Origin of the sequence: Aldersonia kunmingensis (assembly GCF_001646865.1) — a bacterium.
Lineage (GTDB): Bacteria > Actinomycetota > Actinomycetes > Mycobacteriales > Mycobacteriaceae > Aldersonia > Aldersonia kunmingensis.
The window spans coordinates 56,900-99,765 of sequence record NZ_LRRB01000197.1 but is presented as its reverse complement, the minus strand read 5'-3'; the positions used below and the strand labels follow the sequence as shown (position 1 = coordinate 99,765).

Annotated in this window: 41 protein-coding genes and 1 tRNA gene (1 of these 42 cut by a window edge); 23 read left to right on the top strand and 19 right to left on the bottom strand. The window is 65.7% G+C overall.

What is annotated here, in order from left to right; translation table 11 throughout:
- Positions 1-118: 118 nt before the first annotated feature.
- From A8G08_RS15350 to A8G08_RS15320, 7 genes are all read left to right on the top strand, one after another.
- Positions 119-856: an FAD-binding oxidoreductase gene (locus tag A8G08_RS15350; RefSeq protein WP_068275642.1), complete on the top strand. Its 738-nt coding sequence runs from the start codon at positions 119-121 to the stop codon at positions 854-856.
- Positions 857-986: 130 nt separating this feature from the next.
- Positions 987-1,466, top strand: a complete 480-nt coding sequence (locus A8G08_RS15345) for an Asp23/Gls24 family envelope stress response protein (protein WP_084436317.1) — start codon at positions 987-989, stop codon at positions 1,464-1,466.
- Complete coding sequence (locus A8G08_RS15340; protein ID WP_068275641.1) at positions 1,463-1,774, top strand: hypothetical protein; 312 nt, start codon at positions 1,463-1,465, stop codon at positions 1,772-1,774. Before A8G08_RS15345 ends, A8G08_RS15340 begins: the two co-directional genes overlap by 4 nt.
- The gene (locus tag A8G08_RS15335) at positions 1,771-1,950 is read left to right on the top strand and encodes a DUF2273 domain-containing protein (protein ID WP_068275636.1); all 180 of its coding nucleotides are present in this window, start codon (positions 1,771-1,773) and stop codon (positions 1,948-1,950) included. The genes A8G08_RS15340 and A8G08_RS15335 overlap by 4 nt, the downstream gene beginning before the upstream one ends.
- A complete protein-coding gene (locus A8G08_RS15330; RefSeq protein ID WP_068275633.1) occupies positions 1,943-2,371 on the top strand; it encodes an Asp23/Gls24 family envelope stress response protein in 429 nt (142 codons plus the stop codon). The genes A8G08_RS15335 and A8G08_RS15330 overlap by 8 nt, the downstream gene beginning before the upstream one ends.
- The gene (locus A8G08_RS15325; protein WP_068275624.1) at positions 2,368-2,943 is read left to right on the top strand and encodes a DUF6286 domain-containing protein; all 576 of its coding nucleotides are present in this window, start codon (positions 2,368-2,370) and stop codon (positions 2,941-2,943) included. The genes A8G08_RS15330 and A8G08_RS15325 overlap by 4 nt, the downstream gene beginning before the upstream one ends.
- On the top strand, positions 2,940-3,503 hold the full coding sequence (locus A8G08_RS15320; protein WP_068275621.1) for a hypothetical protein: 564 nt from the start codon (positions 2,940-2,942) through the stop codon (positions 3,501-3,503). Before A8G08_RS15325 ends, A8G08_RS15320 begins: the two co-directional genes overlap by 4 nt.
- Before the next feature lie 124 nt (positions 3,504-3,627).
- On the opposite strand, the gene A8G08_RS15315 is transcribed toward A8G08_RS15320, so the two are convergent.
- The 4 genes from A8G08_RS15315 to dnaK form a co-directional block, all read right to left on the bottom strand.
- Entirely contained in the window at positions 3,628-4,014 is a 387-nt protein-coding gene (locus tag A8G08_RS15315) for a heat shock protein transcriptional repressor HspR (protein ID WP_068275680.1), read from the bottom strand.
- Entirely contained in the window at positions 4,007-5,173 is a 1,167-nt protein-coding gene (dnaJ, locus tag A8G08_RS15310; protein ID WP_068275614.1) for a molecular chaperone DnaJ, read from the bottom strand. Before dnaJ ends, A8G08_RS15315 begins: the two co-directional genes overlap by 8 nt.
- Before the next feature lie 27 nt (positions 5,174-5,200).
- Positions 5,201-5,764, bottom strand: coding sequence for a nucleotide exchange factor GrpE (gene grpE / locus A8G08_RS15305; protein ID WP_425394563.1), 564 nt, complete (start codon positions 5,762-5,764; stop codon positions 5,201-5,203).
- A 110-nt stretch (positions 5,765-5,874) separates the two neighbouring features.
- Positions 5,875-7,719: a molecular chaperone DnaK gene (dnaK, locus tag A8G08_RS15300; protein ID WP_068275677.1), complete on the bottom strand. Its 1,845-nt coding sequence runs from the start codon at positions 7,717-7,719 to the stop codon at positions 5,875-5,877.
- Between the two features lie 472 nt (positions 7,720-8,191).
- Between dnaK and A8G08_RS15295 the strand changes: the two genes are divergently transcribed.
- From A8G08_RS15295 to A8G08_RS15285, 3 genes are all read left to right on the top strand, one after another.
- Entirely contained in the window at positions 8,192-9,505 is a 1,314-nt protein-coding gene (locus tag A8G08_RS15295; protein WP_068275611.1) for a hypothetical protein, read from the top strand.
- 77 nt (positions 9,506-9,582) lie between these two features.
- A complete protein-coding gene (locus tag A8G08_RS15290; RefSeq protein ID WP_068275608.1) occupies positions 9,583-10,926 on the top strand; it encodes a S1 family peptidase in 1,344 nt (447 codons plus the stop codon).
- Between the two features lie 150 nt (positions 10,927-11,076).
- Positions 11,077-12,384 (top strand): S1 family peptidase, encoded by a 1,308-nt coding sequence (locus A8G08_RS15285; RefSeq protein WP_068275604.1) that lies wholly within the window; start codon positions 11,077-11,079, stop codon positions 12,382-12,384.
- Between the two features lie 187 nt (positions 12,385-12,571).
- On the opposite strand, the gene A8G08_RS15280 is transcribed toward A8G08_RS15285, so the two are convergent.
- The 4 genes from A8G08_RS15280 to A8G08_RS15265 form a co-directional block, all read right to left on the bottom strand.
- The gene (locus A8G08_RS15280; protein ID WP_068275601.1) at positions 12,572-13,342 is read right to left on the bottom strand and encodes a DUF8020 domain-containing protein; all 771 of its coding nucleotides are present in this window, start codon (positions 13,340-13,342) and stop codon (positions 12,572-12,574) included.
- A 309-nt stretch (positions 13,343-13,651) separates the two neighbouring features.
- Positions 13,652-14,332 carry a DUF8020 domain-containing protein gene (locus tag A8G08_RS15275; protein ID WP_068275597.1) on the bottom strand — a complete coding sequence of 227 codons (681 nt, stop codon included), beginning with the start codon at positions 14,330-14,332 and terminating at the stop codon, positions 13,652-13,654.
- Positions 14,333-14,680: 348 nt separating this feature from the next.
- Complete coding sequence (locus A8G08_RS15270; RefSeq protein WP_068275594.1) at positions 14,681-15,385, bottom strand: DUF8020 domain-containing protein; 705 nt, start codon at positions 15,383-15,385, stop codon at positions 14,681-14,683.
- Between the two features lie 93 nt (positions 15,386-15,478).
- Positions 15,479-16,174: a DUF8020 domain-containing protein gene (locus A8G08_RS15265; protein WP_068275591.1), complete on the bottom strand. Its 696-nt coding sequence runs from the start codon at positions 16,172-16,174 to the stop codon at positions 15,479-15,481.
- A 414-nt stretch (positions 16,175-16,588) separates the two neighbouring features.
- On the opposite strand from A8G08_RS15265, the gene A8G08_RS15260 reads away from it, so the two are divergent.
- Entirely contained in the window at positions 16,589-19,891 is a 3,303-nt protein-coding gene (locus A8G08_RS15260; RefSeq protein WP_068275588.1) for a (Fe-S)-binding protein, read from the top strand.
- 80 nt (positions 19,892-19,971) lie between these two features.
- Here the strand turns inward: A8G08_RS15260 and A8G08_RS15255 are convergent, their stop codons facing one another.
- Positions 19,972-20,607, bottom strand: coding sequence for a hypothetical protein (locus A8G08_RS15255; protein WP_245672844.1), 636 nt, complete (start codon positions 20,605-20,607; stop codon positions 19,972-19,974).
- A 148-nt stretch (positions 20,608-20,755) separates the two neighbouring features.
- On the opposite strand from A8G08_RS15255, the gene A8G08_RS15250 reads away from it, so the two are divergent.
- The 6 genes from A8G08_RS15250 (at position 20,756) to A8G08_RS15225 (ending at position 27,187) form a co-directional block, all read left to right on the top strand.
- On the top strand, positions 20,756-21,667 hold the full coding sequence (locus A8G08_RS15250) for an ABC transporter ATP-binding protein (RefSeq protein ID WP_068275587.1): 912 nt from the start codon (positions 20,756-20,758) through the stop codon (positions 21,665-21,667).
- Positions 21,657-22,445 (top strand): ABC transporter permease subunit, encoded by a 789-nt coding sequence (locus tag A8G08_RS15245; protein ID WP_068275585.1) that lies wholly within the window; start codon positions 21,657-21,659, stop codon positions 22,443-22,445. The genes A8G08_RS15250 and A8G08_RS15245 overlap by 11 nt, the downstream gene beginning before the upstream one ends.
- Positions 22,446-22,563: 118 nt before the next feature.
- On the top strand, positions 22,564-23,514 hold the full coding sequence (locus A8G08_RS15240; RefSeq protein ID WP_068275582.1) for a dioxygenase family protein: 951 nt from the start codon (positions 22,564-22,566) through the stop codon (positions 23,512-23,514).
- Positions 23,515-23,589: 75 nt separating this feature from the next.
- The gene (locus A8G08_RS15235; protein WP_068275579.1) at positions 23,590-24,096 is read left to right on the top strand and encodes a DUF2231 domain-containing protein; all 507 of its coding nucleotides are present in this window, start codon (positions 23,590-23,592) and stop codon (positions 24,094-24,096) included.
- Positions 24,097-24,157: 61 nt separating this feature from the next.
- On the top strand, positions 24,158-25,417 hold the full coding sequence (locus tag A8G08_RS15230) for a pyridoxal phosphate-dependent aminotransferase (RefSeq protein ID WP_425394562.1): 1,260 nt from the start codon (positions 24,158-24,160) through the stop codon (positions 25,415-25,417).
- A gap of 303 nt (positions 25,418-25,720) precedes the next feature.
- Positions 25,721-27,187, top strand: a complete 1,467-nt coding sequence (locus A8G08_RS15225; protein WP_084436306.1) for a YibE/F family protein — start codon at positions 25,721-25,723, stop codon at positions 27,185-27,187.
- A 33-nt stretch (positions 27,188-27,220) separates the two neighbouring features.
- Here the strand turns inward: A8G08_RS15225 and A8G08_RS15220 are convergent, their stop codons facing one another.
- The 4 genes from A8G08_RS15220 to dcd form a co-directional block, all read right to left on the bottom strand.
- Entirely contained in the window at positions 27,221-28,528 is a 1,308-nt protein-coding gene (locus tag A8G08_RS15220; RefSeq protein ID WP_483757014.1) for a DUF7159 family protein, read from the bottom strand.
- 199 nt (positions 28,529-28,727) lie between these two features.
- Positions 28,728-30,047 carry a UDP-glucose dehydrogenase family protein gene (locus A8G08_RS15215; RefSeq protein WP_068275567.1) on the bottom strand — a complete coding sequence of 440 codons (1,320 nt, stop codon included), beginning with the start codon at positions 30,045-30,047 and terminating at the stop codon, positions 28,728-28,730.
- Positions 30,048-30,181: 134 nt separating this feature from the next.
- A complete protein-coding gene (locus tag A8G08_RS15210) occupies positions 30,182-31,606 on the bottom strand; it encodes a sugar transferase (protein WP_068275670.1) in 1,425 nt (474 codons plus the stop codon).
- A gap of 321 nt (positions 31,607-31,927) precedes the next feature.
- Positions 31,928-32,494: a dCTP deaminase gene (gene dcd, locus A8G08_RS15205; RefSeq protein WP_068275564.1), complete on the bottom strand. Its 567-nt coding sequence runs from the start codon at positions 32,492-32,494 to the stop codon at positions 31,928-31,930.
- Positions 32,495-32,638: 144 nt separating this feature from the next.
- Here dcd and A8G08_RS15200 point away from each other — a divergent pair, with 144 nt between their 5' ends.
- The 6 genes from A8G08_RS15200 to A8G08_RS15175 all read left to right on the top strand — a co-directional run bounded on the left by A8G08_RS15200 (position 32,639) and on the right by A8G08_RS15175 (position 36,545).
- Complete coding sequence (locus A8G08_RS15200; RefSeq protein WP_084436300.1) at positions 32,639-33,160, top strand: hypothetical protein; 522 nt, start codon at positions 32,639-32,641, stop codon at positions 33,158-33,160.
- A 161-nt stretch (positions 33,161-33,321) separates the two neighbouring features.
- A complete protein-coding gene (locus tag A8G08_RS15195; RefSeq protein ID WP_068275561.1) occupies positions 33,322-33,990 on the top strand; it encodes an MspA family porin in 669 nt (222 codons plus the stop codon).
- A gap of 59 nt (positions 33,991-34,049) precedes the next feature.
- Entirely contained in the window at positions 34,050-34,727 is a 678-nt protein-coding gene (locus A8G08_RS15190) for an MspA family porin (RefSeq protein WP_068275558.1), read from the top strand.
- Between the two features lie 116 nt (positions 34,728-34,843).
- Positions 34,844-34,917, top strand: a tRNA-Gly gene (locus A8G08_RS15185).
- A gap of 285 nt (positions 34,918-35,202) precedes the next feature.
- Positions 35,203-35,487 (top strand): hypothetical protein, encoded by a 285-nt coding sequence (locus A8G08_RS15180; RefSeq protein ID WP_068275556.1) that lies wholly within the window; start codon positions 35,203-35,205, stop codon positions 35,485-35,487.
- Positions 35,484-36,545 (top strand): LPO_1073/Vpar_1526 family protein, encoded by a 1,062-nt coding sequence (locus A8G08_RS15175; RefSeq protein WP_068275550.1) that lies wholly within the window; start codon positions 35,484-35,486, stop codon positions 36,543-36,545. Before A8G08_RS15180 ends, A8G08_RS15175 begins: the two co-directional genes overlap by 4 nt.
- Positions 36,546-36,577: 32 nt before the next feature.
- Here A8G08_RS15175 and A8G08_RS15170 read toward each other — a convergent pair whose 3' ends face one another.
- From A8G08_RS15170 to A8G08_RS15145, 6 genes are all read right to left on the bottom strand, one after another.
- Positions 36,578-38,059: a tyrosine-type recombinase/integrase gene (locus tag A8G08_RS15170; RefSeq protein ID WP_068275545.1), complete on the bottom strand. Its 1,482-nt coding sequence runs from the start codon at positions 38,057-38,059 to the stop codon at positions 36,578-36,580.
- Positions 38,059-38,700, bottom strand: a complete 642-nt coding sequence (locus tag A8G08_RS15165) for a recombinase family protein (RefSeq protein WP_084436298.1) — start codon at positions 38,698-38,700, stop codon at positions 38,059-38,061. The genes A8G08_RS15170 and A8G08_RS15165 overlap by 1 nt, the downstream gene beginning before the upstream one ends.
- Before the next feature lie 210 nt (positions 38,701-38,910).
- A complete protein-coding gene (locus tag A8G08_RS15160) occupies positions 38,911-39,702 on the bottom strand; it encodes a hypothetical protein (RefSeq protein WP_068275542.1) in 792 nt (263 codons plus the stop codon).
- Positions 39,703-39,968: 266 nt separating this feature from the next.
- Positions 39,969-42,095 (bottom strand): AAA family ATPase, encoded by a 2,127-nt coding sequence (locus A8G08_RS15155; protein WP_068275539.1) that lies wholly within the window; start codon positions 42,093-42,095, stop codon positions 39,969-39,971.
- A 185-nt stretch (positions 42,096-42,280) separates the two neighbouring features.
- On the bottom strand, positions 42,281-42,709 hold the full coding sequence (locus A8G08_RS15150) for a hypothetical protein (RefSeq protein WP_068275537.1): 429 nt from the start codon (positions 42,707-42,709) through the stop codon (positions 42,281-42,283).
- Between the two features lie 151 nt (positions 42,710-42,860).
- A protein-coding gene (locus tag A8G08_RS15145) for a hypothetical protein (RefSeq protein ID WP_068275536.1) crosses the window boundary here: on the bottom strand, positions 42,861-42,866 show its final stretch. Its footprint extends 801 nt past the window's final position; 6 of the gene's 807 nt are visible here — the last part of the coding sequence; its start codon lies off the right edge, out of view — the gene reads right to left on this strand; the stop codon is at positions 42,861-42,863.

Below are 42,866 nucleotides of genomic sequence, written 5' to 3'. Positions count from 1 at the left end.
GGTGAATTAAGGGCTGCGGTGAATTAAGGGCTGCGGTGAATTAGGGGCTGCGGTGATCGAAGAGCACTGGTGATCGGCAAGTAGAGTCGCCCGGCCGGCGGCCGGTAATGTCCCCGCCGTGTGGAAATCGACGGTCGTCGAGCATCATCGGCTTCGCGAGGACATCGCCGTAGTGCGGCTGATCGGCGACGCTGTGCCATTCCGGCCAGGCGAATACGTGACGGTGACCGTCCCGCAAGCGCCGCACGCACCGCGCCTGCTCTCCCCTGCTCTGCCGCCCTCGCTCGACGGCAAGCTCGAGTTCCACGTGCGCGCAGTTCCGGGGGGCTGGGTGAGCGGGAGCATCGTCGCCGACACTCGGCCCGGCGACATTTGGCAGATCGACGCTCCCGCTGGTGGCCACCTCCATATCGACGACTCCGGGCGTGACGTGGTGCTGATCGCCGGCGGCACCGGGCTTGCGCCACTGCGCGCGCTGATCCTCGACATGCTCCGCAACCCGAACCCCCCGCGGACGTATCTGTTCATCGGCGGACGCTCCCCGCGTGATCTCTATGCCGCCGATATGCTCACCCTGCTGGCGGACGAATTGCCATGGCTCACAGTGATTCCCGTGGTCGAGCGGATCGACGACCCGAAGCGGCCCGACGACTGGCACGAGTACACCCGGGTCGATATCGGGTTCGGCGAGGAGCAGTACCTCGCCGGCCGACTGCCCGAGGTCGTCGCCGAACACGGCCCATTCCTCGATCATCAGGTGCTCCTCTGCGGTTCCCCCGGAATGACCTCGGTCACCATCGATCGACTGGTCGCCGGTGGAACCCCGTTCGAAAACATCCGCTTCGACTCCGTGTGATCCGCTCGCGGCACAGTGAAACGCTGCGGCACCCGCCCAGCACCCCGAATTCGTGGCACGATTCGAGTAGGTGATCGCGCGATTCCCCGCGCAGGCGCCCACACAACCGAGCAACGAAGGTGTGCGACCGATGACCGACCCAAACCCCGCCCGCCCGACCGCGGTGCCGCAGCCTTTGCGCGGTGACCAATCCGGCGTTGGGGCAATTCCGAATACGCTGGGCCGCACCGTGATTGCCGACACGGTGGTGGCGAAGATCGCCGGCATCGCCGCGCGGGAAATCGGCGGTGTCCGCGAAGTGTCGGGTGGGACGTCGCGCATGGTCGGAAGGCTGCGCGAGACGGTTCCGGGGGCGTTCGCGGCGCCGAGCACCGCACAGGGCGTATCGGTCGAGGTCGGCGCACGCCAGGCGGCGGTCGATATCGGGATCGTTGCCTACTACGGCGTCGCGCTTCACGAACTCGCCGCGGCCATCCGCCGCAACGTCATCGCCGCGATCGAGCGGATGACCGGACTCGAGGTGACCGAAGTCAACGTCACCGTCCACGACGTGTGGTTCGACGACGAAGACGACATCGCCGACCCGGACACCCGCCGACGAGTGCAGTGACCGAGCATCCGGACGATATCGCCGAGACGGCCAGGACGGTCGCCGCGGCGGCGCTTGCGATCGACGGTGTGCACTCGCTTTACGGTGGCCAGTTCGGGGAGATCGCGACTTATGTTCCAGGCGAATGTATTTCCGGTGTCTTAATCGGCCCCGAGCACGGCGAATTGCACATCGTCGGCGATCTGGAACGCAACCTACGTGACGTGGCGGAGGACGCCAGGGTAGCCGCAGAGAGGTTGGCGGGTTTGCCGTTTGTGGTGACCGTGGCCGACGTGTACGTCGGGAGTGCTGGGATGGAGGAACGATGAACAACGCGACACTCGGCCTGTTCGCAGGCCTACTGCTGGCCATCGCCGGGGCAGCCGGCGGATTCGGTGGATTCCTTTTCGCGGTGGCGCTGGGCGGGATCGGTCTCGCAGTCGGCGCACACCGGGACGGCACTGTCGACCTCGGCGCGCTGCTGCGGAGCAAGGGACATGGCTGAGCCACCCCCTGACGGGCCGGTTGGGCAGGCACAAGCGGCACCAGCGGACGCGCCGGCACCGCGCAGCGATCCCGGCTCGCGTGGTGAGCTCGTCATCCGGGGTCGTGCGGTGTCCCGGATCGTTGAGCGCGCGGTCCTCGACGTACCCGGAGTGCTGCGCAGTTCGAGCCGAATCGGGCCGATCACGCGCCGCGAATTGCCGCGTGCGGTGGTCGATATGACCACGGCCCACCCCAACATCCTGGTCGACGTGGCACTTACCTGGCCGAGTCCAGTCGCCGGAGTTTGCCGCGAGATCCGCGACCATATCGAGCAATCGGTCACGCGAATGGTCGGGCGCAGCCCGTCCCGAGTGGATATCGCTGTCTCCGAACTCGTTGCCGAAGAGCCTGATTCCGCCGCCGCGGAGCCGGCCCCGTGAGCGCAATCGATCCCGCCACCTTCGAACCGAAGCCGTTCGATCACGTTCCGCCGACCCAACGTCCGCGCGGGACGCCGGTCGCCGCCGCGGTGGCAATCGGGATATCCGGCGCGCTGATCGGAGCCGGGCTGATCGCCGGGCGCGAGTTTCTCGTCGAGCACGACGTAATCGACGAAGCGCCCTGGATAGCCAACACATTCGGCTGGGTCGGCCGGCTCAGCTGGGCAACCTGGATGCTGCCCGTCGCGATCGGCGCCGTCGTGCTCGGCCTCCTGCTCGTGGTGGTGGCAGCCAAGCCGCGCTCACACAGTCACGTCGGCACGGCCACCTCACCGGCGCTCTGGCTGACGACCACCGACACCGCGCGCGCATCGACGGCGGCGGCATTACACGTGGAGGGCGTCATCCGCGCGCACACCACCGCCGACCGGCGCACCGTGCGGGTTCGGGTGGTCAGCGACGATACGAATCCCGACATCGTCGACGCCGTGCAGCATCGTGTCGGACGCGCACTCGCCGAACTCGACCCGAAGCCGGAGATCCGGGTGTCGGTGGATCGGAGTAACCGATGAAACCCGCGCTTGCCGGGTTCGACCGCGCCGTCAGCGCTATCCTCGGGATCGCCCTCATTGCCGGAGGACTGCTCGTGATCGGCTGGTGGGCCGAGATCGACCCGGTGCGCGACCTCTTCGGGTACGCGGATCAGGAGTGGTATACCGCTGCACCGGAACAGAATTGGTGGCCATGGGCACTCGCGGCCGCCACTCTCACCGGACTGGCGCTCGGCGGCTGGCTGTTGCTCGAGAATGTGCGGCCGAACCGGGCCGGGGAATTGGAACTCGAGACCGGCGTCGAGGTCGGCACCGCGACCATCGAGACCGGGCCATTGGCCGAGGCGACTGCCGCGATCCTGAGCCGCTCCCCCGAGGTCGAGGAGGCCACCGGGATCGCGATCGACGATCGGGGCGGGCGTACGGTGCGGATCACCATGACCGCGAAACCGGATGTGCCACTGGAGCATTTGCGCCGGCTCGCGGAGGAAGCCCGCGCCGATATCACGCGGGCAATCGAGTCGGACGAGCTGACCACGCAGTTCTTCGTCCGGTATCTGCCGGTGCCGGAGCCCGAATAGCGCGGCTCGAACCGCCCACACCCGAGCGCCAAACGGATGCGAATTGTGTAGATCTGGGCGAAGTTTCGGCCCCGGGAACAAGATTTGCACCCGACTGGGGGGACCAAACGGGTGCGCGCTTGTGTTAGCGGCGGTTCTTGGGCTGCCAGACGACGAGCGCCGTGCTCCGCGGGACCGGGACCAGTTCGCGCCGCTGGCCCTGCGCCATCCGGGTAATCTCCGCGGCCATCTCCTCGATGCGCGCCTGCAATGCCTCGACCTGGTTGGTCAGCTCGATGATCCGCTTGATGCCGGCGAGATTGACGCCCTCATCCTGGGACAGCCGCTGCACCTCACGCAGCAACGCCACGTCGCGGGCCGAATAACGCCGCCCCCCACCGGTAGTGCGCTGCGGCGTGACCAAGCCAAGCCGGTCGTAGGTCCGCAGCGTCTGCGCGTGCATGCCGGACAGCTGCGCGGCCACCGAGATCACGAAAAACTGGGTCGTCTCCGATTCGGTCGGCTCATGCATCGCCACCTGCCCATCCGGCCCGCGGGGAGAAGCCGCTGGCCCGTTCGGCCTCGACATACTTGCGCAACGCTTCTGCGGCATTGTCATCCAGCTTCGGCGGCACCGCGACCTTGACCGTCACCAGCAGGTCGCCGTTCGTGCCGTCGCGGCGGGAAACACCGCGGCCCTTCACCCGCAGGATGCGGCCGTCCGCCGTGCCCGGCGGCACCTTCACGCCAACCCGGCCGTCCAGCGTCGGCACCGACAAGGTGGTACCGAGCGCCAGCTCGTCGTAACCGACCGGCACGACGATGGTGAGGTTGTCGCCGCTGCGGCCGAAGATGTCGTCGGTCTTCACGTGCACGGTGACGTACAGATCGCCGGCGGGCGCGCCGCGGAGGCCCGCCTCGCCGAGCCCGGCCGCGCGAATGCGTTGGCCGTCGGCGACTCCCGGCGGAATCCGCACGGTGACCGTGCGGGTGCGGTTCTGCACACCCGAACCGGAGCAGTCGGTGCATGGCTCGTCGATGATCGAGCCGGTGCCACGACAGTCATCGCAGGGCTCGCTGAATCCGAACGCACCCTGGTTACGGCTGACGATGCCAGTACCGTTGCAGCGCGGGCAGATTCGCGGACTCGTGCCCGGCTGCGCGCCGCTGCCATGACAGGTGGTGCACGATGACGGACTGGTCATCCGCAACGGGAGGGTGACCCCCTGCGCTGCTTCGCGGAAGCCGAGCGTCGTCTCGGTCTCCACGTCGGCACCGCGCCGCGGCCGGTTTCCGCCGGCGCGCGTTCCGCCCCGGTTGAACAGGCCGCCGAACAGGTCGCCGAGACCGCCGTCCGCGCCGCCGCCACCGCCGAAGATGTCGTTGACGTTGAAATCGGCATTGAATCCACCGGAGCCGGGGTTGAAGCCGCCACCCCGGCCGAATCCACCGGACGCGAACATCCGGCGGGTGTCGTCGTACTCCTTGCGCTTGGCAGGGTCCGACAGCACCGCATTCGCCTCGCTGACCGCCTTGAACCGCTCCTCGGCTTTGGTGTCACCGGGGTTCTTGTCGGGGTGCAGGCTCGAGGCGAGCTTGCGGTAGGCCTTCTTGATCTCGTCGGCGGACGCGTCGGAGGCGACGCCCAGCTCCTTGTAGAAGTCCTTTTCGATCCACTCCCGCTGGCTCACTGGGCGTCTCCTCCTCTCGCGTTGTCGTTACTGCTGTTCCGGCGCACTCGCCGGAGCTTCGCCCTCGCCGCCCTTGGGCGCCTCTGGCACCGCGGCGTCTACGACGCCGACCATTGCGGTACGAAGCACTTTCTCACCGAACCGGTAACCCTGCCTCATCACCACGCCGAGCACGGGATTGGACCCGTCACCCTCGTGCTGAACAGCCTCGTGTACCGCCGGATCGAAGGGTTCACCCTCGACGCCGAACGTCTCGACGCCGAGCCCGTCGAACACGCCGGCGAGCTTGTCCGCTACCGACTTCAACGGGCCGGACTCGAGATCGCCGTGCGCGCGGGCACGATCGAGATCGTCGAGCACCGGGAGCAGGGCGCCGAGCACGGTCGCCTTGGCGCTCTCGATTACTGCCGGCCGATCGCGATCCTGACGGCGCTTGTAGTTGGCGAACTCGGCCTGCAGTCGCTGCAGTTGGTCCGTCAACTCGGTGATCTGGGCGTCGCGGTTGTCCACGACGCCGTCACCATTCGCGCTGCCGTCCTCCGAGACCTCGGAATCACCGTGCAAGGCGTGCTCGAGCGAATCGATGTCCACCGGGCCGGGTTGCGGCGCGGAACCGGTGCCGGCAAGTCCCTCCGACTCCTCCACGTCGCCCAACTGCGACGACTGGTCGCTCCGCTCCCGCGGCTCGGTGTTACCTGCGGTCACTTCCGCTCCGAGTCACTCGGCTCGTCCACGACCTCCGCGTCGACGACCTGGTCGTCGCCGGCGGCCTCGGAGCCGTTGCCCGACGCCGCGGCGTCGGCGGCCTGCGCTTCGTAGAGCGCCTGGCCGAGTGCCTGCGACTCGGTGGCCAGCTTCTCCACCGCGGTCTTCACGGCCGCGATATCGGAACCGGCGAGCGCGTCCTTGGCGTCCTTGATCGCTGCCTCGACCTTGTCCTTCACGTCACCGGGCACCTTGTCGGTGTTGTCGGCGATGAACTTCTCGGTCTGGTGGACGAGCGACTCGGCCTGGTTGCGGGTCTCCGCTTCCTCGCGCCGGGTCTTGTCCTCGGCGGCATGCGCCTCGGCGTCCTTGATCATCCGGTCGATCTCGTCCTGGGACAGGCCGGAGCCGTCCTGGATCTTGATCGTGTTCTCCTTGCCGGTGCCCTTGTCCTTCGCGGTCACGTGCACGATGCCGTTGGCATCGATGTCGAAGGTGACCTCGATCTGCGGGACGCCGCGCGGAGCCGGCGGGATGCCGGTCAGCTCGAACGAGCCGAGCAGCTTGTTGTGCGAGGCGATCTCGCGTTCACCCTGGAACACCTGGATCTGCACCGACGGCTGATTGTCGTCGGCCGTGGTGAAGGTCTCCGACCGCTTCGTCGGAATGGTGGTGTTGCGCTCGATGAGCTTGGTCATCACGCCACCCTTGGTCTCGATGCCGAGGGACAGCGGGGTGACGTCGAGGAGCAGCACGTCCTTGACCTCGCCCTTGAGCACGCCGGCCTGGAGCGCGGCGCCCACGGCGACAACCTCGTCCGGGTTGACGCCCTTGTTGGGCTCACGGCCGCCGGTCAGCTCTCGCACCAGATCGGTGACGGCGGGCATACGGGTGGAACCGCCGACGAGCACCACGTGGTCGATGTCCTTGACCGCGATACCGGCGTCCTTGATCACCGACTGGAACGGCGCACGGGTGCGGTCCAGCAGGTCGGAGGTGATCTTCTGGAACTCGGCGCGGGACAGCTGCTCGTCGAGGAACAGCGGGTTCTTGTCGGCGTCGACGGTGATGTAGGGCAGGTTGATCGAGGTGCTCTGGCTCGAGCTCAGCTCGATTTTCGCCTTCTCGGCAGCCTCGCGCAGACGCTGCAGGGCCATCTTGTCCTTGGTGAGGTCAATGCCGTTCTGCGCCTTGAACTTCTCCACCAGCCAGTCGACGACGCGCTGATCCCAGTCGTCGCCACCGAGGTGGTTGTCACCCGAGGTCGCGCGGACCTCGACGACACCCTCGCCGATCTCCAGCAGGGACACGTCGAACGTGCCACCACCGAGGTCGAACACCAGGATGGTCTGTTCCTTGTCACCCTTGTCCAGGCCGTACGCGAGCGCGGCCGCGGTGGGCTCGTTGACGATGCGCAGGACGTTGAGGCCCGCGATCTGGCCGGCCTCCTTGGTGGCCTGACGCTGCGCGTCCTCGAAGTACGCGGGGACGGTGATCACCGCGTCGGTGATCTCCTCGCCGAGGTAGGCCTCCGCGTCGCGCTTGAGCTTCTGCAGCACGCGCGCGCTGATCTCCTGCGAGGTGTAGTTCTTGTCGTCGATCGCGACGTTCCAGTCCGAGCCGACGTGGCGCTTCACCGAGCGAATCGTGCGGTCGACGTTGGTGACCGCCTGATTCTTCGCGGGCTGACCGACGAGAACCTCGCCGTTCTTGGCGAAAGCGACGACCGACGGCGTGGTGCGCGACCCTTCAGAGTTCGCAACAACAACCGGCTCGCCGCCCTCGAGGACGGCGACAACCGAGTTCGTGGTGCCGAGGTCGATTCCGACCGCACGAGCCATTTGTTCCTCCTTGTATTTCCGTTCCCGCAGGCAATCCGATGCCCGCGGTTCGTCTGCACCCATCTTGCTGAGCGCAGTGTGCTCAATTTCGGGAGGGGCACTGATGCCCTTTCCGGCGAACACTGAGCGTGGTCGGCTCAATCCTGCCCGGCAATCCGCGCCGAGTCAATTTCAGACTTGAGTCTGCCACGCTCAATGTTGACACTGGACACAACGGCGGGCGACGCGAGATTGTTCCCGGGTGCCGAGGCGAATCTTTCGGGGCTGACCGGCCACGAAGTGGCACCCACAGCACACCCTCCGATCGAGGTCCGGCATCCTTAAGGCCACAAATGTGTAACCCATGACACAGTTGCGACGACAACCTCAGCAAGGGCGCCTCCGCCCCTGGTTTGTTGTGGTTACGTTGCCTCTAGTCGGCGGCGAAACGCGTCGAGAATCCCCTGGTTCTCGCGTATGAGAGGGGTCGGGCATGGCCAATGGGGTCGGCCTCTGGATCGGCGCGTCCGAAAGCACCGCAGTGATCATCCGCGACGCCGCACACAGTCGTACGACTGCGATCGACTCCGATACCACCGCCGACGTCATGAGCACCGAATACATCGTCCGCGACACTGTGCTCTACATGTCCGAGAACGGCACCGCGATCGGCAGTCCGGGCGCCGACGACGCGACGGCGGTATCGGACTTCATAGGTCACCTAGGCGACCCCGACGGGGTAGAGCTCGGCGACGGGATGGCGTACCAGGCAGCAGACCTGTACGCGACCGCGGTGTTCTGCCTGCTCGACATCGCATCCGCGGATCTGCATGGCGCGACGAACGTCGTCGCGGCGTACCCACCACAGTGGCCGGATCGCGTCCTCTCGTCGGTTCGCGAGTCTCTTGCCTATCTCGGCCTCCGGCACGTCACGTTGCGCCCGGCGCAGCCGGTACCCGCGCTAACCGACGGGGAGCCGTCCGACGACGCATCGACCACGGCTACACCCGCCGAATTGGCTTACGCGGCCGCGGCAGTCGCCGTTTCCATTCCGGACGATCCGCCGACGGATGAAATTCCGGTCGTTCCGGTCCCGATAACGGAAGAAGCGTATTCGGCGCTCATGCCGGCCGTTTCGAAGGAGGTGGTCCTACCGTCCGCATCCACGGCCATGGTCCATGCGGCGTCAGTGGCACCATCGCGACGGAATGGTCGCACGCCACTACTGGTCGCGGCGGGATTCGCCGCAGCATTCGCCTTGGCGACTGCCTCGATCGCGTTCGCACTGCGGACCGACACTTCATCGGAAGTTCCTCCGATTGCGGCCGCCCCCGCGGGGACCATCCAGCCCGCACCGCGACCGGCCGACATAGCGCCCATGGCGCTTCCCGCTCTTTCCCCGATCGAAGAGCCGGTTGTCGCCGAGGAATGGACTCCGGACCCCATTCCGGCTCCGGTCGCCGATGTGTCAGCTCCGCCGGCGATGCCGCTGCCTTTGATCGAGACCTCGACAACTACGGTCGCCCCGGTAATCACACCGACGACGACCGCACCGGCAATAACGACACCCCCTACGACTCCTCCCGAGATGACCGAACACGATTGGTGGTACCCAGGCGGTCCGTCCGACTCGACTACCGAGCGTCGCTTCCCTGGTTATGGCGGGTTCGATGACTCGTGGGATTACAACTGGTTCGACGATCCAAGCGTCGAACGCTCCGCCGGGGCAGAGAGCGGCACGGAGTATCCGAACCCTCTGGAGGGCAACGGTTCCTCCAGTGGGCCTGCCGGACTTGGCAATCCGTAACCTGACGTGACCTGCGTCGCAGTCGTGACTATTGTGAACCCCCGCACCCTAAGTCACGAACTTTCCGAAGGAACTCGATGCGCAAGTGGACGGCGCTGCGCGCCGCTGTCGCCGGCTCGGCTTTGACCTTGATCGTCGGCACCACCGTGACTGTCTCCGATCTCGCGAGTACCGCGAACGCGGAACCGAACATCGCGTTGCCCATCGAACTGGTTGAGGCCATCGGCCGCGACCTCCACATGACGCCCGAGCAGTACCTCACCCGGGCCGCCCAGGCTCAGGATCTCGGCTCGTACGCGCGCAATTTCCGCGGCACCTGGCCCAATGAATTCAGCGGCGCCTGGCTCAGCCCGGACGGGACAGCGGTTATCGGCGTCACCTCCGGTACGGCTGCCTCGGGCGCCCTTCGTGACGGCTACCAGACTCGGATGATGCCGATCTCGGCCAACGATCTCGAACGTAGCGTCGGGCAACTCAACCGGCAGATTGCGGAACTGCCGGATTCCGCGTCGTCACAGATCAACGGCGTGATGATCGACCTGCTCAACAGTCAGATCGTCATCGACGTGACCAACAGCCCGACCGGACGGCAGCTGAACCTGCCCACAGTCATCGGCAACATCAAGGTGGTGCTGACTCCTGGCGGTGGCGGACCGGTTGACCCGCGGCCGATGGGCGGCGACACCTTTCTCAGCACCCGCGGGCCACTGCGCGACACCTCGGTCACCGAGATCGGCGTCTGCTCGTTCGGTTTCAACAGCGTCGATGCGCACGGCGATGCGCTCAATGTGAGTGCCGGACACTGCGATCCGACGATTGCGGGCGGCAACTCCGGAGGCGGCGCAGGCGTCTACATCCCGAATCTGCGCGACGTGCGCGACAGCCCACAGGTTGGCAGCTTCGATCGGGCTTCGATTGGCGACCCTGCGCACAACCACCTCGATTACTCGTTGATCAAGTTCAACAACAGCGTGGCTGGGAGCCCGCTCGCCGGGCCATTCATCCGCGGCGGGAACGGCACCACTCTCACGGTGACCGGTACTGCGGAACCCGTCATCGGCGCGCCGGTGTGCAAGTCCGGACAGACCTCCGCCTTCACCTGCGGCGTGATCGTCGCGGACCACGTCGAGGCCCACCTCTTCAGCCCCGAGGGCGACCCGATGCTCATCCGCGGCTTCGCCAGCACCGCATGCACCCTCGCCGGCGACAGCGGCGGCGCGCTCGTCACCGGCACGCTCGCGCTCGGCATCAATAGCGGGTCGAACTCGGCCAATGCGACGTCGTGCCCCGAAGCCAACATCTCGCTTGCGCCCGGTGGAGGCACCGCGAGCCTCGGTATTTCGATCCGCGACATCCTGACCGATATCGACGCGAGCTCCGGTGGTGGAGTCGGCGCCGGAATCCGGGTTCGGACGGGATAAGCGCCGTCCACCCAGGTCACGTTTCAGATGTTGCCGACGTGACTATTGTCAACAGCCCATATAGTCGGTAAGCGCGCTGGTCGCCGGAACAGCGCTGGTGGGGCAGACTGCGCTGAGCGCATCCGTCTTAATGAAAGTCGAGGAGACGCCATGGCACGTTCGATCGCACGGCCGGTAGCCGCGCTCGGTACTGTGGTTCTGCTCGCGCTCGGAGCGGGTGCTGTTGCGCACGCGGCCCCGGATTCCGAGGTTTCCGACCAGGCCCCGCACCTACCGATCGAGCTCGTCCAGGCCATCGAGCACGACCTCGCGCTCAGCCCCGACGAGTATCTCGAGCGCGCCGAACTGGCCCAGAAGCTCGCCGAGTTCGCGAAGATCGCCGAGCAGCAGCACCCCGCGGCGTTCGCAGGATCCTGGCTCGACCGGGACGGCCGCGCGACGATCGGCCTCGCGCCAGGACCCCAACTGGCCGCGGCACGTGCTGCCGTGCAGAAGCAGGGTTTCGCAGTCGCAGAGGTTGCGAAGAGCTCGGCCACCCTGCAGGCGGAGAAGAAGTCGCTCGCCGATTGGTTCGCCTCGCAGCCTGCCGAGATCGCTTCGCTGGTCCGCGGGATCGCGGTCGACACCCTGAACAACACACTGTCCGTCCAGGTTGCGGCGATTCCAGGAATCCAACTGCCCGGGTTCGTCAACCCCGCGCATGTCTTCGTAGTCCCGGCCGCGGCCGCCCCGCAGCCCGCGCCGATTCCCCTGGTCGATGCCGCGCTGACGCCGCCCGGTGCGCTCGCCGGCGGCGACGGCTTCATTGCTTCGACCGGCGAGGTCGCCCTGCGCTGCTCGTTGGGCTTCAACAGCATCGATGGACGCGGCCAGCCCGTCAACATCACTGCGGGCCACTGCAACCCCGATCTCGGGACCGCTGGGACACCGGCCGCGGCTGCGCTGTACGAATTGGGCCAGCTCGACCGGCAAGGCCCGTTGATCGGCACGTTCGGCCGCTCGAACCTCGAAGGCCATGACTGGTCGATCGTGACCCCCGACCCTGGCGCACGTGGGCGTTTCCAGAACAACGGCATTCGTGTTCCCGGCGCGGCACCGCTTGGGATCGATGGCGTCGCAACCCCCGTCGTCGGGGCCCCGGTCTGCAAGGCGGGCTCGCGGACTGGCTTCAGCTGCGGCAACGTAATCGCCGTCGATCAGGACGTGCTCGTCGGCGAGCACAAGCTCGTCGACGGATTCGCCTCGAGCATCTGCGCCCTGCCCGGTGACAGCGGCGGTGCCGTGGTCACCGGCAGACGCGCACTCGGAGTGTCCAGCGCCTCTTCGGTCGCGGACTTCCCGATCTGCGAGATCCCGAACATCATCGGCATCGTCACCGGCGACCGACCGATCCTCTTCGCGACGCCGATCACCGCGATCCTCGCTGACAATCCCGGCGTGCGGGTGCGCACGAACTAGTCCGAACCGAACCAACGCAGCGGCCTTCCCAAGGGGAAGGCCGCTGGCATTTGCGGGGACCCCGCGCACGGATCCCGCGGCACATCTTCGCCGGCACACGTCGTCCGAAAGAACCCATGGCCCAACCCCGAAACAACAACGGCCCGGCCTCATTACGAGGCCGGGCCGTTGTGTGTGGTTCCGGGTACTAGCCCGCGGGCACCGCTTCCGGAGCCTCGGAGTCAGCCGCAGGCAGTTCCTCCGCCGCGGGCTTCTTCGGGGCTGCCGGAGCACCGGACTTGGGCGCCACGTTGTAGGTCTTGTCGGCGTACTTGCTCGTGCCGGGCTTGGCCATCAGCGTGTTGACGAGCTCAATGGCCGAGTAGGCGACGACCGGTCCGCCGACGGCCACCATGCCGATGATGCCGCCGATCGCGGCGAACGGCGCCGCTGCCGGAAGGCATCCGATTACGAAACCGGCGGCGCAGCCTATGACCGCACCAACAACGACTCCGGCGGCAGTCCCGAGGAAGGTGCCGATGGAGGTACCCACTCCGAGATAGGAGGAGAACTGCGACAGCGCACGCTGGTCTTCGACGGGCGAAGCCACCGGCTTCACGAATACCGGACGCGCCTTGCGAATATCCATATCGGGAGTCAGTTCAAGGACGGTCCCGTCAGCCTCGACCTTCGCGCTCACCGGGTGCGAAATGCTGTCCAAGGTGAACGACAGGGGCATACGCACAACGGCGTTGCCGGCCTCATCCTTGATCTCGAACGTGCGCTTGTCGTCGGCAATCTTGAAGGTGCCGCCGTCGAGGGTCGTGACAACGGTCTTGTCGACCAGTTTGGTGTTGTAACGAATCTCTTGCTGGACCGGATTAGGGGAAGGAGCGGGCGCGGCCTGGGCGATACCTGCCGCTGCAACCGCGGTTGCGAGGGCCATCGAGGTGCTCGCCGCGATACGAGTCAACTTCATGTGGGCTGTCCTTCAGTTGTGGCGAAACCGCACGTAACCAAGGACCCCTGCGGCCCCGGAGTTCCCCCGCCCCCACCACTGGCCAAGCGACCGGTTGAGTGAGTATGCGACTGAGCGGGAAGAATAGCGGAAATTCGGACGGTTGAATAGTTACTCGGCCGTAACCAAATCGTGAGGCTGGCTCGCGGCCATCCGCTTCTATTCGACTTACTGTCCGCCCAGGTCAGAACCAATCACGGGGGCGGGCGGACCAATGCAAGCGGCCCGAGGATTTCGGACAGAACGGACCACTTGATCTGACCGTGACCACTACCGCGCCGGCGCCGGTGCGGGCGGCGCCTTTGGCGGGACGGTCGCGCTGAATTTCGTCGTGCCGGGCGCAGCGGTCAACGTCGAGATGAGATCAATCGCGGAGTAGATCAATACCGGTCCACCAACGACCACGGTCCCGACTATCGCTCCGAGCGATGCACCCACGGCAACGCCCGGGATGCAGGCCGGCAGCGTCAGCACGCAGCCGAGGACTGCCCCCGCCGCAGTACCGAGGAACGTGCCGACTGCCGTCCCGACCGAGAAGTAAGAGGTAAAAAGCGACAACGCCTTCTGGTCCTCCGCTGGGGAGGCGACCGGACGCACGAAGATCGGCCGGGCCTTCGCCGGGTTCAGATCGGGCGTCATCTTGAGAACGGTCCCGTCGCCCTCAACGGCGGCATCCAGCGGATGCGACACGCTATTGAGGTTGAACGACAGCGGCAACCGCACAACGGCATTGCCGTCCCGGTCGGTGATGTCGACCGTCCGCTTGTCGTCGGCGACCTTGAACGTCCCGCCATCGAGCGTGGTGACGACGGTCTTATCGACGAGCTTGACCTGGTATTCGATTGTCTCCTGCGGGGATACGGGCGCTGGAGCCGCGGGAACAGTACCTGCGCCGACCACCGCAGCGGCGACAACGAGAGACGTCATCGCCACGATTCGCGTGAACATCATGTTTGGAGTTCTGTCCTTCGGCCGTCTGAAAACCGCATGACCCGACGACGGGCTTGCCCCCGGGATCCCCCGACCCCAATGTCGCTTCGACCAACTCGCGTGTGAGGTTCCACACTTGGCGCCGAACGATATCCGAAAACTGGACAATTGCGTAGCTACCGTTACCTAACTTCATGCCCCTAGCCTGCAAGGTTTCGGCAACGGGTCAATTTTCGCATGTGCGAGCAAATCTTTCGCATCCGGGGACTTCCCGTCCAGCCGAATGCCGGACAGCGCGTGGACGTTTCGCGAACGCACGACGACCCTGCCTCAGCTGAGGCAGGGCCGTCGTTCTGCGTCGAGTCGGTTCTACGGCTTGGGAGGCGGTGGAGGAACAGGTGCAACCGGAGCGGGGGTCTGGTAGTTGTACTTCGTCGTTCCCGGGGGCGCAGTCAATGTCGTGATGAGATCGACTGCGGAGGCGACCAGCACCGGCCCACCGACAACGATCGTTCCGAGAATGCCGCCCAGCGAAGCACCCACGGTCGCTGCCGGAATGCAACCGAGGCCGAAGAACGGCGCCCCGAGCAGACAGCCGATGATCGCGCCTGCCACGACACCGACCGCAGTGCCGATGAACGAGCCGACGGCTGTCCCGACGGCGAAGTAGGACGTGAACATATTCAACGCGCGCTGGTCCTCAACCGGCGAGGCCACCGGCCGCACAAAGGGGCGCGCCTTCGCCGGGTCCATATCGGGCGTGAGCTTGAGCACCGTGCCGTTGCCCTCGATCGCGCCATTGAGCGGGTGCGCGACGCTGTCGATCCCGAAGGACAAGGGCATTCGCAGCACCGGATTGCCGGCGGGATCGGCGATTTCGAACGACTGCCGATCCGTAGTGATCTTGAATATGCCGCCGTCGAGTGTGGCGACGACCGTCTTGTCCACCAGCTTGACGTTGTAGTGGATTTGCTGACCGGGAGGTGGAGGCGGCGCGGCGTAGGTGGTGCCCACCCCCACAACAGCCGAGGCGACGACCATCGAGACGATCGCCGCGATGCGCGTGAGCTTCATTTAGGTCCTGACTTTCCTTGATCTGGAGCCGATGGACAGAAATGGTGCGGCGGCGCTCGGCCTTTCGACGGTGCCGTCGTGAAGCTGAATTGATTATGGCGCGGGAGCGGGCGCGGGGGCGGGCAACGGAGCCGGAGCAGGAGCCGGGTAGTTGTACTTCGTCGTTCCCGGAGGCGCAGCCAACGTCGAAATCAGGTCGATCGCCGCTACGACCAACACGGGTCCACCAACGATGATTGTTCCCAGGATGCCACCGAGCGCTGCGCCGGCTACCAGACCCGGGATGCAGGCGATCACAGTGAGGCAGGTGGTCGCGCCGATAAGCGTGCCCACCACAAGGCCGACCGCCGTGCCGACGAGGCTGCCGACCCCGGCGCCGGCGCCGAGCGCGGTATTGAACATCGACAGCGCGCGCTCGTTCTCGAGCTGTGAGGCCACCGGCCGCACAAGGGATCGAGCCTTCGCTGGATCCATATCGGGCGTCAGCTTCAGCACTGTGCCGTTGCCCTCGATCGCCGCGTTAAGCGGGTGCGAAACGCTGTCGAGACCGAAGGACAGCGGTAATTTCACTACCGGATTTCCGACGGAATCGGCGATTTCGAACATTTGGCGGTCCGCGGCCATTGTGAAAGTGCCGTTGTCGAGGGTCATGACGACGGACTTGTCGACGAGATTCAGGTGGTAACGGATGTCCTGAGCAGGAGCTGGAGATGCGTAGGTAGTGCCGGCCCCCACCACAGCCGAGGCAACGACCACTGAAGCGATCGCCAAAGTGCGAGTGAACTTCATGTTGGGCTTCTGTCTTTCCGTTGGCTGGCCAGTATCGGCACGCGAAGAGATCAGCACTGAGCCCTGAAGCTCCCCCTATCCCACACGGCGACCCCCAAGTCCAGTGTGAGATTGCGCACTCGTCACGAACATATCTCAGGTTCGGGCAATTGCATAGCAAATCCCAAAGATGGGACTTGCTACTTAGCCTGACCTTCGCTAATCGACCACGGCAGCACCACATACCCTGACGGGACGCAACTGCGGCAGCCCGTACCGCAACCTCGAATCGCGTCGTTACCGCGCCTACCTGCGCGCGACCGGCCGAAGATCGTAGACTGGAAGGCCTAAGTTACTGGAAAGTAACTTAGTCGAGACTAGGATAACGGGCTGACCAGGTGGCACGGCGCTGCCCAAGGAACGAAAGGTCGCGACATGAATGCCCTGACGATCACGTTGGGCACGGTTGGCTTGCTCCTGAGCCTGCTCTGTTGGGCGTCATTCCTCGACGGCGCGGTACGGATGGGTCGCACCATCGCGGTCGGCCAGCCCGCACCCGACCGTTGGCGTCCGTTCATCCCCCGCTTCAAGCGGATGATCGTCGAGTTCCTCGCGCACACCCGCATGGTCAAGTTCCGGACCGTCGGCTGGGCGCACTGGGGCGTCATGGTCGGCTTCCTCGCCGGCGCGATCTTCTGGTTTGAGGCCTACGGGCAGACGTTCAACCCCGAGTTCCACTGGCCGATCTTCGGCAACTGGCGGCTGTACCACCTGATGGACGAGCTCCTCGGTATCGCCACCGTCGTCGGCATCGTCACCCTGATCGTCATTCGCCAGCTGAACCACCCGCGCCTCCCGGAGCGGCTGTCCCGCTTCAGCGGCTCGAAGTTCGGCCCCGCCTACTTCGTCGAGTACGTCGTGCTCATCGAGGGCCTGGGCATGATCTTCGTCAAGGCCGGCAAGATCGCCACGTACGGACACAGCAACGCCGCCACCGACTTCTTCACGATGAACCTGGCCAAGCTGCTCCCGGCCAGCGTCGTGATGGTTTCGATCTTCGCGTTCGTCAAGCTGATGTCGGGCATGATCTGGCTGCTGCTCGTCGGCCGCAACATCACCTGGGGTGTGGCCTGGCACCGCTTCAGCGCCTTCCCGAACATCTACTTCAAGCGTGAGAAGGACGGCGACGTCGCGCTCGGTGCGGCCAAGCCGATGATGTCGAAGGGCCGTGCCCTCGACATGGAGAACGTCGACCCCGATACCGACACCCTCGGTGCGGGCGCGATCGAGCACTTCAGCTGGAAGGGCTGGCTCGACTTCACCACCTGTACCGAGTGTGGTCGCTGCCAGTCCCAGTGCCCCGCATGGAACACCGGTAAGCCGCTCTCGCCCAAGCTGCTGATCATGTCGCTGCGCGACCACGGCTACGCGAAGGCGCCGTACCTGCTGGCCGGTGGCCGCAAGGATATGGGCGGCGACGAAATCGGCCTGGTCGACGCCGAGGGCAACGTCAACGATGCGGCGCTGGCCAAGATCTCCGACGCCGCCAAGGCCGAGGCCGAGCGACCGCTGGTCGGCGACGCAGAGGCGAACGGCATCATCGATCCCGAGGTGCTGTGGAGCTGCACCACCTGTGGCGCGTGCGTCGAGCAGTGCCCGGTGGACATCGAGCACGTAGACCACATCATCGATATGCGCCGCTACCAGGTGCTCATCGAATCGGAGTTCCCGTCCGAGCTCGCCGGTCTGTTCAAGAACCTCGAGAACAAGGGCAACCCCTGGGGCCAGAACGCCAAGGACCGGCTCAACTGGATCAACGAGATGGACTTCGAGATCCCGGTGTTCGGCCAGGATGCGGATTCCTTCGAGGATTACGAGTACCTGTTCTGGGTCGGCTGCGCCGGCGCCTACGAGGACCGCGCGAAGAAGACCACCAAGGCCGTGGCCGAACTGCTCGCGACCGCGGGCACGAAGTTCATGGTGCTCGGTGCCGACGAGACCTGCACCGGCGACTCTGCTCGCCGCGCCGGCAACGAGTTCCTGTTCCAGCAGCTCGCGTTGCAGAACATCGAGCTCCTGAACTCGGTCTTCGAGGGCGTCGAGGACAAGAAGCGCAAGATCGTCGTGACCTGTGCGCACTGCTTCAACGCGCTCAACAACGAGTACCCGCAGGTCGGCGGGAACTATGAGGTGGTCCACCACACGCAGCTGCTCAACCGCCTCGTGCGCGCGAATAAGCTGGTTCCGGTCGCACCGGTCGGCGGCGGACAGAACGTCACGTACCACGATCCGTGCTACCTGGGCCGGCACAACAAGGTCTACGACGCTCCGCGTGAGCTGATGGAAGCCTCCGGATCCAAGCTGAACGAGATGCCTCGCCACGGCGAACGTTCCATGTGCTGTGGCGCCGGTGGCGCTCGCATGTGGATGGAAGAGCAGCTCGGCAAGCGGATCAATGTTGACCGTGTCGACGAGGCGCTGAACACGCTCACCGAGTCGGCGAACGGTTCCGGCCCGGGCAAGATCGCGACCGGCTGCCCGTTCTGCCGCGTCATGCTCAGTGACGGTGCCACCGCCCGCCAGGACAGCATCGAGGGCGACAAGGTTGAGGTTGTCGACGTCGCGCAGCTGATGCTCGACTCGATCACGCGGCTCGATCCGATCCAGCTCGGCGAGAACATCAAGGTCATTCCGAAGCCCAAGGCTGAGCCTGCGCAGGCCGAGCCTGCTCCGGTGGTGTCGAACGCCGAAACCGAGGTTGTTTCCGAGGTCGAAGAAGCAGAGCGCGTCGAGCCGGTCGCAGAGGCTGCGGCCGCCACGGCCGCCGCCGCACCTGCCAAGGGCCTGGCCATGAAGGGTCTCGCGAAGGCCCCGGGCGCGAAGGCACCCGGAGCGAAAGCACCCGGCAAGCCTGCCGCGACCGAGGCGTCCGCCGAGGCACCCGCCGCCGAGGCTCCGAAGGCCAAGGGCCTGGCGATGAAGGGCCTGGCCAAGGCACCGGGTGCGAAGGCACCGGGCGCCAAGCCTGCCGCCGCTCCCGCCGAAGCGGCACCCGCCGCCGAGGCTGCGACCGCTGCGGAAGCACCCGCCGAGTCGAAGCCGGCTGTGGCCGCCAAGGGCCTCGCCATGAAGTCCGGGTTCAAGAAGCCCGGCGCCAAGGCACCCGGCAAGCCCGCAACAGCAGCACCGGCCGAGTCGGCACCTGCAGCCGAGTCGGCACCTGCAGCCGCGGCTGCGCCTGCAGCCGAGGCACCCGCCGAGTCGAAGCCGACGGTCGCTGCCAAGGGCTTGGCCGTGAAGTCAGGCTTCAAGAAGCCCGGCGCGAAGGCACCCGGCAAGCCGGCTCCACCGACCGAAACCGCTGCTCCGGCCGAAACTGCCGCTCCGGCAGCAGAAGCCGCGGCACCCACGGAAGCTTCGGCTCCTACTGCGGCACCTGCGGCCGAGTCGAAGCCGACCGTGGCAGCGAAGGGCCTGGCCGTGAAGTCCGGGTTCAAGAAGCCGGGTGCTCGGCCGACTGCGGCAGCGCCTGCCGCTGCGGCACCGGCACCGGCCGCCGAGCCCGAGCCCGAGCCCGCGGCACCAGCTGCGGCTGTGGCACCAGCCGAGGCTGAGCCCGCTCAGGCCGAGTCCCCCAACGGGGAGACGGCACCTGCAGAGCAGGCCGCACCCCCGGCTGCGAAGCCGGGTGGCCTCGGTTTCAAGGCCGGCGCGAAGGCTCCGGGCCGCCGCTCCTAGAGCGCAACCGGGACAAACGAATACAACAATCGCCGTGTGCGGGCATCAGCCCGCACACGGCGATTTCTTGTCAGACCCGGTTACTGCTGCTCCGGCAGACCGCCGGTGACCTTATCCGGGTACCACGCGGTGAACTTGAATGCGCCCACCAACAACGCGACCGGAATGACCCAGTTGGTCCAGTCGTCCGTTTCGGGCACCTTGACGGCGAGAAGTCCACAGATCGCGATCGCGGCAAAAACCAACCCCCACATCAGGGTCAGCACCCGGTTGATGTGTTTGAAGGTCGGCTCGTTCCAGTATTCCTCCGGCGTCGATTCCCGAGCGTATTGCTCGGTGAAGGGCACGAACGCCAACGAACCCAACGCGATCAGCGCCAGCGCACCGCTGGAGAGCGGATTCGAGTAGGTGTCCATCCAATCCCGATCCTCGGCCCCGACGAACAGGCCGATAAGGAACAGCACGACGAAGAAGATCGCCGTCGCGACGTCGAGGATCTTCAGCTTGCGCGCTCGAGCGTCGGGAATCGCGAGCACGATCGCGGCGATAGCAGCGGCCAGCGCCCCATACAGCCAGGTGCTCGGGCTATTGGCGACAACCCAGTAGATGATCCACGGCGCGAATCCGTAGACAGGATTGCGCTGCAACTTCTGGAACAGCGTCAGGTCGGCGTCCATCGGCGGGTCGGCACCCGCTGCAGGCGGATTGGTCGTCATCGGCGTCCTCTCCTTGGCAACCCCTATTTGATCTTCGCGCACCGAGGCCCACGCGACCCCCGAATTGGCCCACGTTCATCCCGAGGTGCGTCGCGGCGGTTTGCGCATCCGGCTGCATCCAGGGGTCGTGCCACTTACAGTCAGCCGTGTGACTGCTGCCGAGTCCCCAGTCGTCAGTGTCGACAGCCTGACTCGCCGTTTCGGTGAACGCCGGGGCATCTCCGATGTAAGTTTCGACGTCGCCGAAGGCGAGGTATTCGGATTCCTTGGGCCGAACGGCGCCGGTAAATCCACCACCATCCGACTGCTGCTCGGCCTGTACCGGCCCACCTCGGGCAGCATGCGTGTGCTCGGACACGACCCCACCCACGACTCCACCGCAATGCTTGGCCGGATCGGCTACCTGCCAGGCGATCTCAAACTCTTCGCCCAACTCAGCGGGCGGCAACATATCGATCGCGCGGCGCGCATCCGCGGGCTGACCGACCTGCGCCTCAGGGACGAACTCATCGATCGGTTCGGTGCCGAGATCGACACTCCGGTCCGGACGTTGTCGAAGGGCAACCGCCAGAAGATCGGTCTGGTGATGGCATTCATGCACCAGCCCGACCTGCTCGTGCTCGATGAACCGACGTCCGGCCTGGATCCGTTGCTGCAGGACGAGTTCGCGCGACTGGTCGCCGAGTGTGCCACCGAGGGCCGCACGGTGTTCCTGTCGTCGCACGAACTCGACGAGGTGCAGCGACTCGCGTACCGCGTGGCGATCATCAAGGAAGGCCGCCTCGTTGTCACCGATACGGTGGAGAACCTGCGCCGCGCCGCGCCGCGAACAATCGAGTTCGCTTTCGAGCAGACCATCGACCCAGGTCGGTTCGCCAATCTGGACGGCGTCACCGTGCGCAGCTATACCGATGGGCTGCTGACACTTTCGGTCACCGGCGCCATCGCGCCCGTGCTGCACGCGGCCGCCGACCTCGACCCGATCGACCTCGGTGCGCGCCGCGCCGACCTCGAAGAGCTGTTCCTCGCCTACTACCGGGAGGCGCCCGATGCGCACTGACGTCACCGGCCTCGACCTGCTGCTGCGCCGTCGGTCGCTGATCGGCTACGCGATTGGGATGGGTCTGTACACGCTCGTGATCGTCGCGCTGTACCCCTCGTTCAAGAACGCCGACAACCTCGACAGCTTCGCCCAGGACAGTCAGACGATGGCGGCGCTTTTCGGCATCAGCGGCGACATCACCTCACCGGTCGGGTGGCTGAACGCGAACCTGTACAACAACTTTCTGCCGGTCATCATGCTGCTATTGACCATCGGCTACGGCGCATCGTGCATCGCCGGGCAGGACGAGGACGAGGCGCTCGGCGTTGTCGCAGCGCTGCCGTTGTCCCGTCGGCGGATCGGGCTGGAGAAGTTCGCCGCGATGATCGCGCTCACGATCCCGGTCATGGTGGTTACGACGGTGTGTGTGCTGATCGGCCGGGCCTTCGATGTGATCGTCGATTTCGGCAACCTGATGGGTGTCACCATCGGAACATTGCTGCTCGCCTTGCTTTTCGGTGCCCTCGCAATGCTGGTCGGCGCGTCCACCGGCAGTCGCGGCACTGCACTCGGCGTCGCGACCTCGATCGCCGCAGCGTCCTACCTGATCAATTCGCTTGCACCGGTGGTGGAATGGCTCGAGCCGGCCAAATATGTCTCGCCGTTCTTCTACGCGATCGGCGACAACCAGCTCCAGACCGGTTTCGTGTTGGGTTGGGCGCTGATTCTGCTGGCCGCCGTCGTGTTGCTGCTGACTGCGGCACTGGCCGCATTCGACCGTCTCGATATCCACTGACCTTGGCCACTCACAGCGACCTCCCAGGCTGAAGCCAGCTCGCTCGCCGGTACCGCGCGCAGACTCGCCACTGGACCAACTCGGCGCCGTCGACCGACGCCGATCACGAGGAGACGCAATGGCACACCGAGACAAGGGCACACCCGGCACCACGTACGAGGAGCGCACACTCCCACGGCCGGGCGAGGAGGTTGTCGACCAGGGCCTCGGCTTCGACGTGCATACGTTGCTCAGCCGGCGCCGGATGCTGGGCGCCTTGGGCATCGGAGCGGCCACCGTCGGTCTCACAGCGTGCGGCGGGTCGAACAGTTCAACCGGATCCACGTCCGCGACCACCAGCACTGCGGCGTCGACCTCCGCGCTGATCGAGATTCCGGACGAGACTGCCGGGCCGTACCCCGGTGACGGCTCCAACGGGCCCGACGTACTCGAGCAGAGCGGCATCGTGCGCGGCGACATCCGTTCGAGCTTCGGCGATGCCACCGGCACCGCCGCCGGCGTGCCGATGACATTGGAGCTGACAATCCTCGACCTCGCCGGTGGCGGTGTGCCGTTCGAGGGCGTCGCGGTGTACGTCTGGCATTGCGACCGTGCGGGCGGCTACTCGATGTATTCGGATGGCGTCACCGATCAGAACTACCTGCGCGGTGTCCAGGTCGCCGACTCTTCCGGCAAGGTGATGTTCACCAGCATCGTCCCGGCCTGCTACAGCGGGCGGTGGCCGCATATCCACTTCGAGGTCTACCCAGATCAGTCCTCGATCACGGACTCCAACGCCGCCATCGCCACCTCCCAGGTCGCCCTGCCGAAGCACGTCTGCGACGTGGTCTACGCCACGACTGGCTATGAGGCATCCGTGCGCAACCTCGCCCGAGTGACCCTCGCCAGCGACAACGTCTTCTCCGACGACGGTGGTGCCAGCCAGATCGCGACCGTGAGCGGCGATGCCGCCTCCGGATACACCGTCGCCCTGACTGCAGGAGTCGACACCACCACCGCGCCGACCGGCGGCCAGCCACCCGCCGGCGGTGGACGCGGCGGCGGACCGGGCGGACCGCCGCCCCGGTAAACCGGGCGTAGCGGGCGTTGAACCCCCATGCTGGATCGAGCGTGTCCGCATCAGCCGATTCCCGCGAGGAGCGTCATGTCGACGATCAACGACCTTCCGGCCCACGTCCTTCTGGTGCACTTCGTCGTCGTTCTCATCCCGGTCACAGTCGTGCTGGAGATCGCGCTCGTGCTCTGGCGGCAACTCCGCGACCTGCTGTGGTGGGTGCCGATCGTGCTGAGCGCCGGTCTCGTCGTGCTGGTCCGCTACACCGAGGACGCCGGCGAGTGGTTCAACGACTATCTCGGCAACCCGCCGTTCGTCCGGGATCACGCCGAACTCGGTGAGACCGCGATCTGGATCGCGATCGCACTTCTGGTCGTGGCACTGGCGATCGCGGTGCTGCACTGGCGGGAGCGCAAGGCCAACGCCGCCGCGCTGACTGTCGTCGTCGCGGTGCTCACCATTGTCGTCGGCGTGCTCGGTTGCGTGCAGCTTTATCGGATCGGCGACAGCGGCTCGAAGGCCGTCTGGGGAGATGTCGTGAAGTCCGCCCCGGCCGTGGACAACACACCTGGACCGATGGAATCCGCACTCCTGTAGAACACCGTCCGGCCTGGTGAGTTATGAGGCAATGGAAAATCGCTGGACAACAAATGGCACCATTGAACCCGTGAGTAACCCCGGCCCCCACCCGCACCGCACGCCGCGCGTGCTGGAGCAATCCTCGAAACTGCAGAACGTCGTATACGAGATCCGGGGCCCGGTACACGCACACGCAGCACGCCTGGAGGCCGAGGGACACCGCATCCTCAAGCTCAACATCGGCAACCCCGCGCCGTTCGGGTTCGATGCGCCCGACGTGATCATGCGCGACATGATCGCCGCGCTGCCGTACGCGCAGGGCTACTCCGAGTCCAAGGGCATCCTCCCCGCGCGCCGCGCGATCGTGACCCGGTACGAACTCGTCCCCGGGTTCCCCGAACTCGACGTGGACAGCGTGTACCTCGGCAACGGGGTGTCCGAGCTGATCACCATCACCATGCAGGCGCTGCTGAACAACGGCGACGAGGTGCTTATCCCTGCGCCGGACTACCCGCTGTGGACGGCAATGACCAGCCTCGCCGGCGGCACGCCCGTGCACTACCTGTGCGACGAGTCCAACGACTGGCAACCCGACATCGCCGATATCGAATCCAAGATCACCGATAAGACCAAGGCACTGCTGGTCATCAATCCGAATAACCCGACCGGTGCGGTGTATTCGGCGGAGGTGCTGCAGCAGATCGTCGATCTCGCGCGCAAGCATCAGCTGCTGCTGCTCGCCGACGAGATCTACGACAAGATCCTCTACGACGACGCGAAGCACGTTTCGCTCGCGAGCCTGGCGCCGGATCTGTTGTGCCTCACGTTCAACGGGCTCTCCAAGGCCTACCGGGTGGCCGGGTACCGCGCCGGCTGGCTCGCCATCACCGGGCCGAAGGAGCACGCGGCCGGGTTCATCGAGGGAATCGATCTGCTCGCGTCGTCCAGGTTGTGCCCGAACGTCCCGGCGCAGCACGCGATTCAGGTGGCGCTCGGCGGGCACCAGAGCATCGAAGACCTCATCCTGCCCGGCGGGCGACTGCTGGAGCAGCGTGATGTTGCCTGGGAGAAGCTCAACATGATCCCCGGCGTGACATGTGTGAAGCCGCGCGGCGCGCTGTACGCATTCCCGCGCCTGGACCCGAACGTCTACGAGATCCACAACGACGAGAAGCTGGTGCAGGACCTGCTGCTGCAGGAGAAGATCCTGGTAGTCCAGGGCACCGGCTTCAACTGGCCGAACCACGACCACCTGCGCATCGTGACCCTTCCGTGGGCCCGCGATCTCGCCGTGGCGATCGAGCGGTTCGGCAACTTCCTCGCGTCGTACTCGCAGTAACGCGGCTTGCCCGGCGCCGGTTGCGTGCGGATGTACACGCCGACCGGCGCCGCTCGTTTCCCACGAAACAGCGCACACGAATGTTCTTAAAACGAAAAACAAACCGTATGGCGGTTGTGGGTAACGATGAGTTACATTGTGCCGTGGCACCAAGTGCCCATCCGGACCGCCCACCCCCTGGCCGTCCGGCGGGTGGCGGAGACACCCCCCCTTGCTCTCCGCCACCCCACGCAAATTTCGTAGTCGTTCAGCCGCGCTCACTATGCTCGCTGCGGTGCGCCTCACCCTCGTTCACAAACTCGCATGAGTAGCCACCACGGTCACGGCCACGGCCACGGCCACGACGGGCCAATCGCGATCGGCCAGAACGCAGCTCGGATCGTCATCGGCACCGTCGTCGCGCTCGGCGTGGTAGTGCTGGCCGGTTTGGTCATCCTCTGGCCGAGCCAGCAGACCGTCGATATTCCGTTGCCGTTCCAGAACGCGTCGGGCGGCGCGGTCGTGACGGAGGCGGCGACCGTCGTCGGTCAGAGCATCGGCCCGTGCGGCAGTCCTTCTGCCGGACGCGTTTTCGGCGGTGCGCCGACTCCGCCGCCGATGTCGTCCTACGACTGCACGCGCAGCGTGATCGCGATCGAATCCGGCCCGAACGCCGGCACCAAGACACTGTTCGAAATCGCGCCGGGCCCGGGCCAGCCGGACCTGCGCGTAGGCGACAACATTCGGGTGGTCCGGGGAACCGACGCGAGCGGCACCACCATTTACGGGTTCGACGACTACGCGCGAGGGTTCCCGTTGCTCGCCATCGTCCTCGTGTTCGCCCTCGTCATCATCGTGGTCGCGCGGTGGCGAGGATTCCGCGCGCTGCTCGGCTTGCTGTTCACCTTCGCCGTGGTGGTCACATTCCTGCTGCCGGCCCTCCTCGACGGCAAGCCCGCGATCCCGGTGGCGCTCGTCGCGGGCGGAGTCATCCTCTACGTCGTGCTGTACCTCGCTCATGGAGTGAGCATGCGCACCAGCTCCGCGTTGCTCGGGACACTCGCCGCCATGCTGCTCGCGGCTGTCCTGTCCTGGGCCACCATTCGGCTGACGCATCTGACCGGACTGTCGGAGGAGCAGAACACCAACGTCGCGACATACCTCCAGCACGTCAGCATCACCGGGTTGCTGCTCGCCGGTTTCATCATCGGCACGATTGGTGTGCTCAACGACGTCACGATCACCCAGGCATCGGCAGCGTTCGAGCTCGCCGCCCTCGACCCCGACTCCACTCGGCGCACGGTTTTCACGGCGACGATGCGGGTGGGCCGCGACCATATCGCCAGCACCGTCTACACGCTCGTCTTCGCCTATGCGGGCGGAGCTCTTCCGCTGTTGCTGTTGTTCAGTGTCGCCGGGCGCTCGGTCAACGATGTGCTGGTCGGTGATGCCGTCGCTATTGAGATCGCACGCTCGGCCGTCGGCGGTATCGCGCTCGCACTGTCGGTTCCGCTCACCACCGGGATCGCGGTCATCCTGGCTCGCCCGTTCGGCACGCTGCGCGCCGGGAGAACGGCGGGCACTTCCCGTGCCGACAGCACAGCCCGCCCGGCACGAACCGGCGCTACACCGCGCGTCGCTCGCACTGAGGGCATGCCGCGCTCGGCGCGCACTGAGGGCACGCCGCGCTCGGCGCGCTATGTGGACGACGAACGCACAGAACCCAATCCGCGGACCGCGCCTCCAGCACCACCGCGCCGATCGGGCGGCGCGCACCGATCACGCGATTAGGTCGCAGCGCAGCAGCGGATCAACGCTGTCGCGTCAGGGGAATCGCAGTGGCGGCAGCGGTGGGAGCGTCGGCACGACGATGGGCGGTAGCCCCGGCACCGAGAAGGTGTTGGGACCGGGTCGCGGTGGCGGCGGCGGGGCCGGAGCCTCGTACTCCTCGTCCCACGTCACGGCAGGTGCCTCGGGCGGCGCCGAGGTGGTGGCCACCGGGGGCGGCGGCGGTGGCGCAACAATCGGCGCCACTCCGGCAGGCTGCCCGCCCGGCAACCCGCTGAACGCGCCACTCGACGGAGTCGTGTTGGTCGTGGTCGATTTGTTGTCGGACCCGCCACCGAACAGGCTCGACGTCCCGAGGCTCAGCCCCAGGACGACAAGCAGACCGAGCCCACCGACCGCGATAGCCGCGGAGGTGAGCTCACGACGGCGGCGAATCTTCTCTGCAACACCACGAGGACCGGACGTCTCGCGACTGTCCTGCCAGGCTCGGCGCCGCGACACGGGATGCGCGAGCAGCGCAGCACCGCGGGCCGCAACCGTCTCCGGACCCTCGGGGACGATGACCGGCAGACCCATCATGTTGCGCAGCACTGTCGCGACCAGTGGGATGCGGGCGCCTCCGCCGATCAGCACGATCGCTTCGACCGGCTTGCGGGCACGGGCCACCGTGTCGCGCAGCATGCGCGCCGACCCCTCGATCATCGGGGCAATCAAGGACTCGAAGTCCGTGCGGGACAGCAGCACCAGACCCTCTGGCGCCGGTAGGGCCACCGCAGTACTGGTGGAGAGCTGCTCCTTCGCCTCGCGGCACACCCGGTCCAGGCTGGCGAACCCGGAAGGGTCGGCCGGCAGCGCGAGCCGCCCGCTCGCGATCTGCCCTTCGCCGATCATGGCGTCGAATGCGCGCCCGTTGATCTGTGTGCTGCGCTCGGCGCCGTGCACGATCTTGCGCTCGGTGTCGACGATGCTGATGGACAGTCCCGAACTGCCGAGGTCGTACAGCGCAACGCACTCGTAGCCATTCAATTCACCGGTGGCGGCGAACAACTCGAGGGCAGCAAGGACTTCGGGAACCAACTGGTAATTGCCCAGCCGTTCCTGGGTGAGCGCAGTACGCAGCGCATCCGCCCGGCCGTCCTGCCGACAGGCAATGGCCGTCGCGTCGATCCCGTTGTCGCCGGCCAGCGCGACACCGATGATCTCGGCGGTGAGATCTTCGGGACGATGCCCGTCCACGTCGACCTGCTGCAGGTTGAAGTTCACCGGGTGTCCGCTGGACGCAGAGCCGGGCCGCGCCATGTGAATGGCGCTCATGCCCATCGAAACACCAAGTACCGAACGCATACGCTGCCTGTTCCCTAAAACCGTCCTACCCCCCGCGTCGCGCGCCGACATGGCACACCGTAGTGGCACCGTAGCCCACGCATAGTGGTGACGTAGGACACAGTTGCCGAGGCTGTCCTGATCGTGACCATCCGTGGACCCGATTGTTCACGCGGCCAGCCGGTTTGCCGTCCCGTAGGCGCTTGGGCGAGGCCAGACCTCAGGGCCGGCCGAGTCCGCGATACGTCCAATCCTGCGCTCGCCAGCGCTGCGGGTCGAGGCAATTTCGGCCGTCGATCATCGACCGCTTCCGCACGACTTCGCCAAGCCGCTCCGGATCGAGGCCGACGAACTCCGGCCACTCGGTGAGTAGCAGCACGACATCGGCGCGCTCGCATGCCTCGAGGGTCGAGGTGGCGTAGTTCAGGGTCGGGAACAGTCGCCGCGAGTTGTCCATCGCCTTCGGGTCGTACACGGTCACCGCCGCGCCGTTGAGCTGCACCATGCCGGCAACGTTCAGCGCCGGCGAGTCCCGGACATCGTCCGACTCCGGCTTGAACGCGGCACCGAGGACCGCCACGTTCGCGCCGAGCAGTGAACCACCGCAGGCCGCGGCGGTGAGCTCAACAAGCTTCGTGCGGCGTCGCATGTTGATGTGATCGACCTCGCGCAGAAACGCGAGTGCATGGTCGGCGCCCAGCTCGCCGGCGCGCGCCATGAACGCGCGGATGTCCTTCGGCAGGCAGCCGCCGCCGAAGCCGAGACCCGCGTTGAGGAACCGCCGCCCGATCCGCGAGTCGTGGCCGAGGGCGTCGGCCAGCGCGACGACGTCCGCGCCTGTTGCCTCGCAGACCTCTGCAACCGCGTTGATGAACGAGACCTTGGTGGCCAGAAACGCATTCGCGGACACCTTCACCAACTCGGCCGTGGCCAGGTCGGTGACCAGGAAGGGCACTCCGGCGTCGAGCAGCGGCGCGTACAACTCGCGGATCAGCGGTTCGGCGCGTCCGCCCGCAGATTCGTCGACGCCGAGAACGACCCGGTCGGGCCGCAGCGTGTCCTCGACGGCGAAGCCCTCCCGCAGAAACTCCGGATTCCAGGCGACCTCGATATCGGCGTTCGGCAGGTCCCGCCGAATCCGCTTCGTTATCTGCGCCGCGGTACCAACCGGAACCGTCGATTTGCCGACCAGGACGGCTGGGCGCGACAACCTCGGCGCCAGGGTGTCCACAACCGCATCGACATGCCGGAGGTCGGCGCCGAACTCGCCCTTCTTCTGCGGAGTTCCGACACCGAGGAAATGAACATCGCCGAAATCGGCCGCATCGTCGTACGAGGTGGTGAAGCGCAGCCTGCCCGCGTCGACATTGCGGCGCAACACATCGCCGAGCCCCGGCTCGTAGAACGGCACCTCCCCCGCGCCGAGCTTGGCCACTTTGCCCGCGTCGATATCGACGCCGAGCACCTCGTGGCCGAGTTCGGCCATGCACGCGGCGTGCGTGGCGCCCAGATACCCGGTTCCGAACACGGTGCATCGCATAGTCGATTGATATGTGTCGCCGGTTAGCGGACCGCATCAGCGACGCGAGGAACCGGACAACTCCGGATGTACAACGGGTGCGCCGCAGGTGAGAGGCCCGTACCACCGGCGTTTCCGCCGCGCTGAGCCGACTGCTAGTACGCGCCTTCGCTGCGCGTCACCACGCCAAGGGTGCGCTTGATGATCTGCAGGTCCTGCATCATCGACCAGTTCTCGACATATGAGAGGTCGAGGCGAACCGCCTCATCCCACGAGAGATCGGACCGGCCGGAGATCTGCCACAGGCCGGTGACGCCCGGCCGCACGAGCATCCGGCGGCGCACATGCCCGTCGTATTTCTCGACCTCGCTGCGCAACGGCGGGCGTGGACCGACGACGCTCATCTGTCCGGCCAACACATTGAGGAACTGCGGCAGCTCATCGATGCTGAACTTGCGCAGCACCCGGCCGATCGGAGTCACGCGCGGATCATCGTGCAATTTGAACAGCGGGCCTGCACCCTCGTTCTGGCTGACCAACGCGTCCAGGTGCTTGTCCGCGTCCTCATACATGCTGCGGAACTTGATCATCCGGAACGGCCTGCCATCGAGTCCGATGCGCTCCGACAAATAAAACACCGGTCCGCGGGTGCTCAACTTCACGGCGGCGGCGACGAAAAGCAGCACCGGCAGGATCAGGAGCAGTGCGAGGAAGGCGAAGGCAAAGTCGAAGCTCTGCTTGGAGATCGACTTGGCGCGGTCGTACTGCGGCTTCTCGATGTGCAGCATTGGCATCTCGGCCACCGGCCTGCTGCGCAACCGCTGTCCGGCGATATCGACGAGTCCGGGCGTCACGATCAGATCCACGCCGAGTTCCTCGAGGCTCCACACCAACGCCTTGATCTGGGCCGGTTGCAGATGGTCGGTCGCGGTGAGGGCAACCGTGTCGGCGCCTGTGCGCTTCACAGCAGTGACGATCTCGTTGTCCGGGCCGACAATCGGAATCTGCACCCCATCGACCTCGATCGAGTCCTGCTCCTCGGTCGGTCCCTCCGGCGTGCAGGCACCGACGACGGTGTAGCCGAGCGTCTCATCCCGAACAAACGCCTGGGCCATGCCGGAAACCGCGCGTTGCCCACCGACGACGAGCACTGCGGTCAGGTAGCGCTCGTACCGTCGCTGCGCGACCGCGTACTTGCGCCAGGCGCGCCGGTTGATCAGCAACAGCAGCAGGCCGAGCGGGAAGGCGATGGCGAGGTAGCCGCGGGCAATGTCCATCCGGAGGAGCAACGCGACGATCGCGATAACTCCGAACAGCCGGAACGTGGCCGATGCGATCAGCCGGTACTCCTCGGCACCGGCGCCGATCACCCGTGGGGAACGCGTGTTGAACAGCGCAAGGAAGCCGACCCAGCACAGCATCAGGATCACGGAGACGAACGAGTAGCCCACGCTCGAGTTCGGTGCCCAATCCAAGTCGGTGGTCTCGGCGCTGGAACCGAAGCGGACAACCTGCGCCACGGCTACCGCCACGCAAACTGCGACGACATCGGTTGCTACAAGGTTGCGGACATATTCCATCTGCCAACGTTCCCGGGCGGTCCGCAAACCGGCACGCACTGCTAGCCGGGAGCGGAGATAGGCCGCTCGATCACCTCGGAAGAACAGTCTCGAACGCCCTGGTAGATCGGCTGCTTCTCCAATGGGAGCGCCGTAGGTCATTATTAACCCACCAACCTTGGGGAGTGTATCCACGCGGCGGGGCTAGTTAACCCCTAGCGCAGGCGGTTGCGAACTGATCGTATAACCGCGTGTCGCACATATCGAGCGCTTCGTTACAAAAGGTTGAACCTTACTCAGCGAACTTCTAGTAACAACATGTTTCGTTAAGTTACAGTTACATCACCTAACGAAGTTCAAGTACGCCTTCGATGGGGTCGGGCCGCGCTGACCTTGGTACTTCGAACCGGCCCGGGGGCTGCCGTACGGAAACTCGGCCGCACTGGTGAGTCGGAGTAGGCACAACTGGCCGATCTTCATTCCCGGCCACAGAGTGATCGGCAAATTCGCCACATTCGACAACTCGAGGGTGATGTGACCGCTGAATCCGGGGTCGATAAACCCGGCGGTGGAGTGCGTCAGCAAACCCAGTCGGCCGAGGCTCGACTTGCCCTCCAGCCGACCGGCGAGGTCGTCGGGCAGGCTGCACACCTCGAGCGTTGACCCAAGCACGAACTCCCCGGGATGCAACACAAACGGTTCGCCGGGTGCGGGCTCCACGAGTGTGGTCAGCTCGTCCTGCCGCTGCGCGGGGTCGATATGGGTGTAGCGCGTGTTGTTGAAAACACGGAACAGGCTGTCGAGGCGAACGTCGACGCTCGACGGCTGCACCAGCGACTCGTCGAAGGGTTCGATCCCAAGTCGGCCCGAAGCTAGCGAGGCCCGGATGTCGCGGTCGGAGAGCAGCATGCGTGCAGCCTATCCGCGGCGAACCGGCGCTCAACTACTCCCTCCGGGAGCGTAGTGACGGGTGCCACTCACCCGAGTTCGGTTGGCGCCAATACCGATGACCACGTACTAGGCCGCGTAGTAAGTGCAGGTATCGTCCCGCTCGTGACGTACGGGGGGACGCTGATCGCGCGGCTGCGCGGAGCGTTCGTCGGCGCGGTGTCGGCGTCACTGGCTGTCGCCGCCCACGCGCTCGGCGGCGGGCGCCCGACCGAACCGTCGATCGTGATCCTCCTGCTCGGCTGCGTGGCAATCGGTGCGATCGTCGCGAACATCCGCGCCGAGCGCCACGAGCTTCTGGTACTGATGGGCGCGCTCGTAGCTGCTCAGCCCGTCGGCCACACGACCCTGAGCCTCGGCGCAGACCATGTCCATGCCGCGGCGGTCACCCCGGGGATGCTGTTTGCCCACGTAATCGCGGCAGCCGCATGTGCAGTGCTCGTGCGCGGCGGCGGCCGGGCGTGGGCTTTCGCGGTGTCAGCTTTGGCCCGGATCGTCCCTGCGCTTTTCGCCGCCCTTCCGGTCGCAGTCGTAGCGGCGGCCCGGCCGCAGTACGTCCCCCGTTTCGCGCGCTGGGTGCTCGTCGGCGCGCGCGTCGGCACCCGCGCCCCGCCCGAGGCCGCGTAGGCGCGAGCCGCTCTCCGTCACCGCTTCGGTGCACGGCCGCTTTCGTCTGCCCACTTGAACCTTCACTCACGGATTCGCCGCGCGCCTCGATGTGCGCGGCGCGGCATCCGTTTGCTTTCAGCCGCCGGCTTTCGCCTCGGCTGCCTATCGAAAGAGCTCACATGAACTCGACCAATTCCGCCCTGCGCTGCGCCGCACGGCCTTTCGGCGTCGCAGCCGCGACCGCCGTCGCCATCGGCCTACTCTCGGCCGGCGCCGCCAACGCCGATACCTTCGTCAAATTGCCCGACGGCCACATGGTCGGCGACGGCGTCACGATCACCCGAACCGGCGAAGGCGCGCTGGTCTCCCCGTCGCTCGCCGCAAACGGCGCTGGCCGGGTGGTCTGGGTGTCGGGGATCGTCACTGCCGACGTCACCACGATCCAAGGCGAGGGCGAAGCCGGCCCATGGAACGGAGCGGACAACTCCCCCGGCACGAACAACTCGTCCACGCACGGGGTTTCGCGCATCAGCACCGGCTACGTCGTCGGCTGCCAGGTGGACATCAACGGACTCGGCGGATCGATGGGCATGTCGATGGACCTCGACGGCCCGTCCATGTCGAGTTCGCTGTCGGTGCCGCTAGCCGCCGGCGAGGTGAAGTTCGTCGGTGTCGGCGGAAAGGACATCAAGAAGAACGGGACCTACTCGGTGCAGTACCGCGACACCCAGCTCGAGATTCAGAACTGCGGCGGTTACGCGCAGGCCCGCGCGTACACGGTCGTCGAGATCGTTGGCAACGACTACTCGAAGACGACGCTGTACGGCCAGCCGTTCAGCATCGGCTGAGCCACTTCCGCAATCACTGAAGTACTTCTCGCGCAAGCGAACTCGAGACAAGAGGACAAATGAACAACAACACCATCGTGCGGGCGGCCGGCATCGGATGCGCGACCGCGATTGCGATCGGTTTCTTCTCCGCCGGCGCCGCCAATGCGGACACATTCGTACCGCTGCCGGACGGCTCGATCACCGAGACGCTCGTCGACGGCACCGTGGTCACCGTGACCCGCACCGGCGAGTCCGCGACCATCTCGCCCTCGATGGGCGCGACGCCGCTGCACCGCAATGTGTGGGTGAGCGGCAAGACCCGCGTCGAGCTGAGCGGCCCGAACGCCGAGGGCGGCCGGATCGAACCCGGCTACATCGTCGCGTGCCAGCTCACGCTGGGCGGCGAGGCCGGTAGTGACATGGGCATGAGTACCTCGTGGGAGGACCTGGCCGCCGGCGCAACTCCGATGAGCCCGTCGGCCGGTACCGGCGGCTCGATCACGATCGGCCCCGGCCAGGCGGTGAACTACAGCCTGCTCGACCTCGAAAAGGCCGACTCGTTCGGCGGCGAGTCCCACTCCCGGATGAACGAGTTCACGGGTAACCGCGGCTCCGTCTCCTGGACCGGCTCGACCCTCGGGATCAGCGGCTGCGCCGGCTACGCGCAGGCCCGCTCGTACGTCAAGGTCAGCGTGAGCACGGAGTCTGTCTCCAGCAGGGTCACGCTGTGGGGCCAGCCGTTCAGCATGGGCTGATTTCTCCAGGCCGACAGTCGGGTGCGCAGGCTCTGAGCTGCGCACCCGGCGCCGGTTCGGGCAATCGCCGGACAGCCGGGGCAACTTTGCTAGAGTTGCGAAGCGCTCCGGCGCAGGCCGATGTAGTTCAATGGCAGAACATCAGCTTCCCAAGCTGAATACGCGGGTTCGATTCCCGTCATCGGCTCCACGATCACCGCAGGTAGAGCGGTGTTTCCCGGTTCTCCGCTCGGCTCCAGCGACCCGCCGCACACTCCTTATACACTCCACGTGGTGGCGCGGCGAGCCCCGTTGAAGGGTTCGCCGGCGGTAACGGAGCCCCCCACCTTGCACTGGTACAGGCGTTAGCGTGCGATAGCAGATAAGTCGCTGACCCGGCCCGTACCTCCACGCGCCCGGTACGTTCGCCCGAATTGTCAGTGCTGCGTGGAAGAATCTTCGGAGAGGTCACCCGCAAGATGCCGACGGAGGATGCGTGCGCAAGTACTGGCCATGGTTGGGCACCACCATCATCGCGCTGATTGCGATCGCGATCAGCGCACCACCAGTCCTCACATCCTGGCCACGCTGGGTCCTGCTCGCCCTCGGCGCACTTCTCGTTATCGGAGTGCTGCTGTCGTTTCCTTGGCCCACATCCGATGGCCCGCGACCGCTGCTCGGTGGTGGGGTCAAGCAAGTTCAGAAGGCTGGCAAGAATTCCAATCTTGTGCAGGGCCACAACATCACGATCAACGGTGGGATGGGTGATCGGACTTCGTGAAAGATCAGCATCAGGAGGGTGGAGATAATTCAAACCTCTACCAAGGACAATCGCTTGAAGTCCACAACTACGGAATCACGGCCCAAGAGGCACGTGATATCGCTAAGGGCGTTTTCTACGAGAATTACTTAACCCTCAATGGTCGGGCGCTGGAAGAAGTACATCGACGCATCGACGAGTTCGCCAATCTATTTCTTGCCAAGCTATCTGAAGCGCCGCAACAAAGCATCAATAATTTCGATACCGCGAGGATGTTGTCGGCAACCTACAAAGCGCAGCGGCAGTACGTCGAAAACGGCGACCAAGAATTGGCTGAGATGCTGGCAGATTTCCTTATCGCCATGGCAGCCGAGGAGCCAAGGAGCCTGAACGATATCGTCCTCAATCAGGCAGTCGAAGTAGCTTCCAAATTGACGCCTAGCCAAATTGACGGCCTGGTCTCAATTCTGAACGTGCTTTGGGTCGAAGTCGACGACTATCCCACGAGCGGTTCGGACGTCTTTGACTTCCTTCATACGCAACTCACGCCGTACTACGGTCGCATTCCGCAAAGGTCTGCGGAGTACGAGTACATGAGCGCGCTTGGGGTAGTGTCCGAGCGACCGGTCTCCGCGAGCCCCTACCAATGGCTGGCGAACGGCTACCCGGGCGTGTTCGTGAAAGGGTTCTCGTTAGACTCTCTGGAGCCGGAACTGAAACTGTATACAATGCCACCGCGGGAAGGTGGGCAATACTTTGAGCCGCTCCCCGAAAACGAAAATCTGTTCAGGATCAAGTTAGCGGAAGCACGGCGGATCGTCGCAAACAGGCGCGCCGATCCCTACAATGCAACGCGATCTGCGGGAGCCTTGGAGCGACTATTGAACAAATGCGATCTCGAGCCTCAACAGATTCGTGAATCTTGCCGTAAACATTGGCCCGAGCTCGCCGCATTCTTGGACGTAATGCAGGAATCACGGGCGATGGACTACCGGCCTAATTCCGTTGGAATCGCAATCGGCCATGCGGCATGGCGCAGGCACAATCCGGAGATATCGCTTGATGAGCTTCTTGAATAGCACGACGGTTACTTAACCCGCCTTTCCGGGCGCTAACCCCGTAATCGCACCACGTTCGCTCCGATCGTAGGCGGCCCCATAGCCCCTAGCGCCGCCATCGCGTCCGTGTGATCGTCCTCGAACAGGTGCGCGTAGACGCTGAGCGTGGTGGTGACCCGGGCGTGTCCGGCGATTTTGGCGATCTCCAACGGCTGGATACCCGCCGCAACACATAGGCTCACGTAGGTGTGCCGCAGCGCGTGGAACTTGAGGGCGGGAGGGAGCGCCCGACCCTGTCGCTGTTCGGCGACGATTCGGTTGGCGCGCAACACCGCTGGACGGAACACCGCCTTGTAGAAGTTCTGATGCCGCGTGGGGCTGTTCCAGTCCAGTTCCAGCCGCTGCTCGAAATCGTCCACGGTGAGCGCGGCCAGGGCCTCGGCGTTTCGGTGGGCCTTGATGCTGGCAGGCTCGGGGGTGTCGCCCTCGATCCGGACGAGACCTCGGCGCTTCGGCGCGGTCAGCCGGAACGCCGGGAACAACGGCGCGGTGGGATCGTCGGCGCGGGGGTGCAGCGCCAGGTAATCGCGCAGCATCTCCACCGTCGCCGGGGGCAGCGGCACTCGTCGCCGGCTCCCCCGCGTCTTGGGGGTGTCGTAGCCGCCTGTCGGTCTGGGGCTGAGGGTGCGGTCTACACGTAGCGTCGCGGGCTTCGGGCGCGCATTGGGGTTGACCTGCCGCGCAGGTAGTTCCACGTCGCCCACTTGCAGTCCGCCTAACTCGGCGGCGCGCAGGCCACTCCACGCCGCGAGGTGCACCAGCACGTTGTACGGCCACGGCGTTGCGGCCTGTAGCGAGCCGACCTGCTCGGCGGTAAGGAACATGTCGGGGTCGTCGACGACGCCGGGCGTGCCGCTTGTGGCGGTGCGCTCGCTGGGCAGCTTCACATGATCGGCTGGGTTGTCGCGCAGTAGCCCGTCCACCACGGCCTGTTCCAGCACCATCCTCACGACGAAATAGGCGTGCCGAACGGTGCTGGGCTTCTTGCCTGCCGCGGTGAGCGCCTGCACCCATTCGGCGATCTGCTGCCGCGTGATGCTGCCGACGGCCTTACCGCCGAACGTGGCAATGATCGACAGGTGCGCGGTGCTGTTGCCGTGGGCGTCCTTGCGGGCGCCCTTCTTCGGGCTGAGTAGGTTCTCGTACTCGCCGCGCGTGCGCGGCTTCAGGTCGGTGCGGCTGGCGAGCCACGCTTCCGCCGCGTACGCGAACAGTTGGTCCTTCGGGACGACCACGCCGCCCGGCCGATGCTTGGCGGCGTTGAGCTCGTCCCGGAAGCGCTCGGCGGCGTCCTTGTCGTGGAAGGACCGTTGCCGGGTGCGCTGCTGCTTACGGCCTTCCGGGTGCGCGAGGTCCACCGGGATTGGCAGCCCACGTTCGTCTCGCACGTCCTCACGCCACCGGACCTCGTGGTGGGTGACGGCTCGCCCGTTGCGGTGCTGCTGCGTGATGGTTCGGGTTCTGATGTGAGCCATTACGCTGCCGCCTTCGCCATCCGGGCCAGCACGTCGCGCACCGTGGCGTGGCTCCACTCCGTTCCGCCTCGGGGCGTGGGGATTCCGTCGGCGGTCAGCTGGGCGGCGATGGCCTTAGCGCCGAGGCCGCGGTCTGCCAGTACCTGGATGCGGCGCTCGATGGGCTTGCTGATCAGCCGAGGACGGCCCAACGCCTTACCCTCGCGGCGAGCACGTGCCAGCCCTTCCTTCGTTCGCAGGCTGATGCGTCGCTTCTCCTCGGCGGCGACGCTGTTCTTCACGTCCATGACGATGCGCTGATTGGGGTCGCTGCTGTCGCCACCTTCGCAGTCGAGAAGTCGCCAACCATAGTCCTCTGCTCGCTTCACCAGCGCGGCGAAGTCCAGCTGACTGCGGGTCGCGCGGTCCAGTGCCCGCACCAGCAGTGCGTCGGCCAGGCCGTGCTCGATTGCCGCGACCGCAACGTCTCGTCCGTGCATCTTCGATGCCTTGCCGCCGCTGACGACGTCAGTTGCGACAGTGAGAAGGTCGTGATTATTGGCAATGCACCACTGCTCCAACGCTTCTCGCTGTGCCGCGAGGCCGTAGCCCTCTGCAGCCTGATCCTTTGTGCTGACTCGCACGTAGCCGATGATCTTCACTTGCGCTGTCTCCCTTGGTCGGTGGTGGTAAACGTCAACCGGGCATTTGGCGTTTACCACTACCCACACTACCCGCGTCAACCTTTCCTTGACGCCGAGTGATGTTGTCTCGCTTGATGTTTCGCGCTCGATGTGCCGTTGAGGTGCGCGCTGCCCTGCGCGGGTGCGGGCCGGGTGGAGCTGGGCTGCGTACGGGGCGGCTGGGCCGGTCTAATGGCCGTTGCCCTGCCTGCGTGGGGCGGGCTGCTGCGGCGGTAGGGGCGTGGCCTGCAACTGCGCCAAGGCGTCTTCCATCGAGAGGAGCCCTGCGCTCGGCGCTTCGCTGAGCCCGGCGTCGGTCTCGTACGGTTCGGGTGGACGCGGAGCCGGCGACCCGTCAGGTTCGTCTTCCTCCTCGGCCTGCGCTTCGATTATCTCCGCGTCCTGCCAGGCGTCCTCGGGGTTGACCTCGTCGGCAAAGGCGTCCAGTTCCCCTCGGCGGGTGCGGCTTTCGGCGCGCGATCCGCCGGTTATCCCCATCGCCGCGTCCAGAATCTGCTGGAAGGGTTTGCTCGGCCCGACTTCGACCTCGACAGCGGTCTTGGCCCCCAACCCGGCCCGATCCAGAGCATCACGGGTAGCCGCGAGCCGCACACCGTCGGCAACGCCCTCTCCAGTGGCAAGGCCCAGCAACTCGCGGGCGAGCCGGTCAGCCGCCATCTCCAGGCGAAGGCGCGCCTTCCGCTTCACTTGCGGGGCTCTGCCTCCATGAGTGCCGCAAACGTCTGCGCCGTTCACCGCTGCGCGTTGGCACGGCTCCCCACTGGTCTTGCGTGCTTGGCACGGCCTGCGTGGTCCGCGCCCGTCGTTCCAGACGACGACCTTCTTCGATAGGTCCTCTTCCAAACCGTCGACTTTCGCTGCGACTTTCGCCGGCTCCCACACCTCCCATTCCGGATCGTCCGGATCGGCTATCCACCGGCCTCGCTGGCCGTCCTCGTCCACAACCCATTCCTCGTTCATTTGTGTCCTTCCTCTCTCGCGGATCGGTGGGCCGCTGGTGGGCAACTTGCCCCCGGCAACTTGCGCCTAAGGGCGGGGGCGGCGGGGCAAGTTGCCCCCGCCAGCCCGCCCGGTACCCGGCCGATCCAACTTGACCCCACAAGGGGCAAGTTGGATCTGTTTGTCTACCAGCCCTTTTGCGGCCTCGGTGGCAACTTGACCCCACGCGGGGGCGAGTTGCGGGGCAGGTTGGGCAACTCGCCCCCGGCTGTGCCGCGCGCAGCGGCTCATTGTTCGTCCCCATCCGTTGCAAGCTTCAGCTCACGCGCGAACAGAACATTGCGATTAACCGTCCGCTTGCCTTCGGGTCGCGGCGCTTTCTGCTCGTGCACCAATCCCAGTTCGATGAGTCGATGGATTTCCTTGGCGACGTCGGTGTTACGACCCGGCACGATGTGGGTCAGTTCGGACTTGGTATGAATGCCAGGCGACTTCCACAGTTCGCGCAGGATACGCAGCGCCAGTTCGCTTTCCCTGACCTCAGCGCCCCGCGAGGACGCAGCCCGCTCGATCTTCCAACCGACTTCGCCGGCCTCGCCGCGCTCCATCGCTTCGGCCGACGGCAGCGACCAATCCAGATTCCATTCGCGGCCACCCCAACGCCGCGAGCCGAATTGGACCGCTAGCCGAAACTCTCCACCGTCCATGTCGGGTGGTTCGCGGTGCCGTTGCAGCATCCAGCTGTCGGCCCATTGGCTCATGCCCGCCTGCGCGATGCTGTCCAGGTCCAGGTTGCCCTTGCCGGTCTTGTTGAAGTGATCGGCGATGATCAGTGATGTCTCATTGCCGACCTGGCGATTGAAGTCGCTGAGCATCCGGCCGCGGTCGTACAGGTTCTGCGCCTCGATTCCCTTCGCGTGGAACGCGTATAGCGGGTCCAGCACAACCAAGCGCGGTTGCAGGTAGTCCAGGTGATCGCGCATCGCTCCCACGAACTCCGGGTCGTCCAGCCCTCCGGCGTCGAAGACCGTGTGCAGAGGAAGGTCTTCGAGCGGAACGCCGTACGCCCGCGCGATGACCTGTAACCGGCGCTGGTGTTCGTCGCGCCCGCCTTCGCCCGCGTAGTACAGCACCGGACCGGGATTCGCGACCTCGAACTTGTCGTAGAACGGCTGGCCGCTGGCCACCGCGACCGACAGTGATAGCAAGTTGTAGGACTTCAGCGTCTTCTTCTCGCCGCCAAGCGGGCCGAAGCTATTGAGTGGCCACACGCCCTCGACGAGCCACTGCATCGGTGGAATCGGACCCGCCAGTTCCGATGCCGGGACAGCCGCGAACCGTACGCCGGGACCTTCTCCCTCGGCAGCCTGACTGGGCTCGGCCGCTACACCCGCCCACATGGCCAGCTTCCCCGGACCCCAGATAGGTGTCTCGCGAACGCACTCCGCCCAACCCGAGTTGAGATTGATGGTGCCGTCGGGGTTGAACATGTCGCCGCTGTACCAGTCCATCGGCCGATAGTCCGGATCGCCGGCGATCTTTCGGGCTGCGCCGATCTTGAAGCGCTCGAACTCTTCCCGAGCAATGCGCTCGCTCCCGCGCTTGTCGGCGACCGCGGCGACGTATTCGGTCTCGATCGTGCGCAACGCTGCGGACACTCCGCGCTCGCCTTTCCAGCCAAGGCTGGTCAGCCCCATCACGTCGTCGCGGGCCGTGTCGTATCGACTGCCCTTCATTGCGATCTCGGTCAGCGTGTGGTTGACCTTGGCAACAACCTTGTCGCTCATCGGACCGTCCCGAAACGAACCGAGAAGCGCGTTGGCTTCTTCGGGCGACCCCTCAAGGAGTGGCGTGGCGTCTCTCGCGAGCCCTTCGCACCACGCCTGCGGCAACTCCGGTAGATCGCCAGGCGGCGGAAGTTGACCGCTGTCATGCCCGTCGGGCGCGTACGCCTTGACCACGCTGCCGGTGTGATGAGGGCTCGGCGGAACCACTGCGTAGCGATGATGTCGCTGGAGGATTTCCACGCCGGGACCGAGTGCGCCGCGACCGATCCAGCCTTCGGGCACGCGGAAGAACAGCTTGCGGCTACCGTCAGCCCGTGCGGTGACCGACCACGTCGGCGGCAACGCGCCCCAATTCAGCTCGTGTTCGGCGAGCGTCTGCGCGCCAGGTTTGCCGTCGTAGCAGTCCACGTCGATGCCGATCACGCCGACTGGCATCCGTGTCGCGAGGAACAATCCGCGATTGTCAGCGGCCCACCGATCGGCCCACTCCCGGAACACCGCCTCGTCAGTGACGTCTTCGCCGTGCCAGCCCGTAATACCGCTGGCGCGAAGGGCTTTACGCTCTACGCCGTTTCCAATCGGCAACGGGTGCCAGCCGATCTGACAGAGGGTCTTCGCGTTCTCCACGAACGAATCGGGCGATAATCCTCTGTAGCCCTGTGTATTACGCGATGGCTCCGATGGTGGTGGCGCGGTAGGCTGGCTTGACATCTCGGCGTTAGCCTTCCCGTTGTCGTTGAGGTGCTTTTGTTGATGGCGAGCCGCCCGCTACGGTCCCATTTCCCGTAGCGGGCGTGCTCGTTCGGGGACGTTCACTCTTCCGAGAACCACTCGATCTCTTCGACCGGCACACGGGCGGTCACTGGCCTGGGAGTCCGGACGAGCTTCCATTCCGTTGCGCCCCCGTCCTGCGCCAACACCAACGACCCGCCCCGGCAAAGTCTGCAGTCGATGTGCAGTTCAATCCAGAACCCATCCGCTTTCGCGTACGAAACCGGGTTATAGACCACCTTCTCGCGAACCGTTCCGGAATGCGCATTGACCGTCACCGCTCGGTGCCCTCCTCCGTAGCCCTCCTTCACCGCCGTCACCTCCTCGACGTGCACGTGCTCGACCCCGCAGAACGGGCACGCCATGGCTCGCCCCTCGGAGAGGCCGCGCAGCAACGCGACCTGGGACTCGTCATCGCAGTCGTCGACGGGAACTGCGGGCTTAACGAACGATTCAAACGTGTGGGTCATCTCTCTCCTTCGTGTTTGTGCGGTTGGTTTACCGCTGGGTGCGCCGGTAGCCGGTGGCTACCGCAACGCGGTCAGATCGGCCGTCAGGGGCGTCTGATAGCCAGTGCAGCAACGCAAACGGGCCGCTGCGCCCCGCGCCGCACAGCGCATCTCACCG

Bases quoted from the DNA above. Each gene is read 5' to 3' on its own strand.
- A8G08_RS15260 (WP_068275588.1), top strand. From the start codon at position 16,589: ATGAATGCCCTGACGATCACGTTGGGCACGGTTGGCTTGCTCCTGAGC.
- A8G08_RS15345 (WP_084436317.1), top strand. From the start codon at position 987: ATGACCGACCCAAACCCCGCCCGCCCGACCGCGGTGCCGCAGCCTTTG.
- A8G08_RS15245 (WP_068275585.1), top strand. From the start codon at position 21,657: ATGCGCACTGACGTCACCGGCCTCGACCTGCTGCTGCGCCGTCGGTCG.
- A8G08_RS15235 (WP_068275579.1), top strand. From the start codon at position 23,590: ATGTCGACGATCAACGACCTTCCGGCCCACGTCCTTCTGGTGCACTTC.
- A8G08_RS15220 (WP_483757014.1), bottom strand. From the start codon at position 28,528: ATGCGTTCGGTACTTGGTGTTTCGATGGGCATGAGCGCCATTCACATG.
- A8G08_RS15275 (WP_068275597.1), bottom strand. From the start codon at position 14,332: ATGATGTTCACGCGAATCGTGGCGATGACGTCTCTCGTTGTCGCCGCT.
- A8G08_RS15335 (WP_068275636.1), top strand. From the start codon at position 1,771: ATGAACAACGCGACACTCGGCCTGTTCGCAGGCCTACTGCTGGCCATC.
- A8G08_RS15295 (WP_068275611.1), top strand. From the start codon at position 8,192: ATGGCCAATGGGGTCGGCCTCTGGATCGGCGCGTCCGAAAGCACCGCA.
- A8G08_RS15160 (WP_068275542.1), bottom strand. From the start codon at position 39,702: ATGAACGAGGAATGGGTTGTGGACGAGGACGGCCAGCGAGGCCGGTGG.
- dcd (WP_068275564.1), bottom strand. From the start codon at position 32,494: ATGCTGCTCTCCGACCGCGACATCCGGGCCTCGCTAGCTTCGGGCCGA.
- A8G08_RS15270 (WP_068275594.1), bottom strand. From the start codon at position 15,385: ATGAAGCTCACGCGCATCGCGGCGATCGTCTCGATGGTCGTCGCCTCG.
- A8G08_RS15240 (WP_068275582.1), top strand. From the start codon at position 22,564: ATGGCACACCGAGACAAGGGCACACCCGGCACCACGTACGAGGAGCGC.
- A8G08_RS15315 (WP_068275680.1), bottom strand. From the start codon at position 4,014: ATGCATGAGCCGACCGAATCGGAGACGACCCAGTTTTTCGTGATCTCG.
- A8G08_RS15190 (WP_068275558.1), top strand. From the start codon at position 34,050: ATGAACAACAACACCATCGTGCGGGCGGCCGGCATCGGATGCGCGACC.
- A8G08_RS15210 (WP_068275670.1), bottom strand. From the start codon at position 31,606: ATGGAATATGTCCGCAACCTTGTAGCAACCGATGTCGTCGCAGTTTGC.
- A8G08_RS15170 (WP_068275545.1), bottom strand. From the start codon at position 38,059: ATGGCTCACATCAGAACCCGAACCATCACGCAGCAGCACCGCAACGGG.
- A8G08_RS15320 (WP_068275621.1), top strand. From the start codon at position 2,940: ATGAAACCCGCGCTTGCCGGGTTCGACCGCGCCGTCAGCGCTATCCTC.
- A8G08_RS15225 (WP_084436306.1), top strand. From the start codon at position 25,721: ATGAGTAGCCACCACGGTCACGGCCACGGCCACGGCCACGACGGGCCA.
- A8G08_RS15255 (WP_245672844.1), bottom strand. From the start codon at position 20,607: ATGACGACCAATCCGCCTGCAGCGGGTGCCGACCCGCCGATGGACGCC.
- A8G08_RS15215 (WP_068275567.1), bottom strand. From the start codon at position 30,047: ATGCGATGCACCGTGTTCGGAACCGGGTATCTGGGCGCCACGCACGCC.
- A8G08_RS15290 (WP_068275608.1), top strand. From the start codon at position 9,583: ATGCGCAAGTGGACGGCGCTGCGCGCCGCTGTCGCCGGCTCGGCTTTG.
- A8G08_RS15330 (WP_068275633.1), top strand. From the start codon at position 1,943: ATGGCTGAGCCACCCCCTGACGGGCCGGTTGGGCAGGCACAAGCGGCA.
- A8G08_RS15285 (WP_068275604.1), top strand. From the start codon at position 11,077: ATGGCACGTTCGATCGCACGGCCGGTAGCCGCGCTCGGTACTGTGGTT.
- A8G08_RS15195 (WP_068275561.1), top strand. From the start codon at position 33,322: ATGAACTCGACCAATTCCGCCCTGCGCTGCGCCGCACGGCCTTTCGGC.
- A8G08_RS15150 (WP_068275537.1), bottom strand. From the start codon at position 42,709: ATGACCCACACGTTTGAATCGTTCGTTAAGCCCGCAGTTCCCGTCGAC.
- dnaK (WP_068275677.1), bottom strand. From the start codon at position 7,719: ATGGCTCGTGCGGTCGGAATCGACCTCGGCACCACGAACTCGGTTGTC.
- A8G08_RS15265 (WP_068275591.1), bottom strand. From the start codon at position 16,174: ATGAAGTTCACTCGCACTTTGGCGATCGCTTCAGTGGTCGTTGCCTCG.
- A8G08_RS15280 (WP_068275601.1), bottom strand. From the start codon at position 13,342: ATGAAGTTGACTCGTATCGCGGCGAGCACCTCGATGGCCCTCGCAACC.